Below are 57,436 nucleotides of genomic sequence, written 5' to 3' on the forward strand. Positions count from 1 at the left end.
AGGGAGAAGGGAGTAGCCGTAAGCCCCTCTCCCCCCGGGAGAGGGGTTGGGGTGAGAGTCCGGCGCGCAGCGACTCGTGGAGTTGGGTGCAGGAGGCTGCGCCCGTCCCCTCATCCGCCCCTCCGGGGCACCTTCTCCCGAAGGGAGAAGGGAGTAGCCGTAAGCCCCTCTCCCCCCGGGAGAGGGGTTGGGGTGAGAGTCCGGCGCGCAGCGACTCGCGGAGTTGGGTGCAGGAGGCTGCGCCCGTACCTTCATCTGCCCCTGCGGGGCACCTTCCCCCGAAAAGGGGGCCATGGTCCCGAGGGGCGATGGGAATAGCCGTAAGCCCCTCTCCCGTCGGGGGAGGGGTTGGGGTGAGGGTACGGCGCGCAGCGTCTCGCGCAGTTGGGTGCATGAGGCTACGCCGATGCCGGCGCGCGCTCACTCGCGTGCGGGCTCGCCGTCGCCGGGTGGCAGGACCTCCGGGACGTGCTGGTCGTAGTGCGCCAGCACCTCTTCGAAGCCGTAACGCGGTCGCCAGTCCAGCGCCTGCAGCGCCTGCTGTGCCGAGTAGACGCGGTCGATCCGCGTCGGCAGCGGCCAGCCGCGGCGCCGGAACGCGTCGACCAGCAACGGCGCGCGCTGCCGCAGCAGCGCCTGCGGGTCGAGGTGCAGCGCCTGGCAATCCTCGCGCAGGAACGGCGTGGCGCCGGAGACGACGAAGGTCGCTGCGACCGGGCCGGCATGGGCCAGTGCCGCCGCGTGCGCATCGGCGACGTCGCGCGCGTCGATGCCGCGGTGCAGGCGGAACACCGCCATCAGATTGGCCGGTTCGGGGAAGCAGCGCGACATGCGCAGGATGCGCACGCTCGGCCCGCCTTGGGCGGCCGCCTCGCGCAGCAGCGCTTCGGCCTCCAGCTTGGTGTGGTGATAGATGGTCTGCGGCTGCGGCGCCAGTTCTTCGTCGACCCAGGCGGCCGTGTCGACGGGGCTGGCGGCGCTGCCGTACAGCGCGGTGGTGCTGGTGAAGACGATGCGGCCGACGCCGGCCGCGCTCGCCGCATCGAGCACGCGGCGGGTGCCATCGACGTTGACCTGGCGGAACCTGGCTGCGCCGACGTGCGGCACATGCGGTGCGTGCAGCGCCGCGGTGTGCACCACCGCGTCCGCGCCCCGCATCGCACGCGCCAGCAGCGCGCTGTCGGCCAGGTCGCCGACCCAGGCGGCGGTGGAGGAGGGCGCGCTGTCGAAGCCGTCGACGCGGTGCTGCCGCGACAGGCGGATGTGGATCGCGCGGCCGATGCGGCCGCTGCTGCCGGTGACCACGACCTTCATGGGGACAGTTCCGATGGCTTGGAGGCTTTGCTCAGGGAGTGCGTTGCGGCGACTGCACGTGGGCGGCGACCGGCGGCGGGTCCGTCACGGCTCACTCCGGATCGTAGTCCAGGTTCGAGGCCAGCCAGCGCTCGGCCTGCAGCAGCGGCACGCCCTTGCGCCGCGCGTAGTCGGCGACCTGTTCCTTGGTCAGACGCCCGACCACGAAATACTGGCTCTGCGGATGGCTGAAGTAATAGCCGGACACCGCCGCGGTCGGCAGCATCGCGAAGCTTTCGGTCAGCGCCATGCCGGCGTTGCGTTCGGCGTCGAGCAGCGCGAACAGGGTCTTCTTCTCGCTGTGCTCGGGACAGGCCGGATAGCCGGGGGCAGGGCGGATGCCGCGGTACTTCTCGGCGATCAGCGCCTCGTTGTCCAGCGCCTCGTCGGCGACATAGCCCCAGAATTCGCGGCGTACGCGCTGGTGCAGGCGCTCGGCCAAGGCCTCGGCCAGGCGATCGGCCAGCGCCTTGAGCAGGATCGCGTTGTAGTCGTCGTGCGCGGCCTCGAACCGCGCCACGTGCGGCTCGATGCCGATGCCGGCGGTGACCGCGAACGCCCCGATCCAGTCCTGCTTGCCGCTGTCCTTGGGCGCGATGAAATCGGCCAGGCAGAAATCGGGCCGTTCGACCGGCTTGTCGACTTGTTGGCGCAGGAAATGCAGGAGAAGCCGGGATTGGGGATTGGGGATTGGGGATTGGGCGGGCTGTTGCGAATCTCCAATCCCGACTCCCGAATCCCGGTGATCCTCCAGGATCACCTCCACATCGTCGCCCACGCTATTCGCCGGCCACAGCCCGAACACCGCCTTGGCGGTCAGCCACTTCTCGGCGACGATGCGCTTGAGCATCGCGCGCGCGTCGCGGTACAGCTCGCTGGCCTGGCTGCCGACGACCGCGTCGCTGAGGATCGCCGGGAACTTGCCGGCCAGTTCCCAGGCCTGGAAGAACGGGGTCCAGTCGATCAGGTCGATCAGCTCGGGCAGCGGATAGTCGTCGAACACGTGCAGGCCCGGCTGCTTCGGCACCGGCGGCGTGTAGGCGTCCCAGCCGCCGTCGAAGCGCTGCGCGCGCGCCTTTTCCAGCGACACCAGGCGCTTGGCGTCGCCACGGTTCTTGTGGCGCTGGCGGATCTCGGCGTAGTCGGCGTCGTTGGCGGCGACGAACGCGGCGCGCAGGTCCTTGGAGATCAGCGACTGGGCCACGCCGACCGCGCGCGAGGCGTCCTTGACCCACACCGTCGGCGCGCCGTAATGCGGGTCGATCTTCAGCGCGGTGTGCGCACGCGAGGTGGTGGCGCCGCCGATCAGCAACGGCATCGAGAAGCCCTGCCGCTGCATCTCGCGGGCGACGTGGCTCATCTCCTCCAGCGACGGGGTGATCAGCCCGGACAGGCCGATGATGTCGGCGTTCTCGGCGCGCGCGCGGTCGAGGATGGTCTGGGTCGGCACCATCACCCCCAGGTCGATCACGTCGAAATTGTTGCAGGCCAGGACCACGCCGACGATGTTCTTGCCGATGTCGTGCACGTCGCCCTTGACCGTGGCCATGATGATCTTGCCGTTGGACTTGCCGGTGTCGCCGGTGCGCAGCTTTTCCGCCTCGATGTACGGCAGCAGGTAGGCCACCGCCTTCTTCATCACCCGCGCCGACTTGACCACCTGCGGCAGGAACATCTTGCCGGCGCCGAACAGGTCGCCGACCACATTCATGCCGTCCATCAGCGGGCCTTCGATCACGTCCAGCGGGCGCGTGGACTGTTGCCGCGCTTCCTCGGTATCGAATTCCACGTAGGCGTCCACGCCGTGCACCAGCGCGTGCGCCAGCCGCGCGCGCACCGGCTTCTCGCGCCAGCTCAGGTCCTCGACGCTGCTCTGGCCCTTCTTGCCCTTGTAGCGCTCGGCGATCTCCAGCAGGCGCTCGGTGCCGTCGCGGCGGCGGTTGAGGATCACGTCCTCCACCCGTTCGCGCAGGTCCGGGTCGAGGTCGTCGTAGATCGGCATGCCGCCGGCGTTGACGATGCCCATGTCCATGCCCGCGGCGATCGCGTGGTACAGGAACACCGAATGGATCGCCTGGCGCACGGTCTCGTTGCCGCGGAACGAGAACGACACGTTGGACACGCCGCCGGACACGTGGCAATGCGGCAGGGTCTTGCGGATGATGCGGGTGGCCTCGATGAAGTCCACCGCGTAGTTGTCGTGTTCCTCGATGCCGGTGGCCACGGCGAAGATGTTCGGGTCGAAGATGATGTCTTCCGGCGGGAAGCCGACCTGCTCGGTCAGGATCCGGTAGGCGCGGCTGCAGATCTCGACCTTGCGCGCGCAGGTGTCGGCCTGGCCCTGCTCGTCGAACGCCATCACCACCGCGGCGGCGCCGTAGCGCAGCACCTTGCGCGCGTGCTCGACGAACACCGCCTCGCCTTCCTTCAGCGAGATCGAGTTGACCACGCTCTTGCCCTGCAGGCACTTCAGCCCGGCCTCGATCACGCTCCACTTGGAGGAGTCGACCATGATCGGGATGCGCGCGATGTCCGGCTCGGACATGATCAGGTTGAGAAAGCGGGTCATCGCCTTCTCCGAATCGATCAGGCCCTCGTCCATGTTGACGTCGAGGATCTGCGCGCCGCTGGCGACCTGCTGGCGCGCCACCTCCACCGCCTCCTCGTAGCGTTCTTCCTTGACCAGCTTGCGGAACTGCGCGCTGCCGGTGACGTTGGTGCGCTCGCCGACGTTGACGAACAGCAGGTCCGGGGTCAGCAGCAGCGGCTCCAGGCCGGACAGGCGGGTAATGCGGACGGACATGGGCTCAGCCTTTCGGGATCGTTGCCGCGGCCGCGCGCGCGCGACCGACGGGCGCAGCGCACACCGGACGGCGCGCGTGCACTGCGAATGCGTGAAGCGATAGCGGACGCGCGCGCATCTCAGGCGGCCTGTGCCTGGGCCTGCGCCGCCAGCGGCGTGCGCGGACGCAGCCCGCGCATCGCCTCGGCGATCGCCTGGATATGCGCCGGGGTGGTGCCGCAGCAGCCTCCGACCAGGTTCAGCAGGCCGGATTCGGCAAACTCCTTCAGCGTCGCCGCCATTTCCTCCGGGGTCTCGTCGTACTCGCCGAAGGCGTTGGGCAGGCCGGCGTTGGGATGCGCGCTGACGTAGCCGTCGGCGATCCGCGCCAGCGTCTCCACGTGCGGGCGCAGGTCGCTGGCGCCGAGCGCGCAGTTCAATCCCACCGACAGCGGCCGGCCGTGCGCGACCGAGGCGTAGAACGCCTCGGCGGTCTGCCCAGACAGGGTGCGCCCGGAGGCATCGGTGATGGTGCCGGAGATCATCACCGGCAGCCGCCCGCCGCGCGCGTCGAACACTTCCTCGATCGCGTACAGCGCCGCCTTGGCGTTGAGCGTGTCGAAGATGGTTTCCACCATCAGCGTGTCGGCGCCGCCGTCGATCAGGCCCTCGACCGCTTCGCGGTAGGTGCCGCGCAGTTCGTCGAAGCTGGTGTTGCGGAAGCCGGGATCGTTGACGTCGGGGCTGATCGAGGCGGTGCGGCTGGTCGGGCCGAGCACGCCGATGACGAAGCGCGGCTTGTCCGGGGTGAGCGCCTCGACCGCGTCGCAGCACGCGCGCGCGACCTGCGCGCCGGCCTTGTTCAATTCGTAGACCAGATGTTCCAGGTGGTAGTCGGCCTGGCTGATCGAGGTGGCGTTGAAGGTGTTGGTTTCCAGCAGGTCGGCGCCGGCGTCGAGGTAGGCGCGATGGATGCCGGCGATCACTTCCGGCCGCGACAGCAGCAACAGGTCGTTGTTGCCCTTCAGGTCGTGGCCCTGCGGCGCGTGGTCGCAGCCGGGTCCGTGCACGTGCGCGCCGTCGTAGCCGGCGGCGAAGCGCTCGCCGCGGTAGTCGGCTTCCTGCAGGTCGTGGCGCTGGATCATGGTGCCCATCGCACCGTCGATGATCAGGATGCGTTCGGACAGCGCCTGCAGCAGCGTCTGCGTGCGCTGCGGATGCAGCCAGGGGACCTGGGATTGGGAAGAAACGTCAGAGATGCTCACGCGCCTGCTCCTGCCTTTGCCTTTGCGATTGCCGAATCCCCATTCCCGAATCCCGGCTTCACCGCAATCAACGAAATCACCTCGAAATGCGGCGGCCGCTTCTCGCGGGTCACGGTTTCCAGGCTGGACACGTCCAGCCCTGCCTTGTCGACGAACTTGCGCAGTTCCTTGGAGGCGAAGCCCAGGTTGACGTGGCCGTAGGCCTGCACCGCGGCCTTGTGTTCGTGGCGGGCGAGGCTGCACAGCAGCAGGCGCCCGCCGGGGCGCAGCACCCGCGCCGATTCGGCCACCGCCTGCGCCGGCTTGGCCGCGTAGGTCAGCGCGTGCATCATCACCACCAGGTCGAAGCTGGCGTCGGCGAACGGCAGCGCGTGCATGTCGCCTTCGCGCACTTCCACGTTGCCGAGCCGGCGCAGGCGTTCGCTGGCCGCGGCCACCACCCGTGCGCTGGTGTCGATGCACACGTAGCGGCGCGCATGCGGGGCCACCAGTTCGGCCAGCACGCCGTCGCCGGAGGCGATGTCGAGCACGTCGCCGGTTTCCAGCAGCGGCAACGCGGTGCGCGCCAGCGCTTCCCAGGTGCGCCCGGGCGAGTAGTGGCGCTCCATGTCGCCGGCCACCGAGTCGGCCCAGTTCTGGTCGGCGGCGCGGTTGGCCAGCACCGCGGCCACGCGCTCGGCGTCCTGGCGCAGCAGCGGATCGTCGCTGCCGGTGCTCAGCGCCAGCCACAGCGCGCGCTGCGCCGGGTCCAGCTGCGCCTCGTCGAAGCGGTAGTAGGCCGACACGCCGGCGCGGCGGTCGCGCACCAGCCCGGCCTCCTTCAGCTTGGCCAGGTGGGTGGACACGCGCGGTTGCGCCAGCCGGGTGATCGCCGACAGCTCGGCCACGGTCAGCTCTTCCTGCTCCAGCAAGGCCAGCAGGCGCACCCGGGTCGCATCGGCGAACACCTTCAGCCGGGTCGACCAGTCCTCCAGATCCATAATATCTTCCTATCGCGATATAGAGATATTCTGGTCCCGCGGACGCATCGGGTCAAGTCGTGCACACGCCTGCGTATGGTCTGGGTGGCTACAATGGCGCACCAGACAGCCCGGGAGGGGTTCTACGTGGATTTCAGCTTTACTGAAGAGCAATTGATGATCCAGGACGTGGCGCGACGCATCGCCCAGGAACGGATCGCCCCGAGCGCCGAGCATCACGACCGCACCGGCGAGTTCCCGCTGGAGAACATCCGCCTGCTCGGCGAGAACGGCCTGATGGGCATCGAGGTGCCGGAGGAATACGGCGGCGCCGGCATGGACCCGATCGCCTACGTGCTGGCGATGGTCGAGATCGCCGCCGGCGACGCCGCCCATTCCACCATCGTGTCGGTCAACAACTCGCTGTTCTGCGCCGGCATCCTCAAGAACGGCAACGAGGCGCAGAAGCAGAAGTACGTGCGCGCGATCGCCGACGGCAGCCACATCGGCGCGTTCGCGCTGACCGAGCCGCAGTCCGGCTCCGACGCCACCGCGATGCGTTGCCGTGCGGTGCGCCAGGACGACGGCAGCTTCGTGATCAACGGCAAGAAGAGCTGGATCACCTCCGGCCCGGTCGCCAAGTACATCGTGCTGTTCGCGGTCACCGACCCGGAGCAGGGCTCGCGCGGCATCACCGCGTTCGTGATCGACACCGACAAGCCCGGCTTCCACCGCGGCAAGACCGAGCCCAAGCTCGGCATCCGCGCCTCGGCCACCTGCGAGATCGAGTTCCAGGACTACGTGGCGAGCCCGGACGAGGTCCTGGGTGCGCCGGGCGAGGGCTTCAAGATCGCGATGAGCGTGCTCGACGCCGGCCGCATCGGCATCGCCTCGCAGGCGATCGGCATCGCCCGCGCCGCCTACCAGGCCACCCTGGACTACGTGAAGGAGCGCAAGGCGTTCGGCTCGCCGATCGGCGCGTTCCAGATGACCCAGGCCAAGATCGCCGACATGAAGTGCAAGCTCGACGCGTCGCTGCTGCTGACGCTGCGCGCGGCATGGGTGAAGGGGCAGGGCCAGCGCTTCACCACCGAAGCCTCGGTGGCCAAGCTGACCGCGTCCGAAGCGGCGATGTGGATCACCCACCAGGCGGTGCAGATCCATGGCGGCATGGGCTACTCGAAGGAAATGCCGCTGGAGCGCTATTTCCGCGACGCCAAGATCACCGAGATCTACGAAGGCACCTCTGAAATCCAGCGCTTGGTGATCGCCCGCAACGAGACCGGATTGCGTTGAGCTGGGAATAGGGAGTCGGGAATGGGGAATCGGACCGGCGCTGCGGCAGGCAGTGCCGGAACCGGCAAAAAAAAAGCGGCCGATAAGGCCGCTTTTTTTGTTTGCAGGAACCTGAGGCTCTCAAGGACCCGGGATTCCTGACGAATCCCGACTCCCCAATCCCCAATCCCGGCCCCTCACCGATCCGGCTGGTTCCGGTTCTGCCCTTCCTGCTGGATCGCCACGTACTCCTTCGACGGCTCGTCCAGCTTGTCGCCGAGCATGCGCCGCACCACCACGAAGAACAGCGGGATGAACAGCACGCCGAGCAAGGTGGCGAACACCATGCCGCCGATCACGCCGGTGCCGATCGAGTGGCGCGCGTTGGCGCCGGCGCCGCTGGAGATCGCCATCGGCAGCACGCCGAGGATGAACGCGAACGAGGTCATCAGGATCGGACGGAAGCGCAGGTGCGCCGCCTCCGTGGCCGCTTCGCGCAGGGTCTTGCCCGCCGCGCGCTGCTCCACCGCGAACTCCACGATCAGGATCGCGTTCTTCGCCGCCAGGCCGATCACCGTGATCATGCCGATCTTGAAGTAGATGTCGTTCGGCAGGCCGCGCAGCAGCGAGAAGGTGATCGCGCCGAGCACGCCGATCGGCACCACCAGCAGTACCGAGACCGGGATCGACCAGCTCTCGTACAGCGCCGCCAGGCACAGGAACACCACCACGATCGACAGCACCAGCAGCAGCGTGGCGCTGTTGCCGGCGATGATCTCCTGGTACGACATGCCGCTCCAGTCGAAGCCGAAGCCCGGCGGCAGGTCGTTGTTGACGATCTCCTCCATCGCGCTCATCGCCTGGCCGGAACTGCCGCCCGGGGCCGGGTTGCCGACCACGTTGACCGCCGAATAGCCGTTGTAGCGGCTCAGCGACGGCGAGCTGTAGATCCAGTTCGACTTCACCACCGTGCTCAGCGGGATCATCTGCGGCAGGCCGTCGCTGTCGGTGGCGCTGCTGCTGGGCACGTAGAAGTTGCGCAGCGACTCCGGACCGGTGCGGAACGGCGCGTCGGCCTGCATGTTGACGCGCTTGATGCGGCCTTCGTAGAAGAAGTCGTTGACGTACACCGGCGCCAGCATCATCTGGATCGACTGGTAGATGTCGCTGACCGACAGGCCCATCGACTGCGCCTGCACGCGGTCCACGCTCAACTGCAGCTGCGGCGCGTTCTCCAGGCCGTTGGGGCGTACCCCGGCCAGCGCGTCCTGGCGCGCGGCGGCCTTGCCGAGCAGGATGTTGCGCGCCTGGGTCAGCGCTTCCTCGCCGGCGCCGGTGCGGTCCTGCAGCCACATGTCGAAGCCGCCGAACTGGCCCAGCCCGTTCACCGTGGGCAGGTTGACCACGAAGATCTGCGCGCCCTTGATGCCGTAGAACATCCCGTTCAACTGCTGGATCAGGTCGGTGGCGGTGACGTCGCGGTCGGCCCACGGCTTGAGCCGGATGAAGCCCATGCCGACGTTCTCGCCGCGGCCCAGGAAGCTGAAGCCGGCCACCTGCAGCATGCCTTCCACGGCCTTCTGCTGCTGCAGCACGCCGCGCATCTGCGCGAACACCTCGTTGGTGCGGCCGACCGTGGCGCCCGGCGGCAACTGCACGATCGCCAGCGCGAAGCCCTGGTCTTCCTCGGGCAGGAAGCTGCCGGGCATGCGCGTGAACAGGAAGCCGCACAGCACCACCAGCAACGCGAACACCGCCATCCAGCGCGGCGCGCGGCGGATGGTGCCGCCGACCGCGGCGACGTAGCGGTGCGCCAGCTTGTCGTAGTACTTGTTGAAGTTGCGGTACACCCAGTTCGGGTTCTCGTTGTGGGTGGCCTTCAGGAACGCCGCGCACAGCGCCGGGGTGAAGCTCAGCGCCAGGAACGCCGAGAACCCCATCGCCATGGCGATGGTGATCGCGAACTGCTTGTAGATCGCGCCGGCCGCGCCGGGCTGCATCGCCGAGGGGATGAACACCGCCGCCAGCACCACGGTGATCGCCACCACCGCGCCGGTGATCTGGGTCATCGCCTTCTGCGTGGCCGCCTTCGGCGCCAGGTGCTCTTCGGACATGATGCGTTCGACGTTCTCGATCACCACGATCGCGTCGTCGACCACGATGCCGATCGCCAGCACCATCGCGAACAGGGTCAGCTGGTTGATGGTGAAGCCGATCACCCACATGCCCAGGAAGGTGCCCAGCAGCGCCACCGGGATCACCAGGGTGGGGATGATGGTGGCGCGGAAGTTCTGCAGGAACACCAGCATCACCAGGAACACCAGCACGATCGCCTCGGCCAGGGTCTTGACCACTTCCTCGATCGAGATCCGCACGAAGGTGGTGCTTTCGTACGGGGTGAACCAGCTCACGCCCTGCGGGAAGCTCGGCTGCAGCTCGTCCATCTTGGCCTTGACCGCCTCGGACACGCTCAGCGCATTGGCGCCGGGCAGCAGCTGGATCGCGAACGCGCCGGTCGGCTTGCCGTTGTACTGGGTGTCGAAGCCGAAGCTGGTCGGGCCGAACGCGACCCGCGCCACGTCCTTCAGCCGCACCACGCTGCCGTTGCTGTCCGCGCGCAGGATGATGTTCTCGAACTGCTCGGGCGAGCTGAAGCGGCCTTCGGCGGTGACCGTGGCGGTGAACGACTGCCCGGACGGGGCCGGATCGGAGCCGATCGAGCCGGCGGCGAACTGCACGTTCTGCGCGCTGATCGCGTTGTACACCTGGCTCGGCGACAGGTGATAGCCCTGCAGCTTTTCCGGGTTCAGCCAGATGTCCATCGCGTATTCGGCGCCGAACTGCTGGGTGCTGCCGACGCCGGGCACGCGCGAGATCTGCTCCAGCACGCGCGAGCCGACGATGTCGTTGAGCGCGCTGCGGTCGATCGACGGGTTTTCCGAGCGCAGCGCGATCACGCTGAGGAAGCCGGCGTTGGCCTTGGCCACCACTACGCCCTGCGCGGTCACTTCCGAGGGCAGGCGCGGCGTCGCCAGCGACACCTTGTTCTGCACCTGCACCTGGGCGATGTCGGCATTGGTGCCGGTCTCGAAGGTCAGGGTGACGGTGGCGGTACCGCTGGAGGAGGACGAGGAGCTGAAGTACAGCAGGTGATCGATGCCGGTCAGCTGCTGCTCGATCACCTGGGTGACCGAGCGCTCGGTGGTGTCGGCGCTGGCGCCGGGGTAGGTCGCGGTGACGGTGACCTGCGGCGGCGCGATCGAGGGATAGGATTCGACGCCGAGGTTGAGGATGGCGATCACGCCGCTGAGCGAGATCAGGATCGCCACCACCCAGGCGAAGACCGGGTGTTCGATGAAGAACTTAGGCATGGCGGGGGTCCGTTACTGCTGCTCGGGCTTGGAATCGGCCGCGGCGGCCGGCGTGTCGCCGCTCGCTGCGCCCTGCGGTTGGCCGGCGGCCTTGTCCTGCGGCGCGGCGCCGGCGGGCGCCTGGCCCTGCGGCGCGGCGCCGCCCGGGGCCTGGCCCGGAGCGCCCGGGGTCCACGGCGTGGCCTTGGCCGGCGCGCCTTCCTTGGCCTTCTGCAGGCCGGAGACGATGACCTGGTCGCCGGTGGCCAGGCCGGAACCGACGATCCACTTGCCTTCCTGCTGGCCGACCGTGACCACGTCCTTGCGCAGCACCTTGCCGTCCTTGCCGACCACCAGCGCGTAGGCGCCCTTGGCGTCGCGCTGGATCGCTTCCTGCGGGATCAGGTAAGCGTTGTTGCGCTGGCCCAGGTTGGCGGCGAAGCTGACGAACGCGCCGGGCAGCAGCACCCGGTCCGGATTGGGCAGCAGGGCGCGCAGGGTCACCGAGCCGGTGCTCGGGTCGACCGCGGTATCGGAGAAGTCCAGCGTGCCGGACTGCGCATAGACGCTGCCGTCGCCGAGCTTGACCTGCACGGTCGACTTGCCCTCGTCGTTCAGCGCCACGTTGCCCTGGGTCTGCGCCTGGCGCAGCTGCGCCAGTTCGTCCGAACTCATCGAGAAGTTCACGTACAGCGGGTCGAGCTGGTCGATCGTGGTCAGCAGGGTGGTGTCGCCCTGGCCGACCAGCGCGCCTTCGGTGACCTGCTGCTTGCCGGCGCGGCCGGCGATCGGCGCGGTGACGGTGGCGTAGCCCAGGTTGATGCGTGCGGTGTCCACCGCGGCGCGCGCCTGCTGCACCGATGCGGCCGAGGTGCGTTCGGTGGCCTCGGCGGTGTCCAGGTCGGACTTGGACACGTAGGCCTGCGGCGCCAGGCTGCGCGCGCGGGTGGCGGCGACCTTGGCGTTGGCGTAGGTGGCCTCGGCCGCGGCCAGCTGGCCCTGCGCCGACGCCAGCGAGGCGCGCAGCGGCGCCGGATCGATCTGGAACAGCGGCTGGCCTTCCTTCACGTCGGTGCCTTCGGTGTACAGGCGCTTTTCCAGCACCCCGGCCACGCGGGCGCGCACGTCGGCGCTGCGGTAGGCGGACAGGCGCCCGACCATGTCGCGCTGCAACGGCAGCGTCTGCGGCTTGGCTTCCAGCACGCCCACTTCCGGCGGCGGCATGGCCTGCTGTTCTTCTTGTTTCTTGCAGGACGCCAACACCACCACGACGGCGCAGGCCAGGGCGAGAGAACGCAACGGGGAGGTCATCGGGTGGTACTCCGGTCTGGTGTCGAAAACGAAAGGGAAGGGGCAGGGGGCGCGGCGAACGCGCGCAGGAAACCGTCGACGGCGAATTCGGCCCAGGCGCGCTGCGCGGCGGCGTCGCTGCGATGGGCGGTATGGAAGCGTTGGCGCTCGAAATCCATCCCGACGATCATGCTCAACAGCAGTTCGGCCATGAAGTGCGGATCGTCATGGCGCAGCTGGCCGGCGGCCACCGCCAGTTGCAGGCGTTCGCTCAGGCGCTGCATCAGCGCCTCGGCGCTGTCGCGGAACAGCGCGCGGACCTGCTCGGGGAAATGCCGCGATTCGGCCGCGATCAGCTGGCAGCTCTGCAGCACGCTCGGCTCGGACAGCTGCTCCAGGTACTCGCGGGCGAAGCGCAGCAGGCTGCCGCGCAGTTCGCCCTGCGCCGGACCCAGGTGCGTGGCGCTCAGTTCGGTATGGTCCTGCATCACCCGCTGCAGCAGGTCCTGCTTGCTGCGGTAGCGGCTGTACAGGGTCTGCTTGGAGCAGCCGGCGCGGGCGGCCACCGCATCCATGCTCAGGCGCATGCCGGCTTCGGCCAACAGTTCGCGCACGGCGGCGTACACGCGCTGATCGCGCGCCTGAGGCAGGCGGGACGGGGCAGGGGAGGCGGTCATTGAATGTGGACTATACCGTCCAGTTTAGAATTGGAACAGCCTTGACATCGGCGCGCCGATCGCGACAAGTCCCGGCATCGGCGACGCTCCACTGCACGAAGTTATGACGGCGTGACGGCGGCGCGCGCGACTTTGCCCGATATGGCGCGTCGTTTCGTTCCCGGCGCTGGTTTGCGCCATGCAGCAAGGTAGTTGAACGCGCCACCGGTACAATTCTGGCTTTCCCAACGAGCATCGTTGTTGCTCCCCGTCATGAAACCCAAATCAGACGCTTCCCGTTCCAGCACGTCCTCGGCCGGATCCTCCAGCAAGTCCGCGTCCAAGCCCGCTTCCCCCTCGTCCAAGGCGTCCGCCAAGCCGTCGGCCAAGCAGGCCAAGGCCGCACCGGTCGCGAACAAGCGCGGCGCGGCGCGCGCCACCGCCAATTCGCGGGTGATCGACGCCGTGCCGGCCGCTTCCGCCGGCGGCTTCAGCCTGGAGCCGGTGTACGCGGCCCTGCGCCAGCGCTACCCGGGCGGCCGCCAGGCCGAGGCGCAGGCCTTCGCCGAGGAGTTCTACAAGCGCATGGAGGAGGACGAGTTCCCCCACCACAGCGCGCAGGAATGGGCCGCGCTGGCGGCGTCGATGCTGGAGTTCGCGCGCAAGCGCAAGACGGGCACGTTCAACGTGCGGGTGTTCAATCCGAGCCTGAAGGAAGACGGCTGGGAGTCCTCGCGCACGGTGCTGCAGATCGTCAACGACGACATGCCGTTCCTGGTGGATTCGGTGAGCATGGCGCTGTCGGAGCTGGGCATCGGCGTGCACGTGCTCGGCCACCCGGTGCTGCGCATGAGCCGCGACAAGGGCGGCAAGCTGGAGACGGTCGGCGAGGGCAAGCCGGAATCGCTGATGCTGCTGGAGATCGACCGGCAGCCGCCGGAGGACATGCCGCGGGTGGACGCGGCGATCCAGCGCATCCTCGGCGAGGTGCGCAACATCGTGCGCGACTGGAGCGGCATGCGCGAGAAGATGCTGACCCTGGCCGACGACCTGACCACGCGGCGCCTGCCGGTGGACGACAAGGGCCGGCGCGAGGCGCAGGAATTCCTGCGCTGGGCCGCGGCCGACCATTTCACCTTCTTCGGCTACCGCGAATACCGGGTCGAGAAGCAGGGCGGCGAAGACGTGCTGGCGCCGCTGGAGGACAGCGGCCTGGGCCTGCTGCGCGGCCACGACAAGTCGCCGGCGCGGCCGGTGCGCACGCTGGCCGCGCACGGCCTCAGCGAATCGGGGATCAAGGAAGCGCTGATCCTGACCAAGACCAACGCGCGCTCGCGGGTGCACCGCAGCGGCTACATGGACTACATCGGCGTGCTGGAGTTCGACGCCAAGGGCCGCATCGTCGCCGAGCAGCGTTTCCTCGGCCTGTTCACGTCCAGCGCCTACAACCGCCGGCCGTGGGAGATCCCGCTGGTGCGCGAGCGCCACGACTACGTGATGCGCAAGTCCGGGCTGACCCCGAGCAGCCATAGCGGCAAGGCGCTGCGCCACATCCTGGAGACGCTGCCGCGCGAGGAACTGTTCCAGTCCAACGAGGAGGAGCTGTACCGCACCGCGATGGGCATCCTCGGCCTGCAGGAGCGGGTGCGCAGCCGCCTGTTCCTGCGCCGCGACAAGTACGGCCGCTTCATTTCCGCACTCGTGTACATCCCGCGCGAGCGCTTCAACACCGACGTGCGCCTGCGCATCGAGGCCCTGCTGAAGGACGCGCTGCACGGCGAATACATCGATTCCAGCGTGGTGCTGGGCGAATCGCCGCTGGCGCAGCTGCACCTGATCGTGCGGCCCAAGCCCGGCGAAGCGCTGGAATTCGATACCACCGAACTGGAAGCGCGCCTGGCGCACCTGCTGCGCAACTGGCAGGACGACCTGCGCGAGGCGCTGGTCGCCAGCCGCGGCGAGCGCGACGGCCTGCGCCTGGCGGCCAACTACGGCCGCGCGCTGCCGGCCGGCTACATCGAGGAATCGACCGCGCAGATCGCCGCGCGCGACGTCGAGCGCCTGGCCGCGCTGCGCGGCCCCGACGACCTGCACCTGAGCCTGCAGTCGCTGCGCCGCGACGGCGCCGACAGCCTGCGCCTGAAGCTGTACCGCCAGCGCGACGACCTGCCGCTGTCGGACGTGCTGCCGATGATGGAGAACCTGGGCCTGCGGGTGATCTCCGAACGCCCGTACCGGCTGACCGTGGACGGCACGCTGCTGTACATCCAGGACTTCGAAGTGGAGCCGCTGGCCGGCAGCATCGACGTCGAACGCGCCGACGCGCCGCTGTGCGAGGCGTTCGTGCGCATCTGGCGCGGCGATGCCGAGAACGACGGCTTCAACCGCCTGATCGTCGGCGCCGGCCTGGGCTGGCGCCAGGTGGCGATCCTGCGCGGCTACTGCAAATACCTGCTGCAGACCGGGGTGCCGTTCTCGCAGGCCTACGTCGAAGAGACCTGCACGCGCTATCCGTTGCTGGCACGGCTGCTGGTGGAACTGTTCGAAGCGCGTTTCGATCCGGCCACCGGCAACGAGAGCAAGGCGCAGATCGCCGACGGCCAGGCCGCGCTGACGGCGCAGCTGCACCTGCTGGCGGCCGGCGACGAAGGCGCGCTGAAGGCGCTGCAACCGGTGATCGACGCGCGCCGCGGCGACCGCGATGCGCAGCTGGAGGCGGCCAATGCCGCGCTGCTGAAGCTGTTCGACCAGGTCGCCAGCCTCGACGAGGACCGCATCCTGCGCAGCTTCAAGGGCGTGATCGAAGCGACCCTGCGCACCAGCTACTACCAGACCGGCAAGGACGGCGGCTTGGGCCACTGCATCAGCTTCAAGCTCGATTCGGCCAAGGTGCCGGAGCTGCCCAAGCCGCGCCCGTACCGCGAGATCTTCGTGTACGGCCCGCGCGTGGAAGGCGTGCACCTGCGCTTCGGCGCGGTGGCGCGCGGCGGCCTGCGCTGGTCCGACCGGCGCGAGGATTTCCGCACCGAGGTGCTGGGCCTGGTCAAGGCGCAGATGGTCAAGAACACGGTGATCGTGCCGGTCGGCGCCAAGGGCGGCTTCTTCTGCAAGCGCTCGCCCGCCGGTGGCGACCGCGACGCGGTGCTGGCCGAAGGCATCGCCTGCTACAAGCTGTTCATCCAGGGCCTGCTCGACATCACCGACAACATCGTCGGCGGCAAGATCGTGCCGCCGCCGCAGGTGGTGCGCCACGACCAGGACGATCCGTACCTGGTGGTCGCCGCCGACAAGGGCACCGCCACGTTCTCCGACATCGCCAACGGGCTGGCGATCGACCACGGCTTCTGGCTGGGCGACGCGTTCGCCTCCGGCGGCTCGGTCGGCTACGACCACAAGGGCATGGGCATCACCGCGCGCGGCGCCTGGGAGTCGGTCAAGCGCCACTTCCGCGCGCTGGGCCGCGATTGCCAGAGCGAGGACTTCAGCGTGGTCGGCATCGGCGACATGTCCGGCGACGTGTTCGGCAACGGCATGCTGCTGTCGCGGCACATCCGCCTGCTGGCCGCGTTCGACCACCGCCACATCTTCCTGGATCCGAATCCGGACCCCGCGGCCTCGTTCGCCGAGCGCGAGCGCCTGTTCAAGCTGCCGCGCTCCAGCTGGGCCGACTACGACGCCAAGCTGATCAGCGCCGGCGGCGGCCTCTATCCGCGCACGCTGAAGTCGATCGAGATCAGCGCGCCGGTGCGCGAGGCGCTGGGCCTGGAAGCGGGCGTCAAGCAGCTCTCGCCGAACGAGCTGATGAACGCGATCCTCAAGGCGCCGGTGGACCTGTTCTGGAACGGCGGCATCGGCACCTACGTCAAGGCCGCCAGCGAGACCCATGGCGACGTCGGCGACCGCGCCAACAACGGCCTGCGCGTCAACGGCGGCGAGCTGCGCTGCAGGATCGTCGGCGAAGGCGGCAACCTGGGCCTGACCCAGCTCGGCCGCATCGAGGCCGCGCAGGTCGGGGTGCTGCTCAACACCGACTTCATCGACAACTCGGCCGGCGTGGACACCTCCGACCACGAGGTCAACATCAAGATCCTGCTCAACGACGTGGTGCAGGCCAAGAAGCTGACCGTGGCGGCGCGCAACACGCTGCTGGCGTCGATGACCGACGAGGTCGCCGAGCTGGTGCTGTGGGACAACATCCGCCAGAACCAGGCGCTGAGCCTGATGGAGCGGATGAGCGTCAAGCGCCTGGGCTCCAAGCAGCACTTCATCCGCACCCTGGAAGCGCAGGGCCTGCTCGACCGGCAGATCGAATACCTGCCGTCGGACGCGGAGATTTCCGCGCGCAAGGCGCGCGGCCAGGGCCTGACCCGGCCGGAGCTGGCGGTGCTGCTGTCCTACTCCAAGCTGGTCGCGTTCCAGCAGCTGCTGGAATCGGACATTCCCGAGGACCCGTACCTGTCCAAGGAGCTGCAGCGCTACTTCCCGCAGCCGCTGCAGAAGAAGTACGCCGATGCGATGGAGCGGCACCGGCTGAAGCGCGAGATCATCGCCACCGCGGTCACCAACACCACCATCAACCGCATGGGCGCGACCTTCCTGATGCGCATGCAGGAAGACACCGGGCGCAGCATCGGCGAGGTGGCCAAGGCGTACACGATCAGCCGCGAGACGTTGGACGCGCGCGCGCTGTGGACGCAGATCGACGCGCTGGACGGGCAGGTGCCCGAGTCGGTGCAGATCGATGCGCTGGAAGTGATCTGGAAGCTGCAACGCGCGTTCGTGCGCTGGCTGTTGTTCCGTCCCGGTCCGATGCCCGGCATCACCGCGGCGGTGGAGCGCTACCACGAGCCGTTCAACGACATCCGCGTCGCCTCCGGCGTGCTGTCGGACTCGCAGCGTCCGCTGTACGAGGCGCTGGTGCAGGAATGGCAGGACAAGGGCCTGCCGCCGGCACTGGCGCAGCAGCTGTCGGAACTGCGCTTCCTGGAGCCGGCGTTCGACATCATCGAGATGGCGCGCACCCGCAAGCTCAAGCCGGTGGAGGTGTCGAAGGTGCATTTCCGCCTCGGCGAGGCCTTGCAGCTGCCGTGGCTGTTCGAGCAGATCGACGCGCTGGAGGTCAACGGCCGCTGGCATGCGGTGGCCCGCGGCGTGCTGCGCGACGAACTGGCCAAGCACCACAGCGTGTTGGCCGGGCAGGCCCTGGCGTTGCCGGGCGGCAATGCCGAGGCCAAGGTGCAGCAGTGGCTGCAGCGCGACGACAGCAGCCTGCGTTTCACCTTGAACATGCTGCAGGAGCTGTCGGCGCAGAAGGCGCTGGACTACCCGACCGTGTCGGTGGCGGTGCAGCGGCTGGGCCAGCTGGCGGCGCACGGGGTGTGACCCGTGCGCGGGCCCGCGACGCGGGCCTGACGCGCAGGTCGGCAGCGCCGGGCCCTGCGGCCCGGTCGCTGCGGCCGTCGCCATGCCTCTTTCACGAAAGGGGCGTGATCGCAGGCGTCGCGCTTGTCGCGATGCCGGCGCACGTCGCATGATGCCCATGGCCATGCGCGTGGGGCCGTTTGTCCTGGCGCTGGCCAGTCCGGTTCCCCGCGTACCGTCCGCTTCGCGTTCCGCGGCTTCGCGCCGGCAGAGACCATGCTCTACCTTCTGATTCCCGCGTTCGTCGTGCTGCTGCTGGTGCTCATGGCCCGGCGGCCTTCGCTGGAGGTGCGGCTGCAGCGTGCGTTGCAGCAACAGCGGCAAGGCAACCTGGCGCCGCTGCGCGCGCTGTCCAGGAAATCCTTCGGCGATGCCGCGTATGCCTGGTTTCTGCACCTGGATGCCAGCGGCGAGCCGGTCGCGGCGCTGGCCGCATTGAAGCGCGCGGTCTACGCCCGCACCTGGCTGGACAATCGCTTCAGCGTCGCCTACCGCGAATATGGCCGCCGTTGCTTTCTGGGCATCGGCACCGAACCGGATCATGCCGCGCTGCTGGCGCAATGGGGCGCGCGCGGCTGGCGCGAAGGCGCGGGCTGGGAACCCGAACTGGCCTGGATCCAGGCCTTTGGTCCGCAGCCATGCCGGGATGTCGCACGCGCCTGGTACTGGTTGTGTCTGGCCGATGCGCGGCAGGGCGAGGGCATGGGCGACATCAAGTCCGCGCAGCTGGCGCAGCAGGTCCGCGAACGCCTGATCGCCGTCGTGCCGGCGTCGGTCCGCCAGGACATGCAGGAACAGGCCGCGCGCACCGTCTACGACGATTACGCGTCCGGACGCTAGCGTCGCCGCCGCCGGGGTGGCCGCGCGCGCGTAACGGCGTGCCGGGTATGATCGCGGCATGAACGTTCCTGTCCTGCCGTCTTCTCCCCGCATCTGTTTCCTCGCCAGCACCGCGCCAGCCGCGCTCGCGGCGCGCGATCAGCTGATCGCGCGCTACGGCGACCATGCGCCGGCCGACGCCGATGTGCTGTGCGCGCTCGGCGGCGACGGCTTCATGCTGCAGACCCTGCATCGTCACGGCGGCCTGGGCAAACCGGTGTTCGGCATGAAACTGGGCACGGTCGGCTTCCTGATGAACCAGTATCTGGACGACGATCTGGTGGTGCGGCTGGCGCAGGCCGAGCCGGCCAAGCTGCGGCCGCTGGAGATGCTGGCGCAGACCGAGTCCGGCACCACAACCGGTTCGCTGGCCTACAACGAAGTGTCGCTGCTGCGGCAGACCCGCCAGGCCGCGCACGTCAGCATCGACCTCAACGGCCAGACCCGCGTCGACGAACTGATCTGCGACGGGGTGATGGTGGCCACGCCGGCCGGCAGCACCGCCTACAACTCCTCGGCGCACGGCCCGATCCTGCCGCTGGGGTCGCACACCCTGGCGCTGACCCCGATCGCCCCGTACCGGCCGCGGCGCTGGCGCGGCGCGATCCTCAAGGCCGACACCGAAGTGCGCCTGCGCGTGCTCGATCCGTACAAGCGCCCGGTCAGCGTCACCGCCGACTCGCACGAAACCCGCGACGTGGTCGAAGTCACCATCCGCGAATCGCGCGACCGCCTGGTCACCCTGCTGTTCGATCCGGAGCACAACCTGGAGGAGCGGATCTTGAGTGAGCAATTTATGGTTTGAAAGCGGGGATTGGGGAGTCGGGATTAGGGATTCGCAACCGCCAGTCTGCCTTTCTGTCGCTTTCTCTATCTGCTTTCCGATCCAATTGACCGCTTTTGCCAATCCCGAATCCCCAATTTCGAATCCCTGCCCAATGTCCGACAACTCCCCCCGCCTGCTAACCGTCGCGATCACCTCGCGTGCCCTGTTCGATCTGGAAGAGGGCCATGCCCTGTTCGAGCAGCAGGGAGTGGAGGCGTACAGCGCGTACCAGCGCGAGCGCGAGGACGATGTGCTGGCGCCGGGCGTGGCGTTCCCGGTGGTGCGCAAGCTGCTGGCGCTGAACCAGGGCACGCCGCCGGAGACGCCGCCGGTGGAGGTGATCCTGCTGTCGCGCAATTCCGCCGATACCGGGCTGCGCATCTTCAATTCGATCCAGCACTACGGACTGGGCATCGTCCGCGCCACCTTCACCTCCGGCGAGGCCACCTGGCCTTACGTCAAGCCGTTCGGCACCGACCTGTTCCTGTCGGCGAATCCGGAATCGGTGCGGCGCGCGCTGAGCCACGGCATCGCCGCGGCGACGATCCTGCCCAAGCCGCCGGGCGAACATGCGCAGGAAGCGGCCGCGGCGGCCGGAGCGATCGATTCGGAGCGGTTGTCCACGCAGCTGCGCATCGCCTTCGACGGCGATGCGGTGATTTTCGGCGACGAGGGCGAGCGCTTCTCGCGCGAGCAGGGCGTGGAGGCGTTCGGCCGCTACGAGCGCGAGAACGCGCGCGAGCCGCTGACCGGCGGGCCGTTCCGCAATTTCCTGTCCGCGCTGCATGCCTTGCAGTCCGCGTTCCCGGCCGGCGAAGCCTCGCCGATCCGCACCGCGCTGGTCACCGCGCGCTCGGCGCCGGCGCACGAGCGGGTGATCCGCACGCTGCGCGAATGGGGCGTGCGGCTGGACGAGGCGCTGTTCCTGGGCGGCCGCCACAAGGGGCCGTTCCTGCAGGCGTTCGGCGCCGACATCTTCTTCGACGACTCGCAGCACAACATCGACAGCGCCGCGCGCGAGCGGGTGGCCGCCGGGCATGTGCCGCACGGCGTGGCCAACCTCATCGCCAAGCCGTGAGCGCGGCCTCCGGCGGCGGCGCAGGCCGCTGGGCCACACTGCGCCAGTTGCTGCGGCCTGACCGCGCGCAGACGCAGGCGCTGCGCCCGGGACGGCCGTACGTGGAGCGCGGCTGGCGCTACACCAGCCTGCAGTTCAAGGGCGAGGTGACGCAAAGCCGGATGCTCACCTGGTGGCCGCACGTGCTGGAAGTGGACTACACCCGCAGCATGCTCGGCGCCCTGCTGCTGCGGCCGGAGCCACGCTGCATCGGCATCGTCGGCCTGGGCGGCGGCTCGCAGGCCAAGTTCTGCTACCGGCATCTGCCGCGGGCGCGCATCGAGGCGATCGAGGCCGATGCCGACGTGCTGGCGCTGCGCGACGCCTTCCACATCCCGGCCGACGACGCGCGTTTCCAGGCGCTGCACGGCGACGGTGCGCAACTGCTGCCGCAGCGCCGCGGCCGCTACGACCTGCTGCTGCTCGATGCCTACGATGCCGACGGCATCCCCGCGGCGATGCGCACGCGCGGTTTCTACGACGATTGCCATGCCGCGCTGACGCCCGGCGGCGTGCTGGCAGTGAACCTGTACGACACCGACACCCGCCAGCACGTGGCGCACCTGCGCAAGATCTTCGGCGGCCGGGTGCTGCGCATGGACGAGCCGGAACTGGACAACCACGTGGTGTTCGCCTGGACCGGCGATCTGCCGGCGCTGGACGCGCGCGCCGCGCTGGCGCACCTGCCGTGGTCGGCGCGCTGGCAGTTGCGGACGACGTTCCGGCGCCTGCAGCGGGCATTTGCCGCCACTGCGCGTTCGCCCCGGTAGGACGCGAACGGCTGCGAACGGCGTCGGCATCGGCCGTTGCCAAGCGCGTCCGGCATGCCGCATACGCCGCGCTGTTCGGGACGGTGGTGAATCGTGCCGTCGCCGATGGCGCGCGCGGCGGGATCACCGCGCGAGGGTATGGCGCTCGTACCAGCCGCGCGAGCGGTTGACCACACGCACCACCAGTAGCATCACCGGCACTTCGATCAGCACCCCGACCACGGTGGCCAGTGCCGCGCCGGAGTGGAAGCCGAACAGGCTGATGGCAGCGGCGACCGCCAGTTCGAAGAAGTTGCTGGCGCCGATCAGTGCCGACGGGCCTGCGATGCTGTGTTTCTCGCCGGCCTGGCGATTGAGCCAGTACGCCAGGCCGGAATTGAAGAACACTTGGATCAGGATCGGCACCGCCAACATGGCGATGACCAGCGGCTGCGCGATGATGGCCTTGCCCTGGAAGGCGAACAGGAGCACCAGCGTCAGCAACAACGCCGCGATCGACAGCGGGCCGATGCGCTGCAGCGTTCGCTCGAAGGCGGCCTGGCTCCTGCGCAACAGTGCCCGCCGCCAGAGTTGCGCGAGGATCACAGGAATGACGATGTATAGCGCCACCGACACCAGCAGCGTGGCCCATGGCACCGTGATCGACGATAGTCCCAGCAGCAAGCCGACGATGGGGGCGAAGGCGAACACCATGATGGTGTCGTTGAGGGCGACCTGCGACAGCGTGAACACCGGGTCGCCGCCGGTCAGTCGGCTCCATACGAACACCATCGCCGTGCACGGCGCGGCGGCCAGCAGGATCAGGCCGGCGATATAGCTGTCCAGTTGTTCGGCCGGCAACCAGTGCGAGAACGCGTGGCGGATGAAGATCCACGCCAGCAGGGCCATCGAGAACGGCTTGACCGCCCAGTTCACGAACAATGTCACGCCGATGCCGCGCCAGTGCCGCCTGACCTGGCCGAGCGCGGCGAAGTCCACCTTCAGCAGCATCGGCACGATCATGATCCAGATCAGCACGCCGACCGGCAGGTTGACCTGGGCGACTTCCATCCGGCCGATGGCCTGAAACACCCCCGGCGCGAACTGGCCCAGCGCGATGCCGACGATGATGCACAGCGCCACCCACACGCTCAGGTAGCGCTCGAAGCCGCTCATGGCGGAGGGTGCTGGCGAGTAGCCGGAGACGTCGGTGTCGGTGCTCATGGCGCCTGCCTCACTGCTGGCCGATATCGCGCAGTTCGCGTTGCAAGGACATGCTGTCGAGGCGCTGCAGAGGCAGCGACAGGAACAGGTCGATGCGCCTGCGCAGCGTGACTGCAGCGTCGAGAAAGGCCTTTTGCTGCTGTTCCTCAGAACCCTCGACCGCGGCCGGGTCGGGTACGCCCCAATGGGCGGACACCGGCGTGCCCGGCCACAGCGGGCACGCCTCGCCAGCGGCGTTGTCGCAGACGGTGAAGATGAAGTCGAACCTCGGTGCAGCGGGGGTCACGAATTCGTCCCAGCTCTTGCTGCGGTAACCCGCCGTCGGCAGGCGCAGCCGTTCCAGCGTCGCCAGCGCCAGCGGATGGACCTCCCCTTTGGGGTGGCTGCCGGCCGAATAGGCATGAAAGCGGCCCTTGCCCAGTCCGTTGAGCAGGCCTTCGGCGAGGATGGAACGGGCCGAATTGCCCGTGCAGACGAACAGCGCGTTGTAGGTGGTGTCGGTCGTCATGATGTCAGCAGTCGCAGCGAGTGGAAGGGGAAGCCTCAATGACCTCGCAGACGCCACCTTGGCAGCAGTGCTCTGTGAGATAGCCGATCAAGCCGTTCATATGGCCGTATTCGGCGCGATAGATCAGGTTGCGGCCCTGCTGCTCAATGCTGACCAGTCCGGCATGCGCCAGTTCCTTCAAGTGGAAGGACAAGGTGTTGCGGGCGACATCGAGGCGCTCGGCGAGAATGCTGGGCGTCATGCCCTCCGGACCGGCCACGACCAGGGCGCGGAACACGCGCAGGCGTTGGGTGTGGGCCAGGGCACTCAGGGCGGAGACAGCGCGCTCTTCGTTCATGGTTCGATGATACATCATTTATTGAATTATTTTGTTTGATGGTGCTTCGTCTTGAAAAAGAGTCGTGCCCTGCATATGGTTGCAGGTAACAACCAATTCGGTCCAGGTTCCGATGTCCGCCGCACGCACTGCCAAGCTCGACGACGATGCCCGGGCGCTGAGCGAAGCGGTGTCCGATCTGGTGAGGCTCTATCAGTTTCGGGACCGCGATCAGGTGTCCTGTCTTGGCATATCGGTGACCCAGTGCCATGTCCTGGAGACCTTGGTGGAGCAGGGCCCGCTGCGGGCGGGGGATGTCGCCAGGCGGCTCTTCTTGAACAAGAGCACGATGAGCCGCGTCGTCGATGCGCTGGAGCGCAAAGGCCATGTCAGGCGCCAGGCCGACGCGACCGACCAACGTGCGTGGCTGCTCGAAGTCACCGCGTCCGGCCATGCCTTGCATGCCCGAATCAAGGCGGATCTGCTCAGGCAGCACAAGGCCATCGTGGCCCACTTCGACGCGCAGACCCTGGCCAGCGCCGCCGCGGTGATCCGCCGCTTCGCTGACGCCGCCGCGCGGCGGTTTCATTCGGATACACCTCCAGCTGCAGCGTCCGAGTAAGCCGGTGTGTTTCCGCGCGTCGCGGGGTGTTTGAGTACATGGTTGCCACCAACAACAAACAGGAGGGCCGCTGCATGCCGATTCGAATCGCCACCCGGGACGATGCCGAAGCCATCGCCGCGATCTACAACCAGGGGATCGCCGAGCGCCGTTCGACATTCGAGACCCAGCCGCGCGGTACCGAGGACATCCGCGAAAAGCTGGGGGCGCAGGGTCTCATGCCGTATCTGGTCGCAACCGATGCCGACGGCACCGTGCTGGGCTGGGCCAATATCAGCTGCTATCGCCCGCGCGCCTGTTACGCCGGGATCGGAGAGTTCTCGATTTACCTCGAACGCGGATCGCGAGGTCGTGGCATCGGCCTGGAACTTCTGGGAGCGTTGATTGCGGAAGCGCGCCGCCTGGGCTACTGGAAGCTTTTGTCGCGGATCTTCCCGATCAATGCGGCAAGCCGTGCGTTATGCGCGCGATGCGGCTTTCGCGAGGTGGGCATCTACGAGAAGCACGCGCAGCTGGAAGGGGAGTGGCTGGATGTGGTGATCGTCGAGCGGGTGATCGCGGAAAACCTGACGCCCGAGCGCGTGCTCGACATGACTGAAAAGGCTTCCTATCGCAGTGGCGCGTGCTAGTCGGAGCGCTCGACGGATCGGCATGCAGCCAATCCAGCCAATCGGGTGTGGCGTCGATCTCGGCCGCTCCCGGGGGACTTCGTGGGGCTCTGGCCCCCGGTCGTCCATTGGCCGAGTTGCATGGAGATTCCTACAGGGGCAGCAGGATGTTGCTGAGCTTCCAGCGCAGCCCGTCGCGGGTGAAGACGCAGGGCACCGCGGTGCCGTCGGCGGTGTGGAGGGTGGCGACGAAGCGCGAGGTCGATTCGAAGCGGTGCTCGGCCTGCCGCAACTGTTGCGGCGGACGCGGCGCGGCGTAGGTGTCGCCGCCGACGGTGTCGCCGCTGGCGCGCTTCCACAGCGCGTCGCCCTGCAGCAAGGCGCCGATCCCGGCCGGGGTGACCATCGCATCCACGCCCATGCCGCTGACGCTGCCGGCCAGCGACAGCAGCGCGCCGCCGAACAGGCCGGCCTGCAGGTCCGGCCCGGCGCGGCGCAGCAACGCATCGTCGACCTGTGCCTTCAGGTTGACCCGCAGGGTGGGGAAGTCGACGTAGCGCTCCAGCGCCGCCGCATCGCGCTGTTCCAGCGCCTGGCTGATGCCGCGGATCGCCAGGTAGGGCCCAGCGACGACGTAGCCGCCGAGCGCGAGCAAGGCGAGGAACAGCAAGGCCAGCCATTTTTTCATCGTGTGCCTCGGTGCGGATGCAATCTTTTGTAGGAGCGGCTTCAGCCGCGACAGGCGTTACCGATGATGCCTGTCGCGGCTGAAGCCGCTCCTACAGGGAAAGCGGACTGCCTCAAAATTCCAGATCCAGGGCCGCGCACAAATAGTCCACGAACGGGGCCAGCGTCTGCAGATCGGCCGCCACCAGCGAGCGCAGCTTCGGCCCGGTCATGGTGGCGTCGTCGAGCTGGCGCCAGAACACCCAGTTCTTGTGCTTGAGATCGTCGATGAACTCGAACTCGGCGGGGAAGCCGCGCGGCGGCCGCACCAGCATTTCCGTGGCCTCGAAATCGAAGCGGCGGCGCAGCTTCGGCGCGTGCGCGGCGGCTTTCCAGCTGCCCGGGTTGTCGAAGATGAACTGGCGCACCTTGCGCTGCGTGTCCGGCTCCGGATGCCACAGGCCGGCGCCGACGAAGCTCTCGCCCGGCTGCAGGTGGATGTAGAACGACGGCGCCGGCACCTGCTTGCGCCGCTCGTGGAACAGGCGCGCGCCCTGCCAGGTCTTGTACGGCGACTTGTCGTGGGAGAAGCGCGCGTCGCGATGGATGCGGAACAGCGAGCCGCCGACGCCGCGCGGGTCGGAGCGGAAATGGTCGCTGACCTGGGCCAGGTCCGGCTGCAGGTCGGTGATCAGGCGCAGGAACGGCTGGCGCACGTGCTCCTCGTACTTGTGCCGGTTGTCGTTGAACCAGGCCTTGTCGTTGTGCCGCGCCAGGGCACGCAGGAACTTGAAGCTGGCGTCGCTGAAATAAGAAGTCATAGGGTACGTTGCAGGTCCTGGCCCCAGGCGGCCAGCTGATCGAGCAGGGCTTGCTTGGTAGCATCATCGGAGTGAGCCAGACGTAAATCGGCGAGCTGCGCGAAGTAGCCGTCCAGGCCGAGTTCGGACAGGCCGCTGTCGCCATGCAGGCGCCGGCGCCGGTAATCGTCCCAGCGGTTCTGCTCGACGATGGACAGCGTCTGCGGCCAGTTGCGCGCGCGGTAGCGGAACAACAGCTCGGGCAGGCGCGGATCGCGGAAGCCGGTTTCCAGCGGCGCCAACTGTGCCGGCGGGGTCGCGCGCACCTGCGCCATCGCGCGCTTGTCGGTGTCGGCCAGGAAGCCGTCGTACAGCGAGGCATCCACGTCGGCCGGAGCCGAGGCGCGTTCGTTGCCGAACACGCGGCGGACCTTCTCGGCCAGTTCCGGCCCGGCCTCGCGCAGGCGCGCGGCCTTGGCCAGGATCTGCGCCGGGTCGATCTGCAGGCGCGCGAAATCCGCATCGCGCAGGTGCGACCAGGCGACCAGCGCCGGCGCCTTGTTCAGGTGCACTTCCTTCAGCGGGATGCGCTGCTCGCCTTCGGGCAGGTCGGCCTGCGGGGTGTACAGGCGGTCGGCGATCTGCTCCGGGGTGTAGCGCAGCAGCGGCTCGATATCGCCTTCCAGGTCGAACACCAGCACCCGGCTGTCGATCCGCGGATGCCGCGCCAGCGGCAGCACCGGCGCGGCGCACAGGCGCGCGGCAGGATAGCGCATCGACACGTGCAGCACCGGCTGCATCGCCACGACGTCGAGCAGGCCGCCGCAGAAGCGCTTGTCGCGCAGCTTCAGCGCGTAGTCCCACAGCCGCGGTTGCCGCTCGCGGAACAGCCGCGCCATGCCGATGGTGGCGTAAACGTCGGACAGCGCCTCGTGCGCGTCGCCGTCGCGCACGCCGTTGGCCAGCGCCAGCTGTTCCAGCTTGAACGAGGTGGCGCCGTCCTCGCGCTGCGGCCAGACCACGCCGTCGGGGCGCAGCGCGTGCATCAGCCGCAGCATGTCCAGCAGGTCCCAGCGCGAATTGCCGCCGCGCCACTCGCGCTCGTACGGATCGTGGAAATTGCGGAACAGGCCGTGGCGCACGAATTCGTCGTCGAAGCGCAGCGAGTTGTAGCCCAGCGTGCAGGTCTGCGGCCGCGCCATCTGCTCGGCGATGCGCGCGAACGCATCGGCCTCGTTGACCCCGTCGCGCAGGGCCTGCTGCGGGGCGATGCCGGTGATCAGCGTGGCGATCGGCGAGGGCAGCAGGTCGTCGGCCGGCTGCACGAAGAAACTGACCGGCTCCTCGACCACGTTCAGCGCCGCATCGGTGCGCACCGCCGCGAACTGGGCGATGCGCGTGCGCCGCGGATCGGCACCGAAGGTTTCCAGGTCGTAGAAGAGAAAGCTGTCGGGCATGGTCGGACCAGAGCGGTGTGGGGTAGTGCGCGTCGGCCGCGAATGCAACGCGCGGGCTCGCTTTTGCAGGAGCGGCTTCCGCCGCGGCCAACGCTACCGGTAATGCCGGTCGCGGCTGAAGCCGCTCCTACAGGGTAAGGCAGAGAGGCTCAATGCGCGCCGTCCAGCGGTGCCAGGCGATCGTGCACGGTGCGTTCCAGCCAGGCCCAGTCGATCCGCGACAGGTCGCTGTGGCCCTGCGTGGCCTGTACCAGGATCTGGCGCTGGATCTCGCTGCGCTCCAACGCCAGCGCGTACGGCGTGCGCAGGAAGGTGACCATGGTGTAGTGCGGCACGAAGCGGGTCGGGTGGCGCTCCTGCAGCGCCTGTTCCAGCTCGCGTTGCAGCAGGAAGCCGGCATCGCCGACGCGGTCGCGCATCTCGATGTAGTTCTCCAGCGCCATCTGCTGGATCGCGCTGGCGTTGGGCTTGCGCTCGGCCTCGAAAGCCGCGTAGGCGCGGCCCAGGTCCGGTTCGCGCTGCAAGTGCGCGGCCAGGGCCACGCAGTCCTCGAACGCGCAGTTCATGCCCTGGCCGTGGAACGGCACCATCGCATGCGCGGCATCGCCGAGCAGCACCGCGCGCCCGTCCAGGTGCCAGCGTTCCAGGCGTAGCGTGCCGAGCAGGCCCGGCGGGTGCTGTTCCCAGTGCTCGGCCAGTTGCGGCATCAGCGGCAGCGCATCGGCGAAGTCGCGTTGGAACAGCGCCAGGGCTTCCGCGCCGCTGCGGGTGGTGGCGAAACTGGGCTCGCCTTCGTTCGGCAGGAACAGGGTGACGGTGAAGGTGCCTTCGTCGTTGGGCAGGGCGATGCACATGTAGTGCCCGCGCGGCCAGATGTGCAGCGCGTTGGCCTCGATGCGGAAGCCGCCGTCGGGGTTGGGCGGGATCTCCAGTTCCTTGTACGAATGGTCCAGGAACTCGGTGTGCTCGGCCATCGGCGACTTGCGCTGCATCGCCGCGCGTAGCGCCGAGCCGGCGCCGTCGGCGCCGATCATGCTGCGGAAGCGGATGTCGTGCGGCTGGTCGTCGCGGTCGTCGATGAAGCGCGCGTAGCCGGCGTCGAAGTCCACCGTGTGCAGGCGCCGGTAGAAGTGGATCTGCGCGCCGGCCTGTTCGGCCAACTGCAGCAGGGTGATGTTGAGGTCGTTGCGGTGCACCGACCAGATCACTTCGCTGTCGTCGCGGCCATAGCGCTGCAGTTGCTGGCGGCCGTCGGCGAAATGCACCATGCGCCCGCGCATCATCACCGCCTTGGCCATCACCGCGGCGTCGGCGCCGGCCTGGCGCAGCGCATGCAGGCCGCGCTCGGCCAGTGCCAGGTTGATCGAGCGGCCGCGCTCGTAGTCCTGGATGCGCGGATCGCCGCGGCGCTCGTAGACGGTGACGCGCCAGCCCTGGCGCGAGAGCAGGATGGCGAGCAGGGAACCGGCCAGGCCGGCGCCGATCAGGGTGATGCTACGGGGGGAGGCGCTCAAGGAGAAATCCGGCATGACGCGCGGCGGTGGCCGCGCAGGAGGGGGCGGCTCAGACGCCGGCCCAGGTTTCCGCTTCCTCGACGAAGCGGTAGACGTCGCGATAGCGGGTGTACAGCGGCACCGGGCTGATCCGGATCACGTCCGGCTCGCGCCAGTCGCCGAGCACGCCGACCGATTGCAGGTACTCGAACAGCGCACGGCCGCGTTCGCGGCCGCCGATCACGCGCAGCGACAGCTGGCAGCCGCGCTGCGCCGGGTCGGCCGGGGTGACGATCTGCAGGGTCTCGGCCAGGCGCGCGCGGATCAGCGTTTCCAGATAGCCGGTCAGCTGCAGCGACTTGCGCCGCAGCGCCGGCAGCCCGGCGCGTTCGAACAGCTCCAGCGAGGCGCGCAGCGGCGCCATGCTCAGGATCGGCGGATTGCTCAGCTGCCAGCCGTCGGCGCCGGGCGCGGCGACGAACTCCGGGCGCATCTGGAAGCGGGTGCGCTTGTCGTGGCCCCACCAGCCGGCGAAGCGCGGTGTGTCGCCGTGGCCATGGCGCTCGTGCACGAAGGCGCCGGCGACCGCGCCGGGGCCGGCGTTGAGGTACTTGTAGTGGCACCACACCGCGAAATCGGGCGCGGTGTCGTGCAGGGTCAAAGGGATGTTGCCGACCGCATGCGCCAGATCGAAACCGACCGCGGCGCCGGCCGCGCGCGCCAGCCGCGCCACCGCGTCCAGGTCGAAGGCCTGCCCGGTGCGGTACTGCACGCCCGGCCACAGCACCAGCGCCAGGCGCGGGCCGTGTTCGGCGATCGCGCGCTCGATCGCCGCCAGCGACACGGTGCCGTCGGCGCCGTCGGGCTGCACTTCGATCAGTTCGGTCGCCGGGTCGAAGCCATGGAAGCGGATCTGCGAGGCCAGCGCATGCTGGTCGGACGGGAACGCGCCGGCCTCGATCAGGATCGCCGGGCGCTCGCGGGTGGGGCGGTAGAAGCTGACCATCAGCAGGTGCAGGTTCACCGTCAGCGTGTTCATCGCCACCACTTCGTGCGGCAGCGCGCCGACCAGCTGCGCCAGCGGCGCGGCCAGCAGTTCGTGGTAGGTCATCCACTGCGTGTCGCCGGTGAAGTGGCCTTCCACCGCCAGCGTCGACCATTTGTCCAGCACCTCCTGCACCGCGGCGCGCGCGCCGCGCGGCTGCAGGCCCAGCGAATTGCCGACGAAGTAGGCCTGGTCGGCGCCCTGGTGCTGCGGGAACAGGAATTCGCGGCGCAGCTCGCGCAGCGGGTCGGCGGCATCGAGCGCGGTGGCGTGGTTGCGGGTCAGGATCTCGTTCATCGGCAGCGGGTAACAGGACGAGGGCACAGTCTACCGGTCGCGGCGTAGCGCTTCGTCGGCGGGCGTGGCGGTGGCCGGCAGCATGGCGCTGCGCAACAGGTGGGTGAGGGTGCCGACGCTGTCGGCGACGCGGTCGCCGGTGTCGGCCAGCGCGGCCAGCGCCGAGCCGTCGCTGGCCTCCTGCAGATGCGCGGCCAGCGCCTCGGCCAGGCGCCGTTCGTCGTTGCGCAAGGTCGCCTGCGGCGGCGGGGTGCCGCTGCGCAGGCTGTCGGCCAGTTGGGTCAGCGCCGCATGCGCCTGCTGCCGAAACTGCGCCAGTTCCGGCAGCGGCGGCAACGCCGGGCTGTCGCGCAGCACCGCTTCCAGCGCCAGCGAGGCGCGGATCAGGCGATTGCCGTTGGCCAGCACCGATTCGGCCAGCTTGAGTTCGCGCAGGTTGCGCTTGCGCCGCGGTTCGCCGCGCAGGCGCTCGATCGAGGCCTGTACGTTGGTGCGCGCGGTACGCGACGCGGCGCGGGTCTCCGGCAGCGCCTGCAGGCGGCCTTCGAGCAGCGCGGCGAGATGGTCGCGATAGGCCAGCAACAGCTGCGCCAGGGTGGCGCGGATATGCCGCCGCTCCCAGGTCGGCCACAGCGCATAGGCGACCAGCGCCAGCGCGCTGCCGAGCACGGTGGCCTGGATGCGTTCGCCGATCGCCTCGCCCGGGGCCATGCCTTCGAACGACAGCAGCAACACCAGCATGCCGGTCAGGCAGGCCACGCCGAGGCCGTAGTTGACCTGGGTCAGCAGGCGGAAGCCCAGGCAGAACACGGTCAGCAACAGCAGCCGCACCACCGCGCCGTCCATCGTGAAGTGGGCCAGCACGGTGGCCAGCACCAGCCCGGCGAAGGTGCCGGCCACGCGCAAGGCGCCGAAGCTGAGGGTGCCGCCGAAATCCGGCTTGAGCACGATCGCCGTGGTCATCGGGATCCAGTAGCCGTGCGGGATCGCCTGCCAGCGTTCGAACAGCACCGCCAGGCTCAGGCACACGCCGCAGCGCAAGGCATGCCGGAACGCGACCGAGGAGAAGCCGAGGTTGGCGCGCAGGGTCTGCAGCGGCGCCAGCGGGCGCAGCGCCGCCGGCAACCGGGCCTCGGCCAGCTCGGCCTGGATCTCGCCGCGGCTGCTGGCCCAGTGGCCATTGCGCACCAGCGCGCGCAGCTGCCCGCCCAGGCCCTGCGCGCGGGCCACGGCAATGCGCAGCAGGCGCCGCTCGCGGGTGTCCTGCGCTTGCGCCTGGGCCTGCGCCAGCGCCTCGGCCAGATCGTCGAAGCCGGTCATCGAGGCCTCCGCCGCGGCCGGGTCTTCGGCGTTGTCCAGCGCGTAGGCGAGCTGGTCCAGCACCACCGCGCTGCGCTCCAGCACGCGCTCGATCGGCAGCCGCGCGGCGGCGGCTTCGTCCAGGCGCCCGTGCAGGTCGGTCAGGGTCAGCAGTTCCAGCCGCGCGCGTTCGCACAGCTCGGCGATGATCCGGAACGACTGCACCGCCAGCCCGCGCGAACGGTGCTCGCCGTGCAGCATCACCATCGCCTCGAGCACCGCTTCGGTGGCCGGCGGCGCCAGCGTCGCGCTCGGCCGCTGGCGGGCGATGCCGGCCAGCTGCCGCATCAGTTCGGCCAGCGCGAACCGCTCCGGGCGGTAGCGCTGCAGCGGCCAGGCGGCCAGCGCCATCAGCATCTGCAGCACGCCGCCGGCGAAGATCAGCGCGGCCACGCCGACGCTCTGTGCCGCAGGGAGGCGCACGTCGGCGCTGACCACCAGCAGGATCATGCTGGTCAGCCCGACCCGCGCCGCGACCGGGCCCAGCGCCACCAGCAGGCCGCCGCCCAGGCCCAGCAACAGCGCCGCCAGCGCCAGCGCCGGGGTATGCGCGCCGATCAGCATGCCCAGCAGCGCCGCGCCGCCGGCGGCCAGCGCCGCCATCAGCATGCGCTGCATGCGCGCCCGGTACGGCCCGGGCTGGTCGGAGAACATGGTGTTCAGCGCGCCGGTGGCCATCGCCAGGCCGAGTTCGGCATGACCGCTGGCCACGCCCATGGCGAGCGGGGCGACCACCGCGAAGGTGTTGCGCAGGGCGACGCGCAGCGGGACGTCGCGCGGCTTCAGCGCGATCAGGCTATGCAGCATCGCAGCCCGGCGCGACGGTCGGCGAGGGTGCGCTCACGGCGCGGCGACGGGCGCCGGCACCGGGTGCAGCTGTCCGCAACGGCCGCAGGTGCGCAGCGCCTCGGAGGCGTAGAAGCGCGCGAACACCGGCGGAAAATCGGTCTCGATATTGCGCAGCGGAAAATATTCTGCGTACAGCAGGTGGTTGCAGCGTTCGCAATACCACTGCAGGCCGTCGTTCTCGTGCGGCAGGCGGCGGCGCTCGATCACCAGGCCCACCGAATCGGGCAGCCGCTGGGGCGAATGCGGCACCTTCGGCGGCAGCAGGAAGGTCTCGCCGGCGCGGATCGGGATCTCGCGTACCGCGCCGTCTTCCTGGATCCTCAATACCATCTCGCCTTCGAGCTGGTAGAACCACTCCGGACCTTCGTCGTAGTGGAAGTCCGAGCGCGCGTTCGGCCCGCCGACCGCCATCACGATGAAGTCGCCGGCGTAGATGCACTTGTTGCCCACCGGCGGCTTCAGCAGGTGCCGGTGTTCGTCGATCCAGGCGTGCAGGTTCAGCGGGGCGGGGAGCATGCGGTGTCCTTGGGCAGTCGTGTCGGCGCGGGCGCCGGCACCGGATCAGCGATCCTCGCGGTCCTGGCAGATCCGCGCCAGTGCGGCATCGTAGCGCGGCGCCAGGTCCTCGATCCGCTCCAGTTCCATGCCCAGGTCGTGCACGCGGCCGTCGCGCAGGCTGTAGACCCAGCCGTGCACGGTCAGTTCCTGGCCGGCGGCCCAGGCGTCGCGCACGATCGAGGTGCGGCTGACGTTGACCACCTGCTCGAGCACGTTGAGCTCGCACAGGCGGGCGTGCTGCAGGGTCAGGTCGCCGGCCTGCTGCAGGCAGCCTTCGTGCTTTTCGGCCACGTCGGTGACGTGGCGGATCCAGTTGTCGACCAGGCCCAGGCGGGCGCGGGTCAGGCCGGCATGCACGCCGCCGCAGCCGTAATGGCCGACCACCAGGATGTGCCGCACCTTCAGCACTTCCACCGCGAACTGGATCACCGACAGGCAGTTGAGGTCGGTATGCACGACCACGTTGGCGATGTTGCGATGGACGAACACCTCGCCCGGCGCCATGTCGATGATCTGGTTGGCCGGCACCCGCGAATCCGAGCAGCCGATCCACAGGTATTCCGGGGTCTGCTGCTTGGACAGGCGGCCGAAGAAGTCCGGATCCTCGCGATTGATCCGCTCGGACCAGGCACGGTTGTTGTGCAGTAGCTGATCGATTTTGCTCATAGCCGCGCATTATTCCAGAAGCCGGCGCACACATGGGCGCGTCGCGGCGGCGGCGGGCGTGGCGCGGTTCATCGGCGCGGACACACGCCGGCGTATGTTGGTCGGGACGCGCGGCGCGCCCGCGCTCGTGCGCGGACGCAGGCGCCGTCAGCGCCGTTGCAGGCGCTCGCGCATCAATGCGGCCACCGCCTGCGCGCCAGGATCGGCCTGCGCCTGCAAGGCCGCGCTCACCGCCGTCGCGTTCGCGGGCGGGTGGTTCTGGCTCAGCTTGAACTTCAGTTCCACCCGCTCCGGTTCGAAACGGAAGCCGACGATGCCGCGCAACTGGCGCCGGTGCGCATCGTTGTCCGGCTCGTAGCGCCAGTCGCTGCCGAGCGCGCGCTCGTGGCGTTCGCTGAGCCGGGCCACGATGTCGGCCAGCAGCGCTTCGTCGTCGCTGGCCTGCAACCGGCCATGCAGGTGCGCGGTGGCGTAGTTCCAGGTCGGCACGCGCGCCATCGCCTCCTTGTCCGGATACCAGCCCGGCGACACATAGGCCTGCGGCCCGTGCACGATCAGCAGCGCCGGGCCGGCATGCCGCGACTGCGGGTTGGCGCGCGCCCAGTGGCCTTCGATCACGATGCGCGCGCCGTCGCGCCGATACAGCACCGGCAGCGGCGTGGCGCAGGGCAGGCCGTCGGCGACGGTGACCAGGGTGACGAACGGATCGCGCGCGATCAGCGCGTCGAGCGCGCCCAGGTCGGTTTCGGCGAACGCCGGCGGGACGTGCATCGGCGGCTCAGGCGCGCGTGCCCAGGGTCTGGGTCATGCGTCCGCGCAGCGCGGCATCGTTGTCGGCCTGCGGCGGCGCCACTTCGTGCAGCGAGAACCCGCGCGCCAGCGCGTCGTCCTCGTCCAGGCCGTCGAAGGCGACGAACTCGGCGTCGAACAATGCCGCCTGCGCGGTGTCCTCGCTGTCGTAGCTGAGCGTGTTGCCGTCGCTGTCCAGCACCTCGGCGGTGCCGGCTTCGCGCACGCGCAGGCGCGCCCACACCAGGATGCGGCCGAGGCTGGCCAGGTACCACCGATCGGCGGCGGAAGCGTCTGAAGTCATGGAATCACCAGGGAAAGCAGCCAGAGCAGGGCGGCCATGCCCAGGCCGAAGAAGATGGTCAGCAGCGACAGCCAGGCCGGGGTCGCCAGCCCGGACAGCGAGCGGTCGCCGAGCGGGCGGTAGCGCCGCGCCAGCAACCAGCCCAGCGCCACCGGCTTGAGAAACGCGCCGGGGCCGAATTCAGCCACCAGCGGCGGATGCCGGTCGCGGATATGCACCAGGGTCAGCGGCCAGAAGATCAGGAACGCGCTGAACCCGGCGATGGCCACGCCGACGAAGCACAGCGCAAAGAACAGGATCATGCCGAGGTCTCCTCGAGCGGAGCATCGAAGCGCGCCACGATCTCGATGAGACCGACGATATTGTCGTTCAGCGTCTCCAGCGCCTCGGCCGGGATCCACCACTCGGTGTGCTGCGCGCCGCCCACCTTCTGGATCGGATAGGGCGCCATGAATGCCGCGCGCACCGCGAACCGTGCCACGTAGCCGACGCCGCTGTCCTTGACGTTCCAGCGCCCGGCGATCTCCTCGGCGTAGCGCTGGTTGGTCACCGGATAGAAGATCGGCTGTTCCGGCAGCCGCGGCGGCCAGCGCCGGAACCCGGAATCGCGCACCAGCGCGAATTCCTCCGGTCCCAGCGGCCGGTACATGGTCACCGTGGCGTCGGCGTCGGCCATGTCCTCAGAACTCGGCGCTGCCCGGCGCGCGCGGGTAGGGGATCGCGTCGCGGATGTTGCTCAGCCCGCAGATGTAGACCACCAGGCGCTCGAAGCCCAGGCCGAAGCCGGCGTGCGGCACCGTGCCGTAGCGGCGGAAGTCGCGGTACCAGCCGTAGTGCTGCGGATCCAGGCCGAACTGCACCATGCGCGTGTCCAGCACGTCCAGGCGCTCCTCGCGCTGGCTGCCGCCGATGATCTCGCCGATGCCCGGGGCCAGCACGTCCATCGCCGCCACGGTCTTGCCGTCATCGTTCAGGCGCATGTAGAAGGCCTTGATGTGCTCGGGGTAGTTGGTCACCACCACCGGGCGGCCGACGTGCTGCTCGGTCAGCCAGCGCTCGTGCTCGGTCTGCAGGTCCAGGCCCCATTCCACCGGGAACTCGAACTTGTGCCCGGACTTCTGCAGCAGCGTGATCGCATCGCCGTACTCGATGCGCTCGAACGGCGAGTTGATGAACGCCTCCAGCTTGCTGATCGCGGTCTTGTCCACGCGCTCGGCGATGAACGCCAGGTCGTCGCCGCGCTCCTCGAGCACCGCGCGGAACAGGTACTTGAGGAAGTCCTCGGCGACCCGCGCGTCCTCGGCCAGGTCGGCGAAGGCGATCTCCGGCTCGATCATCCAGAACTCGGCCAGGTGGCGGGTGGTGTGGCTGTTCTCGGCGCGGAAGGTCGGGCCGAAGGTGTAGACCTTGCTTAGCGCCAGGCAGTAGGCCTCGACGTTGAGCTGGCCGGACACGGTCAGGAAGGTCTCCTTGCCGAAGAAGTCGCGGCCGAAATCGACCTGGCCCTTGCCGTCGCGCGGCAGGTTGGCTAGGTCCAGGGTCGACACGCGGAACATCTGCCCGGCGCCCTCGGCGTCGGAGGTGGTGATGATCGGGGTGCTGATCCAGTTGTAGCCGTTCTGGTGGAAATAGCGGTGCACCGCCTGCGCCAGGCAGTTGCGGATGCGGGTCACCGCGCCGAACAGGTTGGTGCGCGGGCGCAGGTGCGCGACCTCGCGCAGGAATTCCAGCGAATGCGCCTTGGGCTGGATCGGATAGGTTTCCGGATCCTCGACCCAGCCCACCACCTCGATCGCCTCGGCCTGGATCTCGAAGCTCTGGCCCTGGCCCTGCGAGGCGACCAGGCGCCCGCGCGCGATCACCGCGCAGCCGGCGGTCAGCCGCTTCACTTCCGCCTCGTAGTTGGGCAGCTCGGCCGGCGCCACCACCTGGATCGGCGCGAAGCAGGAGCCGTCGCTGACGTTGACGAAGGACAGCCCCGCCTTGGAATCGCGCCGGGTGCGGACCCAGCCGCGTACCGTCACCTCGCCGCCCGCCGGGATCTTCCCGGCCAGCGCATGCTCAACGCTCACCACCGTCATGACTTGAATCCTCGCCGCAGCGACTCGATATGGAACGGGCAAGTGTACTGGCTGAACCGCGGCGCTTGCGAGGCGCGGTGCGCATCCGCCGCCGCGCTTCCTCCCTATAATGACCGTTCGCTGTTCCCGGAGTCGTTCGCCATGGCCATCCATCTCACTCCCGTCGCCTTCGAGCGCGTGCAGCGCTTCGTCGCCCAGACCCCCGGCGCGCTGGGCCTGCGCTTCGGCGTCGAACGCACCGGCTGCTCGGGCTGGGGCCACGTCACCGACCTGGCGCGCGAAGCGCACCCGGACGATGCGGTGTTCGAGCAGGATGGGGTGCGCATCTACGTCAACGCCGCCAGTCTGCCGCTGGTCGACGGCACCGAGATCGATTTCGCCAAGCAGGGCCTGGGCGAGACCTTCATCTTCCGCAATCCCAACGCCACCGCCGAATGCGGCTGCGGCGAGAGCTTCACCACCGACGCCGAGCATGCGGCGGCCGCCGCGCGCTGAGCGCCGGCGCTGCGCTCACCACGCGTAGTGGGTCAGCACCAGCTGCGGATCCAGGTCCAGCCGCGCAAAACCGATCTCGCAGGCCTGGCCTTCGACGAACTGCGCGCATAGCGTCTCGGTGAGCCGCAGGCGCAGGCGCTGCCGCACCGGATCGACCCCGCAGACGCGGGCCGCGGCGAAGTCGAAATAACGCCCGACCGCGCCGAACGCGGCCTTGAACAGACTTTCCTTGGCCGAGAACAGCGCGGTCAGCAGCGCATCGTGCGACCACTGCGGGTTGGCCGCGGCCGCCAGCAGCTCGGCTTCTTGCGCATCGATCGCCACGCCCAGCACGGCCTCGCGCGCGGCCGGCGCGAGCAGCCGTTCCAGGTCGATGCCGATGCCATGGGCCTGGCCGGCCGGCAGCGCCACTGCCGCCGCGCAGCCGCCGCTGTGGGAAATGCTGCCCAGGCCGCCGGCCGGCCAGCATGGCTCGCGCGACGCGCCGATCGCGATTTCGGCTCGCGCCTGCGCCGGGCCGAGCGCCTCGTCCAGCGCCAGCCGCGCGGCCAGGCGCCCGAACAGGAATTCCGCCTGGCGCTTGCGCACGCTGCGCGCGACGCTGTCCGGGCAGGCGATCGTCGCCGCGGCGAAGGCCTGGGAGTGGAAGCGCTCGGCGTCGAATCCCAGCGCGTACAGCGGCGTGCCGTCGTGCAGCAGGTAGCGGTGTGCACTGCGCAGGGCGGTGGCGACCGCCGGCGGCAGGTCCAGCTGCAGCGGCTGGCCGACGCGCAGGGCAGGGTCGGCGTCCAGGCGGGCGCTCAATGCGCGTACCCGGCCGACATGCCGCGTATGCGAAAGGGGAGCGCGGCGCTTTCGGCGCGGCGTACTCGTGCAGGCCTGGCCGCAAGGTCGCGGCCTGCGGCAGCGGGCAGGGCAGGCCGCTGCGCGGGCAGGCGTGCAGGAAGCGCGCTGGCGTCGGTGGCTGAGGGCGAGGGCGGTGTGCGGTTCACCCGGCCAGTGTCGCAAAACCGGCGCCGGCGCGGCAGCGGCCCAGGCGGGCGCATCGGCTGCAGCCGGTGGCACCCGCTCAGGGCGGGTGACAGCCCCCGCCTTGCGGCGCGGCCTCTGCGCTGCCATACTTTCCGGCTTCCTGCGCCTGTCGTGGCGGGATCCCTTGCCCCACCGCACCCGTTTTGGGCCTCGCGGGGGGCTGTCCGGCCCTCGGGCCACATCCGAAAGGTATAACCACATGAGTCGTCATTACGAAATCGTGTTCCTGGTCCATCCGGACCAGAGCGAGCAGGTCCCGGCCATGATCGAGCGCTACAAGTCGCTGGTCGAGAACGGCAGCGGCACCATCCACCGTCTGGAAGACTGGGGCCGCCGCCAGCTGGCGTACCCGATCCAGAACCTGGTGAAGGCGCACTACGTCATGCTCAACATCGAAGTGGACCAGGCCATCCTCGCCGAACTGGTCGAGAGCTTCCGCTTCAACGACGCCGTGCTGCGCCACCTGGTGATCAAGCGCGACGGCCCGGACACCGAGCAGTCGCTGATCATGAAGAGCAAGGACGAGAAGGGCGACAAGCCCGAGCGTAGCGAGCGCCGTCGCCGCGACGACGAGGAAGGCGATGCGCCTGCCGCCGCCACCGAAACCGACGGCGACGCCGCCGAAGCCGCCTAAGGAGCACTGCCATGTCCAAGTTCTTCCGTCGTCGCAAGTTCTGCAAGTTCACCGCCGAGGGCGTCAAAGAGATCGACTACAAGGATCTCAACACCCTGCGCCAGTACCTCACCGAGAACGGCAAGATCGTGCCGAGCCGCGTGACCGGCACCAAGTCCAAGTACCAGCGTCAGCTGGCCACGGCGGTCAAGCGCTCGCGTTTCCTGGCGCTGATCCCGTACACGGACAACCACGATATTTGATGTGACCGCTCCGGAAGCGCCCGCACGGTTGTGCGGGTCCTTCCGGGCAACAGCCCAAGCATCCGTGCGCGGGCTACTCAATAGAAGTCTGGCGATCGAAGAGTGCGGCGTTGCTCGGGGATTTTGCGATTCCCGATTCCCGATTCCCGATTCCCGGCTTTTCCTATTCGGACAGCAAGCGTTGCGGGCGCCTTCGGGCGTGCGCTAACGAATAACGGAGCAACACCATGCAACTGATTCTTCTGCAGAAAGTCACCAACCTGGGCGGTCTCGGCGACAAGGTCGACGTCAAGCCGGGCTATGGCCGCAACTTCCTGGTGCCGCAGGGCAAGGCCGTGCCGGCCACCGCCGCCAACATCGCCGAGTTCGAAGCCAAGCGCGCCGAGTACGAAGCCAAGGCACAGTCGATCCACGCCGACGCCGAGGCCCGTGCGGCCAAGCTGGAAGGCGCCAGCGTGACGGTCAAGGCCAACGCGTCCACCGAAGGCAAGCTGTACGGCTCGGTCGGCCCGCGCGACATCGCCGAGGCGTTCACCGCCGCCGGCCTGCCGCTGGAAAAGGGCGAAGTGGTGCTGGGCGAAGGCGCGTTCCGCAACATCGGCGAGTACGAGGTGCTGGTGCGCCTGCACGCCGACGTCGAGACCACGGTCAAGGTCGTGGTCGAAGCCGAAGCCTGATCCACGGCTTCATGCTGTACCGAAACGGGCACCGCAAGGTGCCCGTTTCGTTTGCGGCCTCCGGCCCCGGCCCTCGCTGGGTGCCGTTATACTCATCGGTTCGTGCCTGTTTCCTGTCCGGCGATCGTAGTCGTATCAAGGACTTGGAAGCGGGACTTCACCTGGATATTCATTAGCGGCAGCGCGTGCCGGCCCGCCGGCCGCCGCCTGCCATGGATTGCCTGCCCCATGCGCCTGTCGACCATCAAGCTGTCCGGCTTCAAGTCCTTCGTCGATCCGACCACGCTGCACCTGCCGACCAACATGACCGGCATCGTCGGTCCGAACGGCTGCGGCAAGTCGAACATCATCGACGCGGTGCGCTGGGTGATGGGCGAAAGCTCGGCCAGCCGCCTGCGCGGCGACTCGCTGACCGACGTGATCTTCTCCGGCTCCTCGGCGCGCAAGCCGGTGTCGCAGGCCACGGTGGAGCTGATCTTCGACAACTCCGACCACACCATTTCCGGCGAGTACGCCTCGTTCAACGAGATCTCGGTCAAGCGCCAGGTCAGCCGCGACGGCAGCAGCAGCTACTACCTCAACGGCACCAAGTGCCGGCGCCGCGACATCACCGACCTGTTCCTCGGCACCGGCCTGGGTCCGCGCAGCTACTCGATCATCGAGCAGGGCATGATCAGCCAGATCATCGAGGCGCGCCCGGAAGACCTGCGCGTGTACCTGGAAGAGGCCGCGGGCATCTCCAAGTACAAGGAGCGGCGCAAGGAGACCGAGACCCGCATCCGCCATACCCGCGAGAACCTGGAGCGGTTGGGCGACCTGCGCGAGGAGATCGGCAAGCAGCTCGAGCACCTCAAGCGCCAGGCGCGCCAGGCCGAGCAGTACCAGGCGCTGCAGGAAGAGCGTCGGGTCAAGGACGCGCAGTGGAAGGCGCTGGAATACCGCGGCCTGGACGGCAAGCTGCAGGGCCTGCGCGAGGCGCTGGGCCAGGAAGAGACGCGCCTGCAGCAGTTCATCGCCGAGCAGCGCGAGGCTGAGGCGCGGATCGAGACCGGCCGCGTGCGCCGCGAGGAAGCTGCCGACGCCCTGAGCAAGGCCCAGGCCGAGGTCTACCAGGTCGGCAGCACCCTGGCGCGCATCGAGCAGCAGATCCAGCACCAGCGCGACCTGTCGCAGCGCCTGCACAAGGCGCGCGACGAAGCGCAGCTGGCGCTGGCCGAACTCGGCCAGCACATCAGCGGCGACGAGGCCAAGCTGGCGCTGCTGCGCGAGTCGGTGGACATCGCCGGGCCGCAGCTGGAGCAGCTGCAGGAAGACAACGAATACAAGCAGGAAGCGCTGCGCGACGCCGAGGCCAGGCTGGCCGACTGGCAGCAGCGCTGGGAAGCGCACCAGCGCTACACCGCCGAGGCCTCGCGCGCCGGCGAAGTGGAGCGCACCCGCGTCGACTACCTGGACCGGCAGTCGCTGGAAGCCGAGCGCCGCCGCGAAGCGCTGGCCGCCGAGCGCGCCGGGCTGGACCTGGACGCGCTGGCCGCCGCGTTCGAACAGGTGGAGCTGCAGCACGAGACCCAGCGCGCCGCGCTGGACGGGCTCAACGAACAGGTCGAGACCCGCAAGCAGGCGCTGACCGCGCTGCAGGAACAGCAGCGCGGCGCGCAGGCGGAACTGGCCGAGGTGCGCAAGCAGGCGCAGGCCGCGCGCGGCCGGCTGTCGTCGCTGGAAACCCTGCAGCAGGCCGCGCTCGGCCAGGAGCAGGGCGCCGCGGTGGCCTGGCTGAAGGCGCGCGGGCTGGATTCGGCGGCGCGCGTGGGCGAGCGCATCAGCGTCGAAAGCGGCTGGGAAAACGCGGTCGAAGGCGCGCTCGGGCAGTTGATCGAAGGCGTGCTGGTCGATGCGCCGGAGACCCTGGTCGACGCGCTGGGCGAGCTCGGCGAAGGCCGTATCGCGCTGGTCAGCAGCGACGAGGAGGCCGGCCACTTCGCGCCGACCTCGCTGGCCGCCAAGGTGCAGGGGCCGATCGCGATCCGCCGGCTGCTGTCGCGGCTGCACGCGGCCGAGGACCTGGCCGCCGCACGCGCCTTGCTGCCGCAGCTGGGCGAGGGCGACTCGGTCATCACCCGCGACGGCGCGCGGCTGGGCGAAGGCTGGCTGCGCGTGTCGCGCTCCGGCGCGGCCAAGCAGGGCGCGTTGCTGCGCGAGCGCGATATCCAGGCCCTGCGCGGCCAGATCGATGCGCTGCAGGACCGCGAAGCGGAACTGGACCAGCGCCTGGCGAGCCTGCGCGAGCAGTCGCTGGCCGCCGAGCAGCAGCGCGAGGAAGCGCAGCGCCAGCTGTACCAGGCGCACCGCAGCGTGTCCGAACTGGCCGGGCAACTGCAGAGCCAGCAGGGCAAGGTGGACGCCGCGCGCACCCGCATCGAGCGCATCGAGACGGAGATCGCGCAGCTGCTGGAAACGCTGGACAGCAGCCGCGAGCAGGCGCGCGAGGCGCGTTCCAAGCTGGAAGACGCGGTCACCAGCATGGGCGACCTGGAAAGCACCCGGCACACCCTGGAGAGCGAGCGTCGCCAGCTCACCGAAGCGCGCGACCTGGCCCGCGATGCCGCGCGCCGGGTGCGCGAGGCCTCGCATGCGCTGGCCCTGACCCTGGAATCGCAACGCACCCAGATCGCCTCGCTGAGCCAGGCGCTGGAGCGCATGGGCAACCAGCGCGGGCAGCTGGATTCGCGCCTGGGCGAACTCAGCGCGCAGCTGAGCGAAGGCGATTCGCCGGTGCATGCGCTGGAAGCCGAGCACCAGGCGGCCCTCAGCGAACGCGTGCGCACCGACCGCGCGCTCGGCGAGGCGCGCGCGCTGCTGGACGGCATCGACAACGAATTGCGCGGCCTGGAACAGACCCGACAGCAGCGCGACGAACAGGCCCTGGCGCAGCGCGAGCGCATCGCCCAGCGCCGCCTCGACCAGCAGGCGCTGGTGCTCAGCGCCGAGCAACTGTCGGCGGCCGTGGTCAAGGCCGGCTTCGTGCTCGAGGACGTGATCAACGGCCTGCCCGAACAGGCCGATCCGGCCGAGTGGGAGCAGGCGGTGCAGCAGATCGACGGACGCATGCGCCGCCTGGAGCCGGTCAACCTGGCCGCGATCAGCGAATACGGCGAGGCCGCGCAGCGCGCCGAATACCTGGAAGCGCAGGACGTCGACCTGAACACCGCGCTGGAAACCCTGGAGGACGCGATCCGCAAGATCGACCGCGAGACCCGCGGCCGCTTCAAGGACACCTTCGACCGGGTCAATTCCGGCGTGCAGGCGCTGTATCCGCGCCTGTTCGGCGGCGGCCACGCCTATCTGGAACTGACCGGCGAAGACCTGCTCGACACCGGCGTGGCGATCATGGCGCGTCCGCCCGGCAAGCGCGTGTCCAGCATCTCGCTGCTGTCCGGCGGCGAGAAGGCGATGACCGCGGTGGCGCTGGTGTTCGCGATCTTCCAGCTCAACCCGGCGCCGTTCTGCCTGCTCGACGAGGTCGACGCGCCGCTGGACGAAGCCAACGTCGGCCGCCTGGCGGCGATGGTCAAGGAGATGAGCGAGAAGGTGCAGTTCCTGTTCGTCAGCCACAACAAGGCCACGATGGAAGCGGCGCACCAGCTCAGCGGCGTGACCATGCGCGAGCCGGGCGTCAGCCGCCTGGTCAGCGTGGACCTCGAGGAAGCCGCGCGTTTGGCGGGCGCGGCCTGACGTGACATGCTAAATACCTTGTCTTCCCCCTACGCACCCCTGCCGGAGTAACCCCCGAATGTCCGACATGGCAATGCTGCGCATCGGCATCCTCGCCGCCGGTCTGTTGCTGATCGCGGCGATCTTCCTGTTCGGCCGCCCGAAGAAACCGACCCAGGGTCGGCGCGTGGAGCCGGCCGACCCGGCCGCACCGCGCCGCGAACCTTCGCTCGGCGATGCCGCGGCGCCCGCCGACGGCGACGCGATCGCCGCGCCCGACCAGGACGGCGCCCTCGGCCAACCCGAACTGGGCCTGTCGGCCGCCGAGGCGGCCAACGCCGAACTCGGCAAGCGGCCGAGCCAGGACTTCGACAAGATCGTCTCGCTGTACGTCGCCGCGCGCGCCGGCCAGGTGCTGCGCGGCGAGGACATCGTCGTCGCCGCCGAGAAGACCGGGCTGGTGTTCGGCCACATGAGCGTGTTCCACCGCCTGGTCGAAGGCCATCCCGAGCGCGGCCCGATCTTCAGCATGGCCAGCATCATGAAGCCGGGCAGTTTCGACATGGCCCACATCCGCGAGATGGAGACCCCGGCGATCGCGTTCTTCCTGACCCTGCCGGCGCCGCTGACCGCGCTCGACGCCTGGGAAAAGATGCTGCCGACCGTGCAGCGCATGGGCGAACTGCTCGACGGCGTGGTCCTGGACGACAGCCGCAACGCCCTCGGCCGCCAGCGCATCGCCCACATCCGCGACGAACTGCGCGCCTACGACCGGCAGCATCAGGCGCCCCCGTTGACCAAGGCGCCGCGCTGGTAGCGTGGCGCCGGGATTGGGGAGTCGGGATTGGGGATTCGTAACAGCGAATCCGCTGCGCCTTCCCTTCTCCCATCGGGACTCACGGCCCCCTTTTGGGGGGAAGGTGCCCCGAAGGGGCGGATGAGGGTACGGGGGCCGATGAGGTTACGGGCCGATGAGGTAAGCGGCGAAGCCAGCTTTTACGAATCCCCAATCCCGACTCCCCAATCCCAAGCGCGCTATTTGCGCGCTTTCAACACCGCCTCACGAAACCGCAGCATCTCCGCCTCGGTGCCGACGGTGACGCGCACCAGCTTCGGCCAGATCGGCCAGCTGCGGCCGATCATCACCCCCTGCTTGGCCATCGCCGCGGCGAACGCCTTGCCGTCGCGCTTGACGTCGACCATGAAGCAGTTGGCCTGCGACGGCAGGCACTTGTAGCCCTTGCTCTGCAGCCAGGCGATGGTCTCGTTGCGGATCCGCGCATTCTCCGCGCGCCGCGCCGGCACCAGTTGCACGTCGCGCAGGCTGGCGATGCCGGCGGCCACCGCGGGGATCGCCACCGGGTTCTCGCCGAACGCGGCCAGCTTGGTCAGCAGTCCCGGCGAGGCCACCGCCAGGCCCAGGCGCAGCCCGGCCATGCCGTACAGCTTGGAGAAGGTGCGCAGCACCAGCAGGTCCTGGCGCTGGCCGATGAGGTCGATCACCGAGGGCTGCTCGCTGTAGTGGATGTAGGCCTCGTCGACCAGCAGGACGCTGGAAGCGGGCTTGTTTGCCAGCAGCCATTCGATGTCGGCGCGCGCGGTGATCGAGCCGGTCGGATTGTTCGGGTTGCACAGGTAGATCAGCCCGGCGTTCGGATCGGCGCTGGCCATCGCCTTGACGTCGTGCCCGCCGTCGGCGCGCAGCGGCACCCGCCGCACCGGCGCACCGTGCGCGGCGGCGACATCGGCGACCGCTTCGAAGGTCGGATCGGCCACCACCACGCCGGCGCGGGCCGAAGTGAACGCACGCGCGGCGCGGTTGAGCGGGTCGCTGGAGCCGGGATAGACCGCGACGTGATCGCTGGGCAATTGCTGCTCGCCGGCGAACAGCGCGATCAGGTCGTTCTGCAGTTCGAACAGGTAGCGGCCGGCGCGCGGCAGGATCGCCTGCGCCGCATCCAGCGCGGCCGGCGCCGGACCCAGCGGACATTCGTTGAAGTTCAGATAGACCGGGCCGACCGCCGGCGCCACGCCGGGCGTCGCGACCGCAGCCGCCTTGCGCTTTGCCGCTTCCGCAGCGGGCGCCAGGCCCAGTGCGCCGACCGCCAGGCCCGAGGTGGCGAGGGAAAGGAAGGAACGGCGCGAAACCGGTAGCGACACGGGCACTCTCCAGCGAAACGTCAGGGCGGGGAGGCAAACCTAATGTTTCCTTAACGTTTCGGCAAGTTTTCTGAATAGTGGGAAAACAGGGAATCGGGAAAGGGAGTGGGGAATCGGAAAAGCGCGGCGCTGCGATCGGAGCGTCCGCTGAGCCCCTTTCCCCTCGGGAGAGGGGTTGGGGTGAGGGTGCGTCCGCCGCGCTACCGGTCCCCCATCTTCAGAGCCCCAATCCGAATCCCCAATCTCCAATCCCGGCCTCACCCGCATTTCCCCTTGCCAGGCACGCAGTTACTATCGCCTCCCTCTCCGTCACCAGGTCCCCGGCCGCGCATGACCGCCACGCCCGATCTCCAGCAGCGCGCCGCCGACTTGCGCCAACGCATCGAAGACGCCAACGACCGCTACTACGTGCACGACGATCCGTCGATCACCGATGCCGAGTACGACGCGTTGATGCGCGAGCTGGAGGCGCTGGAAGCCGAGCACCCGCAGCTGGCGCGCGCCGACTCGCCGACCCGCACTGTCGGCGCGCGGCCGGACGGCGGCTTTCCGGAAGTGCGGCATGCGATCCCGATGCTGTCGCTGGCCAACGCGTTCGAGACGCCGGGTCTAGCCGAGGATGCCGACGACCGCGAGCGCTTCGCCGAAGTCGCCGATTTCGAGCGGCGCATCGAGCGCGCATTGGACCTGGCCGCGCCGGTGTTTTCGGTCGAGCCGAAACTGGACGGCCTGGCGATCAGCCTGCGCTACGAGGACGGCGTGTTCGTGCAGGGCGCCACCCGCGGCGACGGCAGCACCGGCGAGGACGTCACCGCCAACCTGCGCCAGGTGCGCTCGGTACCGTTGAAGCTGCGCGACCTGGGCACGCCGTTTCCGGCGGTGCTGGAGGTGCGCGGCGAGATCTACATGCCGCGCGCGGCGTTCGCTGCCTGGAACGCCAAGGCGCTGGAACGCAACGAGAAGCTGCTCGCCAATCCGCGCAACGGCGCCGCCGGTTCGCTGCGCCAGCTCGATCCGGCGGTCACCCGGCGGCGGCCGCTGGCGTTCTTCGCCTATTCGGTCGGCGAGGTGCGCGGCCTGGAACTGCCCGAGACCCATTCGCAGACCCTGGCCCTGTTGCGCCGCTATGGCTTCCCGGTGGCGCCCGAGGTCGCGACGGCGACCGGCTTCGACGGCCTGATCGCGTATTTCCGCCGCATCGGCGCCAGGCGCGACGCGCTGCCGTACGACATCGACGGCGTGGTCTACAAGCTCGACGACTACGACCAGCAGGCGGCGATGGGCTTCGTCTCGCGCGCGCCGCGCTGGGCGCTGGCGCACAAGTTCCCGGCGCAGGAACAGTCCACCGTGCTGCGCGCGATCGAAGTGCAGATCGGCCGCACCGGCGCGGTCACCCCGGTGGCGCGGCTGGAACCGGTGCAGGTCGCAGGGGTCACCGTCACCAACGCGACCTTGCACAACGCCGACCAGATCGCGCGGCTGGATGCGCGCGAAGGCGACACCGTGATCGTGCGCCGCGCCGGCGACGTGATTCCCGAAGTGGTGCGGGTCATCGAAGAACGCCGTCCCGCCGGCACGCTGCCGTGGACGATGCCGGCCACGTGCCCGGTGTGCGGCTCGGAGCTGGTCAAGGAAGAGGACGCGGTGGCCTGGCGCTGCAGCGGCGGTCTGGCCTGCGCGGCGCAGCGCAAGGAGGCCGTGCGCCATTTCGCCTCGCGCCGGGCCATGGACATCGAGGGCCTGGGCGATCGCCAGGCCGATGCCCTGGTCGAATTCGGTTTCGTGCAGTCGCTGGCGGATCTGTATGCGCTGAGCGTCGAAGACCTGGTGCGGATGAAGGCGGCGCTGGATGCGGCGACCGCGGCCGACCTGGTGCAGGCCGTGAACGACAGCAAGGGTGCGCTGATGCTCGATGCGCGAGCGCAGGCGCTGCTGGCGCAGGAATCCCCGGACTGGAAGCGCGCCGACTTCCTGCGTGCGCACCTGGCCGTGGATCTGGGCGGCAAGCTGGCGACGAAATGGGCGGAGAACCTGGTCGCCGGGATCGCCGCCAGCCGCAACACCACATTGCCGCGCTTCCTGTTCGCGCTGGGCATCCCGCATCTGGGCGAGACCACCGCCAAGGCGCTCGCGCACTGGCTGGGATCGCTGGACTTCGTGCGCAGCACGCCGGCGGTGCTGTTGCAGGCGCTGCCCGATATCGGCGGCGAGGTCGCGCGATCGATCGCGACCTTCTTCGAACAAGCCGGCAACGCGGCCGTGGTCGATGCGCTGGTCCAGGCCGGCATCCGCTTCGCCGACGAGGGCGCGCCGCCGGCGGAACTGCGCGAGCGGCTCGACCTGGCGCACCTGCTGACCACGCTGCCGGTGGACAAGCTCGGCGGCAAGAGCGCGCAACGGCTGGCCGCGACCTACGGCACGCTCGATGCGCTGCTGCGCGCCAACGAAAGCGGCTGGACCGGCGCCGGGCTGTCGGCGGCGGGCGCGGCCAATCTCGCCGCCTATCTGGCCGATGACGCGCGGTTGCAGGCGTTGCGCGCCGCCGACGCGGCGATGCGGCGCCTGCTCGACGCGGCGCCGGCGCAGGCCGCGCGCCGCGCCGCGCCGCTGGACGGGCAGACCGTGGTGCTGACCGGCACCCTGCAGCAACTCAGCCGCGACGCGGCCAAGGCGCGCCTGGAAGCGCTGGGCGCGAAGGTCGCCGGCAGCGTGTCGAAGAAGACCAGTTTCGTCGTCGCCGGCGCCGAGGCCGGTTCCAAGCTGGACAAGGCGCAGGAACTGGGCGTTGCGGTGTGGGACGAGGCGCAGTTGCTGGCCTTGCTCGGCGAGCACGAGGGGCAGGGGTGAGCCGGCTTCTGGGCGCGAGGCATCCGATCGGATCGCCGCGATGAGCGAGGCCGTGGACATCGCGGCGCTGCGCCTGCGCGCCGCGCTCAACGCGCGCATCCGCGCCTTCTTCGCCGCGCGCGACGTGCTCGAGGTGGAGACGCCGATGCTGTCGGCGGCCGGCAACACCGAACCCAACATCGACAGTTTCCAGACCCGCTTCAGCGGCCATGTCGATGCCGGCCCGGCGCTGCGCTGGCTGCGCACCTCGCCCGAGTATCCGCTCAAACGCCTGCTGGCCGCCGGTGTCGGCGATTGCTACGAACTCGGCCGGGTGTTCCGCAACGGCGAGGCCGGCGGCCGCCACAATCCCGAATTCACCATGCTCGAGTGGTACCGGGTCGGCTGGAATCATCTGCAGCTGGTGGACGAGACCGTGGCGCTGGTGCGCGAGGCGCTGGCGCTGGTCGCGCGCACGGCGACGCTGCAGGTCGTCACCTATCGGCAACTGTTCCTGGATACGCTGGGCATCGATCCATTGCTGGCGCCGCTCGATGCGCTGCAGCAGCCATTGCGCGACATCCGCATCGACGCTGCAGGGCTGACCCGCGACGACTGGCTCGACCTGCTGATGACGCATCGCCTGCAAGCGGCGTTTCCGGCCGACCGCATCACCGTGGTCCACGACTGGCCGGCCACGCAGTGCGCGCTGGCGCGCGTCCGCGACGAACAGCCGCCGGTGGCCGAACGCTTCGAACTGTACCTGGGCGGCTACGAGCTGGCCAACGGCTACCACGAACTCAACGACGCGGCCGAGCAGCGACGCCGCTTCCTGCGCGATCACGCGCTGCGCCGCGAGCGCGGCGCGCAACTGCCGCCGCTGGACGAGCGTCTGCTGCAGGCCTTGCCGGCGCTGCCCGATTGCGCCGGCGTCGCGGTCGGCGTGGATCGCCTGCTGATGGCGATGCGCGGCACCGCGTCGATCGGCGATGTGCTCGCCTACGATTTCGCGCGAGCCTGAACCGTGCGTTGTTCATGTAGCATCTTCTTGCTTTGTCGACATCGATGATGGTTTGATCCAGCCCAGCATGCGGTCGATGCGCGATATCGGTGGAGTGGTCTTCGTTGTTCAGGTTCCACGCATAGGGGCAGAGCCAAGCATGAAGTGGTCGTACGGGCTCGGTAGCTGGTGTTGGCTGGGGTTGGCGGTATCGGCGTGTCCGGCGAAGGCGTTCGCGCAGGCGCCGGACGGTTACGACGCCGCGGTGGTGCGGTGCGAATCGCGCGACATGAGTTGGGTGCATTGCCCGATGCCGACCGAACAGGGCGTGGAATTGATCCGGCAATTGTCCGACAACGACTGCATCCGCGGCAGCGAATGGGGCTCGGACGGCACCGGGGTGTGGGTGACGCTGGGCTGCCGCGCCGAATTCCGTTCCAATCCGCCCGAGCCCACGCGCAGCGCGATGCGCCGCGTGCTGCGCTGCGAATCCGACGGCCGGGTCGAGAGCTGCCCGGTGATGCTGCGCGGCGCGCCGGTACGGCTGATGCGCCAGCTGTCCTCGGTGCCGTGCCGCGAGGAGCGCAGCTGGGGCGTGCGCCGCAACGAGATCTGGGTGTCGCGCGGTTGCCGCGGCGAGTTCGAGATCGGCGCCAGCGACGGGTCCGGCTTCCCGGTCGGCGCGCGTCCGGTGCTGTGCGAATCCAAGGGCCGCTCGCGGCGCCGCTGCGGGGTCAGCATCCACAACAGCGTGCAGCTGCGCCGGCAGCTGTCCGGCACCGCCTGCGTGCAGGACGACAGCTGGGGCTGGGACCGCGACGGCATCTGGGTGGACAAGGGCTGCCGCGCGGAATTCAGCGTCAACTGAGCATCGCAGCCACCGTGCGCCGAGCGCCAGGGCAGGGCAGGGCCCATGGCAGCCGCACGCAGCACCGCTTCTGCGAATGCCCAAATCCCCAATCCCCAATCCCCGCCGCTAAAATAGCCGGATGAACGCCGACCTCGATATCGATTACGCCCGCTACGACCATATCCGCCCGATCCTGTGGACCGGCGAGGCGCTGGAGCTGCTGGACCAGCGCAAGCTGCCGTTCGTGGTCGAGCACGTGCAATGCACCGACAGCGACCAGGTCGCCGACGCGATCCACACCCTGGCGGTGCGCGGTGCGCCGGCGATCGGCATCGCCGCCGGTTGGGGCGTGGTGCTGGCCGCGCGCGACGTGCAGGCCGACGACGGCGCGCAGGCGCTGGCCAAGCTGGAACCGGCGCTGCAGCGGCTCAATGCGGCGCGGCCGACCGCGGTGAACCTGGCCTGGGCGCTGATGCGCATGCGCAAGGTGCTGGCCGCGGCCGGCGCCGACTGGCGCGAGGCGATCGCACGCCAGGCGCAGGCGATCGCCGAGGAAGACCTGGCCGCCAACCGCCACATGGGCGCGCTCGGCGCGGGCCTGATCGCGCCCGGCAGCGGCGTGCTGACCCATTGCAACACCGGCTCGCTGGCCACCGCCGGCTTCGGCACCGCGCTGGGCGTGATCCGCGCCGGCATGGCCCAGGGCCGCATCGCCAAGGTATTCGCCGGCGAGACCCGGCCGTGGCTGCAGGGCGCGCGGCTGACCGTGTGGGAACTGCAGCAGGACGGCATCGACGCGACCCTGATCGCCGATTCGGCCGCGGCGCACCTGATGAAGACCGGCGCGGTGCAGTGGGTGATCGTCGGCGCCGACCGCATCTGCGCCAACGGCGACACCGCCAACAAGATCGGCACCTACCAGCTGGCGATCGCCGCGCGCCACCACGGCGTCAGGTTCATGGTGGTGGCGCCGTGGTCCACCGTGGACATGGACACCGCCGACGGCGCGCAGATCGAGATCGAGCAGCGCGACCCGGGCGAGCTGTTCGGCGTGGGCGGGGTGCGCACCGTGGCCGAGGGCATCGCCGCCTGGAACCCGGTGTTCGACGTGACCCCGGCCGAATTGATCGATGCCATCGTCACCGAACGCGGGGTGATCGAACGGCCGGATCCCGAGCGCATGCGCGCCGCGTTCGGCGGCTGAGCCGCGGCAACCGCGGCAGCCGCCCTGCACGGCCCCGCAAATCCACGCAAGTGCTTGTTCGGGCCGGCAAAAACCGGGCATGCGCGCGCCCGTCATGATAGAATCCGGCGGTTCGATCGACCGCTGCGCGCCGTAGATTTTCGGTGCCGGCAGGCCCGCTTGCCGCGGGCCGGCGTCCTGGTCGATTAGCCACCAGACTTACGGAACCCGAATGGCAGAATCCGCCAAGGAAATCATCCAGGTCAACCTGGAAGACGAGATGCGCAAGAGCTACCTCGATTACGCGATGAGCGTGATCGTGGGGCGTGCCCTCCCGGATGCGCGCGACGGCCTCAAGCCGGTGCATCGCCGCGTGTTGTTCGCGATGAACGAGCTGGGCGCGCACAGCAACAAGCCCTACTACAAGTCGGCGCGTATCGTCGGCGACGTCATCGGCAAGTACCACCCGCACGGCGACCAGTCGGTGTACGACACGCTGGTGCGCATGGCGCAGCCGTTCTCGCTGCGCTACCTGATGGTGGACGGGCAGGGCAACTTCGGTTCGGTCGACGGCGACTCCGCGGCGGCGATGCGTTACACCGAGGCGCGCATGTCGCGGCTCGCCCACGAGATGATGGCCGACATCGACAAGGAAACCGTCGATTTCCAGCCCAACTACGACGAGAAGGAACTGGAGCCGACGGTCATGCCGACCCGGTTCCCGAGCCTGCTGGTCAACGGTTCGGCCGGCATCGCGGTGGGCATGGCGACCAACATCCCGCCGCACAACCTGACCGAATCGATCAACGCCTGCCTGGCGCTGATCGACAATCCGCAGATCGACGTCGACGGGCTGATGGAATACATCCCCGGCCCGGATTTCCCCACCGCCGGCATCGTCAACGGCACCAGCGGCATCGTCGCCGGCTACCGTACCGGCCGCGGCCGCGTGCGCATGCGCGCCAAGGCCGAGATCGAGATCCAGGACAACGGCCGCGAGGCGATCGTGGTCAACGAGATCCCGTACCAGGTCAACAAGGCGCGGCTGATCGAGAAGATCGCCGAGCTGGTCAAGGAAAAGAAGCTCGAAGGCATCAGCGAACTGCGCGACGAGTCCGACAAGGACGGCATGCGCATCTACATCGAGATCAAGCGCGGCGAAGCCGCCGATGTGGTGCTGAACAACCTGTACCAGCAGACCCAGATGGAGTCGGTGTTCGGCATCAACATGGTGGCGCTGGTCGATGGCCGCCCGCAGCTGATGAACCTCAAGCAGATGCTGGAGGCGTTCGTCCGCCACCGCCGCGAAGTGGTCACCCGCCGCACCATCTTCGAACTGCGCAAGGCGCGTGCCCGCGCGCACATCCTCGAAGGCCTGACCGTCGCGCTCGCCAACATCGACGAGATGATCGAGCTGATCAAGACCTCGGCCAACCCGACCGAGGCGCGCGAGCGCATGCTGGCCAGGCGCTGGGACGCCGGCCTGGTCGGCGCGCTGCTCGGCGCCGCCGGTGCCGATGCCTCGCAGCCGGAAGACCTGCCGGCCGGCGTCGGCCTGCTCGCCGACGGCTACCAGCTGACCGAAGTGCAGGCCTCGCAGATCCTGGAAATGCGCCTGCACCGCCTGACCGGGCTGGAGCAGGAGCGCCTGACCGAGGAATACAAGCAACTGCTGGAAGCGATCGCCGGGCTGATCCGGATCCTGGAAAACCCCGACGTGCTGCTGCAGGTGATCCGCGAGGAGCTGATCAGCATCCGCGAGGAATACGGCGATGCGCGCCGCACCGAGATCCGCCACAGCGAGGAAGACCTCGACATCCTCGACCTGATCGCGCCGGAAGACGTGGTGGTGACGCTGTCGCATGCCGGCTACGCCAAGCGCCAGCCGGTCAGTGCGTACCGCGCGCAGCGCCGCGGCGGCCGCGGCCGCAGCGCCGCGGCGACCAAGGAAGAGGATTTCATCGACCAGCTGTGGCTGGTCAACACCCACGACACGCTGCTGACCTTCACCAGCAGCGGCAAGGTGTTCGCGCTGCCGGTGTACCAGTTGCCGGAGGCCGGCCCGAACGCGCGCGGCCGCCCGATCATCAACTGGATCCCGCTGGAGAACGGCGAGCGCGTGCAGGCGGTGCTGCCGGTGCGCGACTATGCCGGCGGCCGCTACGTGTTCTTCGCCACCCGCAACGGCATGGTCAAGAAGACCCCGCTCAGCGACTTCGCGTTCCAGCGCAAGGCCGGCAAGATCGCGATCAACCTCGACGAGGGCGATGCCCTGGTCGGCGTGGGCCTGACCGACGGCGAGCGCGATGTGCTGCTGTTCGCCTCCAACGGCAAGACCGTGCGCTTCTCCGAACGGCCCAAGGACGACGAGGCCGAGGACGGCACCATCGACGAGGGCACGGGCGAGGACAACGGCGACGATGAGATCGCGCTGGCCGAGGCCGTCGAGGACGGCGACGACGCGCGCAGCCCGCGCCGCAAGAGCCGCGGCGGGGTCAAGCCGACCGGGCGCAGCAGCCGCGGCGTGCGCGGCATCCGCCTGGCCAAGAGCGAGTACGTGGTCAGCCTGATCGTGGCCGAGCCGGCCGTGGGCCAGGACGAGGATGCCGAGGACGTCGAGACGGCACCGGAGACGGAGGCCGACGTCGATGCCGAGGTCGCGGTGCGCAACGGCGACGAGCCCGATGCCTACATCCTCACCGCCACCGAGAACGGCTACGGCAAGCGCACCCCGCTGGCCGAGTACCCGCGCAAGGGCCGCGGCACGCAGGGCGTGATCGGCATCCAGACCAGCGAGCGCAACGGCAAGCTGGTGGGCGCGGTGCTGCTGAGCACCAAGGACGAGGTGTTGCTGATTTCCGATGGCGGCACCCTGGTGCGCACCCGCGCCTCGGAGATCTCCCGCGTCGGCCGCAACACCCAGGGCGTGACCCTGATCCGCCTGTCCAAGGGCGAGAAGCTGCAGGCGGTGGAGCGCCTGGACGGTTCGCTGGTCGAGGAAGAGCCGGCCGAGCCGATCGTGGGCGAAGGCGGCAGCGCCGAGATCGCCAGCGAGTTGCCGCCGGAAAGCTGATCGCGCGTGCTGGAGGCATACGACGACGCCAGCGCGATGCCGGCGTCGTCGTTTCTGGCGCGGGCAGGGCGCGGCATGACACCGCCGCCAATGCAATGCAGGCACGCATGCCATGCGCGGCTTCTTCCGCACCTCATCCGCGCCTTCAGGACGAAAAGGCGGCCATGGTTCCGACGGGAGAAGGAAACGGCCGCGGCGCGCTTAAGCCCCTCTCCCCCCGGGAGAAGGGTTGGGGTGAGGGTACGGCGCGAAGCGGCTCGTGGAGTTGGGTGCAGGAGGCTGCGCCCGTACCCTCATCCGGCCCTGCGTGCCGTTCCGCCTTCCCCCGGCGGGAGAAGGGATCGGCCGCTGATCGATCGCCGAACATGGAGTGCAGCCCGCACCGCCAAGGGTTCAGTTCTGGTCACCACCGGCAGGTCAGGCCTCCACAGGGACATGGAAGTCGATGAAGGACCCTGGCTTGTGCGGATCGAAGCGGCCGTCGTAGAGCTCAAAGTCGGGACCATCGACGACCCTTAAGCCCGAGGCCGGGATTAACTCGCCCCAGATGGATGCCAGCGCCTGTTTGACTTGCGGGTGCAGCGCCGTGCCATTGAGTGCGATGCGGAATACTGCGTAGGTCGCGGCCGGGATCTGCATCGTCGAAAAGTTGGTTGGCGGCACGCAGGCGGATTCGACGCCGACGCCCGCCATGTACTGAAAGCAGCCCTCAACCTTGTCGACGACGGAGACGACGCCGTAGGTCGCCCAGCTCTGAACCTGGCCCGCGAATGGCAGCGCACCGATCAACGCCGACCACAACTGCGGGATCTCCGCCTTGCTGGCCTCGTCGAACTGGCGCGCGGGTCCGGCGACGCGGAAAGCCGGCATCGCTACGAGCTCGGGCAGGCGAAAGACGGATGTGTTGTGGGCGGTAGGCAGATGCATGGGATATTGGCCTTCGATGGGTTCGACCGCAAATCCGCTGCGGAACCGGCCAGGAGAGACGCCGAACAGGCGCTTGAACGCGCGCGTGAACGCCTCCTGAGATTCGAATCCGCAGTCGAACGCCAGGTCGACGAGCTTCAGATAAGGCTCATCGCAGAGCCGTCGGGCCCCGCGCACGAGTCTGCGGCCGCGCACGTGGGCCATCACGCTGCGGCCCATGCGCGCGGTGAACAGCCGCGAGAAGTGATACGGCGACAAGCCAGCCCGTGCTGCGACCTGTTCCAGAGTCAGCGACTGGTCGAGATGCTGCTCTATCCAGGCGACGACGCTCGAGAGCGGGTCGAGGACGAGTGGTGTCGTGCTGTTCATGGCCGCATCGTGTCAAAGTGAGGGCGCAGCGTCTTGACCGAATTTGCTGCGCGGAAGAGACGACCAATCACGGCTTGCCCACATAGCCAAGAGCTGCCGCCCGCCACTACCCGTGGCCGGTGGCCGAAATCCAATCTCCGTGTCCTGAAACCACTAGTTGGTCAAGATGGGGCGGTCGTTGGCTTACGGCCTGTCGCGGCTGGCCAGTTTGCTCGGCCTGGTACTGGGCCAGCCAGCGATGCACGGCACATCGACCAAATCCAGATCGCGGCATGCCTGGCCCACGCTCAGGCCTTGGTCCCGGATCATCTGCACCGCCTACTACAGCTTGAAGGCGGTATCGAAGGTTCTATGCGGGCGGGATGTCATGTCGTGCTCGGTCCTCGTTGGCGATGATCACCCCCTATCGAGGTGTCCACGAGAATTAGACCAGGACAAAGGGAGGTCCGATTAGCCCCTCTCCCACCGGGAGAGGGGTTGGGGTGAGGGTACGGCGCGAAGCGACTCGCAATGATCGATTGCATGAGGCGTCGCTCATACCCTCATCCGCCCCTGCGGGGCACCTTTCCCCGAAAAGGGGGCCATGGTCCCGATGGGAGAAGGGAACGGCCGCACATGCATGGCACTGCGGCCGCCAACTACTCCAACTGCTCGCGCGCGAACGCCGCGTCCAGCGCTTCCATCGCGTCGCGC

General features: G+C 69.1%; 46 protein-coding genes (1 of these 46 only partly in view). 19 read left to right on the forward strand and 27 right to left on the reverse strand.

Features of this window, described 5'->3' with window-relative positions; all coding sequences use genetic code 11:
• Positions 1-420: 420 nt before the first annotated feature.
• From H9658_RS01265 to H9658_RS01280, 4 genes are all read right to left on the reverse strand, one after another.
• Positions 421-1,314 (reverse strand): NAD-dependent epimerase/dehydratase family protein, encoded by an 894-nt coding sequence (locus H9658_RS01265; protein WP_191824076.1) that lies wholly within the window; start codon positions 1,312-1,314, stop codon positions 421-423.
• A gap of 91 nt (positions 1,315-1,405) precedes the next feature.
• Entirely contained in the window at positions 1,406-4,156 is a 2,751-nt protein-coding gene (gene metH / locus H9658_RS01270; protein WP_191824077.1) for a methionine synthase, read from the reverse strand.
• A gap of 119 nt (positions 4,157-4,275) precedes the next feature.
• On the reverse strand, positions 4,276-5,400 hold the full coding sequence (locus H9658_RS01275) for a homocysteine S-methyltransferase family protein (RefSeq protein ID WP_191824078.1): 1,125 nt from the start codon (positions 5,398-5,400) through the stop codon (positions 4,276-4,278).
• A complete protein-coding gene (locus H9658_RS01280; protein ID WP_191824079.1) occupies positions 5,397-6,380 on the reverse strand; it encodes an ArsR/SmtB family transcription factor in 984 nt (327 codons plus the stop codon). Before H9658_RS01280 ends, H9658_RS01275 begins: the two co-directional genes overlap by 4 nt.
• Positions 6,381-6,473: 93 nt before the next feature.
• Between H9658_RS01280 and H9658_RS01285 the strand changes: the two genes are divergently transcribed.
• Positions 6,474-7,655 carry an acyl-CoA dehydrogenase family protein gene (locus H9658_RS01285; protein ID WP_191824080.1) on the forward strand — a complete coding sequence of 394 codons (1,182 nt, stop codon included), beginning with the start codon at positions 6,474-6,476 and terminating at the stop codon, positions 7,653-7,655.
• 176 nt (positions 7,656-7,831) lie between these two features.
• On the opposite strand, the gene H9658_RS01290 is transcribed toward H9658_RS01285, so the two are convergent.
• From H9658_RS01290 to H9658_RS01300, 3 genes are read right to left on the reverse strand one after another with little or no spacing between them, the layout of a single operon-like run.
• On the reverse strand, positions 7,832-11,005 hold the full coding sequence (locus tag H9658_RS01290) for a multidrug efflux RND transporter permease subunit (protein ID WP_191824081.1): 3,174 nt from the start codon (positions 11,003-11,005) through the stop codon (positions 7,832-7,834).
• Positions 11,006-11,017: 12 nt separating this feature from the next.
• Positions 11,018-12,295, reverse strand: a complete 1,278-nt coding sequence (locus H9658_RS01295) for an efflux RND transporter periplasmic adaptor subunit (protein WP_191824082.1) — start codon at positions 12,293-12,295, stop codon at positions 11,018-11,020.
• Positions 12,292-12,951 (reverse strand): TetR/AcrR family transcriptional regulator, encoded by a 660-nt coding sequence (locus H9658_RS01300; protein WP_185823849.1) that lies wholly within the window; start codon positions 12,949-12,951, stop codon positions 12,292-12,294. The genes H9658_RS01295 and H9658_RS01300 overlap by 4 nt, the downstream gene beginning before the upstream one ends.
• A gap of 252 nt (positions 12,952-13,203) precedes the next feature.
• On the opposite strand from H9658_RS01300, the gene H9658_RS01305 reads away from it, so the two are divergent.
• From H9658_RS01305 to H9658_RS01325, 5 genes are all read left to right on the forward strand, one after another.
• The gene (locus H9658_RS01305) at positions 13,204-18,312 is read left to right on the forward strand and encodes an NAD-glutamate dehydrogenase (RefSeq protein ID WP_191824083.1); all 5,109 of its coding nucleotides are present in this window, start codon (positions 13,204-13,206) and stop codon (positions 18,310-18,312) included.
• 255 nt (positions 18,313-18,567) lie between these two features.
• The gene (locus H9658_RS01310) at positions 18,568-19,191 is read left to right on the forward strand and encodes a hypothetical protein (protein WP_191824084.1); all 624 of its coding nucleotides are present in this window, start codon (positions 18,568-18,570) and stop codon (positions 19,189-19,191) included.
• A 73-nt stretch (positions 19,192-19,264) separates the two neighbouring features.
• Positions 19,265-20,035, forward strand: coding sequence for an NAD kinase (locus H9658_RS01315; protein WP_179565650.1), 771 nt, complete (start codon positions 19,265-19,267; stop codon positions 20,033-20,035).
• A 133-nt stretch (positions 20,036-20,168) separates the two neighbouring features.
• Positions 20,169-21,134 (forward strand): 5'-nucleotidase, encoded by a 966-nt coding sequence (locus tag H9658_RS01320; protein ID WP_179565081.1) that lies wholly within the window; start codon positions 20,169-20,171, stop codon positions 21,132-21,134.
• Positions 21,131-21,943 carry a spermine/spermidine synthase domain-containing protein gene (locus tag H9658_RS01325; protein WP_191824085.1) on the forward strand — a complete coding sequence of 271 codons (813 nt, stop codon included), beginning with the start codon at positions 21,131-21,133 and terminating at the stop codon, positions 21,941-21,943. Before H9658_RS01320 ends, H9658_RS01325 begins: the two co-directional genes overlap by 4 nt.
• 123 nt (positions 21,944-22,066) lie before the next feature.
• On the opposite strand, the gene arsB is transcribed toward H9658_RS01325, so the two are convergent.
• Genes arsB through H9658_RS01340 form a run of 3 tightly spaced genes read right to left on the reverse strand, consistent with a single transcriptional unit; the run spans position 22,067 to position 23,991 of the window.
• Positions 22,067-23,098, reverse strand: coding sequence for an ACR3 family arsenite efflux transporter (arsB, locus tag H9658_RS01330; protein WP_191824266.1), 1,032 nt, complete (start codon positions 23,096-23,098; stop codon positions 22,067-22,069).
• 58 nt (positions 23,099-23,156) lie between these two features.
• On the reverse strand, positions 23,157-23,654 hold the full coding sequence (locus tag H9658_RS01335) for an arsenate reductase ArsC (protein ID WP_191824086.1): 498 nt from the start codon (positions 23,652-23,654) through the stop codon (positions 23,157-23,159).
• 4 nt (positions 23,655-23,658) lie between these two features.
• Positions 23,659-23,991: an ArsR/SmtB family transcription factor gene (locus H9658_RS01340; RefSeq protein WP_225209658.1), complete on the reverse strand. Its 333-nt coding sequence runs from the start codon at positions 23,989-23,991 to the stop codon at positions 23,659-23,661.
• Between the two features lie 112 nt (positions 23,992-24,103).
• Between H9658_RS01340 and H9658_RS01345 the strand changes: the two genes are divergently transcribed.
• Positions 24,104-24,592 (forward strand): MarR family winged helix-turn-helix transcriptional regulator, encoded by a 489-nt coding sequence (locus tag H9658_RS01345; protein ID WP_191824088.1) that lies wholly within the window; start codon positions 24,104-24,106, stop codon positions 24,590-24,592.
• Between the two features lie 38 nt (positions 24,593-24,630).
• Positions 24,631-25,221 carry an arsinothricin resistance N-acetyltransferase ArsN1 family A gene (locus H9658_RS01350; protein ID WP_225209659.1) on the forward strand — a complete coding sequence of 197 codons (591 nt, stop codon included), beginning with the start codon at positions 24,631-24,633 and terminating at the stop codon, positions 25,219-25,221.
• Positions 25,222-25,351: 130 nt separating this feature from the next.
• Here the strand turns inward: H9658_RS01350 and H9658_RS01355 are convergent, their stop codons facing one another.
• The 13 genes from H9658_RS01355 to asnS all read right to left on the reverse strand — a co-directional run bounded on the left by H9658_RS01355 (position 25,352) and on the right by asnS (position 37,564).
• Positions 25,352-25,888: a DUF2939 domain-containing protein gene (locus H9658_RS01355; protein ID WP_191824089.1), complete on the reverse strand. Its 537-nt coding sequence runs from the start codon at positions 25,886-25,888 to the stop codon at positions 25,352-25,354.
• A 112-nt stretch (positions 25,889-26,000) separates the two neighbouring features.
• A complete protein-coding gene (locus tag H9658_RS01360; protein WP_179565075.1) occupies positions 26,001-26,687 on the reverse strand; it encodes a DUF2461 domain-containing protein in 687 nt (228 codons plus the stop codon).
• Positions 26,684-28,123, reverse strand: a complete 1,440-nt coding sequence (gene sbcB, locus H9658_RS01365; RefSeq protein WP_191824090.1) for an exodeoxyribonuclease I — start codon at positions 28,121-28,123, stop codon at positions 26,684-26,686. Before sbcB ends, H9658_RS01360 begins: the two co-directional genes overlap by 4 nt.
• Before the next feature lie 149 nt (positions 28,124-28,272).
• On the reverse strand, positions 28,273-29,652 hold the full coding sequence (locus H9658_RS01370; RefSeq protein ID WP_191824091.1) for an FAD-dependent oxidoreductase: 1,380 nt from the start codon (positions 29,650-29,652) through the stop codon (positions 28,273-28,275).
• 34 nt (positions 29,653-29,686) lie between these two features.
• Positions 29,687-30,958 carry a kynureninase gene (kynU, locus tag H9658_RS01375; protein WP_179565069.1) on the reverse strand — a complete coding sequence of 424 codons (1,272 nt, stop codon included), beginning with the start codon at positions 30,956-30,958 and terminating at the stop codon, positions 29,687-29,689.
• Between the two features lie 30 nt (positions 30,959-30,988).
• Positions 30,989-33,124 (reverse strand): FUSC family protein, encoded by a 2,136-nt coding sequence (locus H9658_RS01380; RefSeq protein ID WP_191824092.1) that lies wholly within the window; start codon positions 33,122-33,124, stop codon positions 30,989-30,991.
• A 33-nt stretch (positions 33,125-33,157) separates the two neighbouring features.
• Complete coding sequence (locus H9658_RS01385; RefSeq protein ID WP_179565065.1) at positions 33,158-33,682, reverse strand: 3-hydroxyanthranilate 3,4-dioxygenase; 525 nt, start codon at positions 33,680-33,682, stop codon at positions 33,158-33,160.
• A 45-nt stretch (positions 33,683-33,727) separates the two neighbouring features.
• Positions 33,728-34,390 (reverse strand): carbonate dehydratase, encoded by a 663-nt coding sequence (gene can, locus H9658_RS01390; protein WP_058197164.1) that lies wholly within the window; start codon positions 34,388-34,390, stop codon positions 33,728-33,730.
• Positions 34,391-34,537: 147 nt separating this feature from the next.
• Positions 34,538-35,161, reverse strand: a complete 624-nt coding sequence (locus H9658_RS01395; protein ID WP_191824093.1) for an FMN-binding negative transcriptional regulator — start codon at positions 35,159-35,161, stop codon at positions 34,538-34,540.
• A gap of 7 nt (positions 35,162-35,168) precedes the next feature.
• The gene (locus H9658_RS01400; RefSeq protein WP_179565061.1) at positions 35,169-35,483 is read right to left on the reverse strand and encodes a hypothetical protein; all 315 of its coding nucleotides are present in this window, start codon (positions 35,481-35,483) and stop codon (positions 35,169-35,171) included.
• On the reverse strand, positions 35,480-35,785 hold the full coding sequence (locus H9658_RS01405) for a hypothetical protein (RefSeq protein ID WP_179565059.1): 306 nt from the start codon (positions 35,783-35,785) through the stop codon (positions 35,480-35,482). The genes H9658_RS01400 and H9658_RS01405 overlap by 4 nt, the downstream gene beginning before the upstream one ends.
• A complete protein-coding gene (locus tag H9658_RS01410; protein WP_191824094.1) occupies positions 35,782-36,159 on the reverse strand; it encodes an ADP-ribosylation/crystallin J1 in 378 nt (125 codons plus the stop codon). The genes H9658_RS01405 and H9658_RS01410 overlap by 4 nt, the downstream gene beginning before the upstream one ends.
• A gap of 4 nt (positions 36,160-36,163) precedes the next feature.
• Positions 36,164-37,564 carry an asparagine--tRNA ligase gene (gene asnS, locus H9658_RS01415; protein ID WP_179565055.1) on the reverse strand — a complete coding sequence of 467 codons (1,401 nt, stop codon included), beginning with the start codon at positions 37,562-37,564 and terminating at the stop codon, positions 36,164-36,166.
• Positions 37,565-37,705: 141 nt separating this feature from the next.
• Here asnS and H9658_RS01420 point away from each other — a divergent pair, with 141 nt between their 5' ends.
• On the forward strand, positions 37,706-38,059 hold the full coding sequence (locus tag H9658_RS01420; protein WP_179565053.1) for a HesB/IscA family protein: 354 nt from the start codon (positions 37,706-37,708) through the stop codon (positions 38,057-38,059).
• A 15-nt stretch (positions 38,060-38,074) separates the two neighbouring features.
• On the opposite strand, the gene H9658_RS01425 is transcribed toward H9658_RS01420, so the two are convergent.
• Positions 38,075-38,863, reverse strand: coding sequence for a 4'-phosphopantetheinyl transferase family protein (locus tag H9658_RS01425; RefSeq protein WP_225209661.1), 789 nt, complete (start codon positions 38,861-38,863; stop codon positions 38,075-38,077).
• Between the two features lie 427 nt (positions 38,864-39,290).
• Between H9658_RS01425 and rpsF the strand changes: the two genes are divergently transcribed.
• The 5 genes from rpsF to zipA all read left to right on the forward strand — a co-directional run bounded on the left by rpsF (position 39,291) and on the right by zipA (position 45,172).
• The gene (gene rpsF, locus H9658_RS01430; protein WP_003473337.1) at positions 39,291-39,725 is read left to right on the forward strand and encodes a 30S ribosomal protein S6; all 435 of its coding nucleotides are present in this window, start codon (positions 39,291-39,293) and stop codon (positions 39,723-39,725) included.
• 11 nt (positions 39,726-39,736) lie between these two features.
• The gene (rpsR, locus tag H9658_RS01435) at positions 39,737-39,967 is read left to right on the forward strand and encodes a 30S ribosomal protein S18 (RefSeq protein WP_003473336.1); all 231 of its coding nucleotides are present in this window, start codon (positions 39,737-39,739) and stop codon (positions 39,965-39,967) included.
• 227 nt (positions 39,968-40,194) lie between these two features.
• The gene (gene rplI, locus H9658_RS01440) at positions 40,195-40,644 is read left to right on the forward strand and encodes a 50S ribosomal protein L9 (RefSeq protein WP_179565049.1); all 450 of its coding nucleotides are present in this window, start codon (positions 40,195-40,197) and stop codon (positions 40,642-40,644) included.
• A gap of 228 nt (positions 40,645-40,872) precedes the next feature.
• The gene (gene smc / locus H9658_RS01445) at positions 40,873-44,376 is read left to right on the forward strand and encodes a chromosome segregation protein SMC (protein ID WP_179565047.1); all 3,504 of its coding nucleotides are present in this window, start codon (positions 40,873-40,875) and stop codon (positions 44,374-44,376) included.
• 58 nt (positions 44,377-44,434) lie between these two features.
• On the forward strand, positions 44,435-45,172 hold the full coding sequence (zipA, locus tag H9658_RS01450; RefSeq protein ID WP_179565045.1) for a cell division protein ZipA: 738 nt from the start codon (positions 44,435-44,437) through the stop codon (positions 45,170-45,172).
• A gap of 218 nt (positions 45,173-45,390) precedes the next feature.
• Here zipA and H9658_RS01455 read toward each other — a convergent pair whose 3' ends face one another.
• The gene (locus H9658_RS01455) at positions 45,391-46,515 is read right to left on the reverse strand and encodes a pyridoxal phosphate-dependent aminotransferase (protein WP_191824095.1); all 1,125 of its coding nucleotides are present in this window, start codon (positions 46,513-46,515) and stop codon (positions 45,391-45,393) included.
• Between the two features lie 330 nt (positions 46,516-46,845).
• On the opposite strand from H9658_RS01455, the gene ligA reads away from it, so the two are divergent.
• The 5 genes from ligA to gyrA all read left to right on the forward strand — a co-directional run bounded on the left by ligA (position 46,846) and on the right by gyrA (position 55,447).
• A complete protein-coding gene (gene ligA, locus H9658_RS01460) occupies positions 46,846-49,362 on the forward strand; it encodes an NAD-dependent DNA ligase LigA (protein ID WP_191824096.1) in 2,517 nt (838 codons plus the stop codon).
• Between the two features lie 40 nt (positions 49,363-49,402).
• Complete coding sequence (epmA, locus tag H9658_RS01465) at positions 49,403-50,362, forward strand: EF-P lysine aminoacylase EpmA (protein WP_191824097.1); 960 nt, start codon at positions 49,403-49,405, stop codon at positions 50,360-50,362.
• A 139-nt stretch (positions 50,363-50,501) separates the two neighbouring features.
• Positions 50,502-51,209 (forward strand): DUF3011 domain-containing protein, encoded by a 708-nt coding sequence (locus H9658_RS01470; protein WP_179565037.1) that lies wholly within the window; start codon positions 50,502-50,504, stop codon positions 51,207-51,209.
• 121 nt (positions 51,210-51,330) lie between these two features.
• Positions 51,331-52,395 (forward strand): S-methyl-5-thioribose-1-phosphate isomerase, encoded by a 1,065-nt coding sequence (gene mtnA, locus H9658_RS01475; protein WP_191824098.1) that lies wholly within the window; start codon positions 51,331-51,333, stop codon positions 52,393-52,395.
• A gap of 211 nt (positions 52,396-52,606) precedes the next feature.
• Positions 52,607-55,447, forward strand: a complete 2,841-nt coding sequence (gene gyrA / locus H9658_RS01480; protein ID WP_179565033.1) for a DNA gyrase subunit A — start codon at positions 52,607-52,609, stop codon at positions 55,445-55,447.
• 417 nt (positions 55,448-55,864) lie between these two features.
• Here the strand turns inward: gyrA and H9658_RS01485 are convergent, their stop codons facing one another.
• Together H9658_RS01485 and H9658_RS01490 are read right to left on the reverse strand one after the other, a co-directional pair.
• Entirely contained in the window at positions 55,865-56,743 is an 879-nt protein-coding gene (locus H9658_RS01485; RefSeq protein WP_191824099.1) for an AraC family transcriptional regulator, read from the reverse strand.
• 638 nt (positions 56,744-57,381) lie between these two features.
• Positions 57,382-57,436, reverse strand: partial view of a tetratricopeptide repeat protein gene (locus H9658_RS01490; protein WP_191824100.1) — the 3' portion only. The gene runs 800 nt beyond the window's last position; only the last 55 of its 855 coding nucleotides appear in the window; the start codon falls outside the window, past its right edge; the stop codon is at positions 57,382-57,384.

Source organism: Xanthomonas bonasiae, from assembly GCF_014836395.1.
GTDB classification, from domain to species: Bacteria; Pseudomonadota; Gammaproteobacteria; order Xanthomonadales; family Xanthomonadaceae; genus Xanthomonas_A; species Xanthomonas_A bonasiae.

What these genes read in the sequence shown, in the direction of transcription:
- H9658_RS01280 (WP_191824079.1), bottom strand. Translation starts at nt 6,380, where the DNA reads ATGGATCTGGAGGACTGGTCGACCCGGCTGAAGGTGTTCGCCGATGCG.
- epmA (WP_191824097.1), top strand. Translation starts at nt 49,403, where the DNA reads ATGAGCGAGGCCGTGGACATCGCGGCGCTGCGCCTGCGCGCCGCGCTC.
- H9658_RS01320 (WP_179565081.1), top strand. Translation starts at nt 20,169, where the DNA reads ATGTCCGACAACTCCCCCCGCCTGCTAACCGTCGCGATCACCTCGCGT.
- H9658_RS01420 (WP_179565053.1), top strand. Translation starts at nt 37,706, where the DNA reads ATGGCCATCCATCTCACTCCCGTCGCCTTCGAGCGCGTGCAGCGCTTC.
- H9658_RS01485 (WP_191824099.1), bottom strand. Translation starts at nt 56,743, where the DNA reads ATGAACAGCACGACACCACTCGTCCTCGACCCGCTCTCGAGCGTCGTC.
- H9658_RS01360 (WP_179565075.1), bottom strand. Translation starts at nt 26,687, where the DNA reads ATGACTTCTTATTTCAGCGACGCCAGCTTCAAGTTCCTGCGTGCCCTG.
- rplI (WP_179565049.1), top strand. Translation starts at nt 40,195, where the DNA reads ATGCAACTGATTCTTCTGCAGAAAGTCACCAACCTGGGCGGTCTCGGC.
- H9658_RS01355 (WP_191824089.1), bottom strand. Translation starts at nt 25,888, where the DNA reads ATGAAAAAATGGCTGGCCTTGCTGTTCCTCGCCTTGCTCGCGCTCGGC.
- H9658_RS01290 (WP_191824081.1), bottom strand. Translation starts at nt 11,005, where the DNA reads ATGCCTAAGTTCTTCATCGAACACCCGGTCTTCGCCTGGGTGGTGGCG.
- H9658_RS01285 (WP_191824080.1), top strand. Translation starts at nt 6,474, where the DNA reads ATGGCGCACCAGACAGCCCGGGAGGGGTTCTACGTGGATTTCAGCTTT.
- H9658_RS01335 (WP_191824086.1), bottom strand. Translation starts at nt 23,654, where the DNA reads ATGACGACCGACACCACCTACAACGCGCTGTTCGTCTGCACGGGCAAT.
- H9658_RS01400 (WP_179565061.1), bottom strand. Translation starts at nt 35,483, where the DNA reads ATGACTTCAGACGCTTCCGCCGCCGATCGGTGGTACCTGGCCAGCCTC.
- H9658_RS01310 (WP_191824084.1), top strand. Translation starts at nt 18,568, where the DNA reads ATGCTCTACCTTCTGATTCCCGCGTTCGTCGTGCTGCTGCTGGTGCTC.
- H9658_RS01300 (WP_185823849.1), bottom strand. Translation starts at nt 12,951, where the DNA reads ATGACCGCCTCCCCTGCCCCGTCCCGCCTGCCTCAGGCGCGCGATCAG.
- metH (WP_191824077.1), bottom strand. Translation starts at nt 4,156, where the DNA reads ATGTCCGTCCGCATTACCCGCCTGTCCGGCCTGGAGCCGCTGCTGCTG.
- H9658_RS01350 (WP_225209659.1), top strand. Translation starts at nt 24,631, where the DNA reads ATGGTTGCCACCAACAACAAACAGGAGGGCCGCTGCATGCCGATTCGA.
- mtnA (WP_191824098.1), top strand. Translation starts at nt 51,331, where the DNA reads ATGAACGCCGACCTCGATATCGATTACGCCCGCTACGACCATATCCGC.
- arsB (WP_191824266.1), bottom strand. Translation starts at nt 23,098, where the DNA reads ATGAGCGGCTTCGAGCGCTACCTGAGCGTGTGGGTGGCGCTGTGCATC.
- rpsR (WP_003473336.1), top strand. Translation starts at nt 39,737, where the DNA reads ATGTCCAAGTTCTTCCGTCGTCGCAAGTTCTGCAAGTTCACCGCCGAG.
- sbcB (WP_191824090.1), bottom strand. Translation starts at nt 28,123, where the DNA reads ATGCCCGACAGCTTTCTCTTCTACGACCTGGAAACCTTCGGTGCCGAT.
- zipA (WP_179565045.1), top strand. Translation starts at nt 44,435, where the DNA reads ATGTCCGACATGGCAATGCTGCGCATCGGCATCCTCGCCGCCGGTCTG.
- H9658_RS01370 (WP_191824091.1), bottom strand. Translation starts at nt 29,652, where the DNA reads ATGCCGGATTTCTCCTTGAGCGCCTCCCCCCGTAGCATCACCCTGATC.
- ligA (WP_191824096.1), top strand. Translation starts at nt 46,846, where the DNA reads ATGACCGCCACGCCCGATCTCCAGCAGCGCGCCGCCGACTTGCGCCAA.
- asnS (WP_179565055.1), bottom strand. Translation starts at nt 37,564, where the DNA reads ATGACGGTGGTGAGCGTTGAGCATGCGCTGGCCGGGAAGATCCCGGCG.
- H9658_RS01265 (WP_191824076.1), bottom strand. Translation starts at nt 1,314, where the DNA reads ATGAAGGTCGTGGTCACCGGCAGCAGCGGCCGCATCGGCCGCGCGATC.
- kynU (WP_179565069.1), bottom strand. Translation starts at nt 30,958, where the DNA reads ATGAACGAGATCCTGACCCGCAACCACGCCACCGCGCTCGATGCCGCC.
- gyrA (WP_179565033.1), top strand. Translation starts at nt 52,607, where the DNA reads ATGGCAGAATCCGCCAAGGAAATCATCCAGGTCAACCTGGAAGACGAG.
- can (WP_058197164.1), bottom strand. Translation starts at nt 34,390, where the DNA reads ATGAGCAAAATCGATCAGCTACTGCACAACAACCGTGCCTGGTCCGAG.
- H9658_RS01395 (WP_191824093.1), bottom strand. Translation starts at nt 35,161, where the DNA reads ATGCACGTCCCGCCGGCGTTCGCCGAAACCGACCTGGGCGCGCTCGAC.
- H9658_RS01340 (WP_225209658.1), bottom strand. Translation starts at nt 23,991, where the DNA reads ATGAACGAAGAGCGCGCTGTCTCCGCCCTGAGTGCCCTGGCCCACACC.
- H9658_RS01470 (WP_179565037.1), top strand. Translation starts at nt 50,502, where the DNA reads ATGAAGTGGTCGTACGGGCTCGGTAGCTGGTGTTGGCTGGGGTTGGCG.
- H9658_RS01295 (WP_191824082.1), bottom strand. Translation starts at nt 12,295, where the DNA reads ATGACCTCCCCGTTGCGTTCTCTCGCCCTGGCCTGCGCCGTCGTGGTG.
- smc (WP_179565047.1), top strand. Translation starts at nt 40,873, where the DNA reads ATGCGCCTGTCGACCATCAAGCTGTCCGGCTTCAAGTCCTTCGTCGAT.
- H9658_RS01305 (WP_191824083.1), top strand. Translation starts at nt 13,204, where the DNA reads ATGAAACCCAAATCAGACGCTTCCCGTTCCAGCACGTCCTCGGCCGGA.
- H9658_RS01385 (WP_179565065.1), bottom strand. Translation starts at nt 33,682, where the DNA reads ATGCTCCCCGCCCCGCTGAACCTGCACGCCTGGATCGACGAACACCGG.
- H9658_RS01410 (WP_191824094.1), bottom strand. Translation starts at nt 36,159, where the DNA reads ATGGCCGACGCCGACGCCACGGTGACCATGTACCGGCCGCTGGGACCG.
- H9658_RS01345 (WP_191824088.1), top strand. Translation starts at nt 24,104, where the DNA reads ATGTCCGCCGCACGCACTGCCAAGCTCGACGACGATGCCCGGGCGCTG.
- H9658_RS01405 (WP_179565059.1), bottom strand. Translation starts at nt 35,785, where the DNA reads ATGATCCTGTTCTTTGCGCTGTGCTTCGTCGGCGTGGCCATCGCCGGG.
- rpsF (WP_003473337.1), top strand. Translation starts at nt 39,291, where the DNA reads ATGAGTCGTCATTACGAAATCGTGTTCCTGGTCCATCCGGACCAGAGC.
- H9658_RS01380 (WP_191824092.1), bottom strand. Translation starts at nt 33,124, where the DNA reads ATGCTGCATAGCCTGATCGCGCTGAAGCCGCGCGACGTCCCGCTGCGC.